General features: G+C 69.1%; 43 protein-coding genes. 22 read left to right on the forward strand and 21 right to left on the reverse strand.

Going from position 1 to position 48,013, the window contains the following annotated elements:
* The 3 genes from FHR97_RS03895 to FHR97_RS03905 all read right to left on the reverse strand — a co-directional run.
* A partial coding sequence (locus tag FHR97_RS03895) for a LysR substrate-binding domain-containing protein (protein ID WP_183382505.1) occupies positions 1-896 on the reverse strand: 896 nt, incomplete at its 3' end.
* Positions 897-990: 94 nt separating this feature from the next.
* Positions 991-2,409 carry a cardiolipin synthase gene (cls, locus tag FHR97_RS03900; RefSeq protein ID WP_183382421.1) on the reverse strand — a complete coding sequence of 473 codons (1,419 nt, stop codon included), beginning with the start codon at positions 2,407-2,409 and terminating at the stop codon, positions 991-993.
* 197 nt (positions 2,410-2,606) lie between these two features.
* A complete protein-coding gene (locus FHR97_RS03905; protein WP_183382422.1) occupies positions 2,607-4,112 on the reverse strand; it encodes a fumarate hydratase in 1,506 nt (501 codons plus the stop codon).
* Between the two features lie 282 nt (positions 4,113-4,394).
* On the opposite strand from FHR97_RS03905, the gene FHR97_RS03910 reads away from it, so the two are divergent.
* Positions 4,395-5,969 carry an FMN-binding glutamate synthase family protein gene (locus FHR97_RS03910; RefSeq protein WP_183382423.1) on the forward strand — a complete coding sequence of 525 codons (1,575 nt, stop codon included), beginning with the start codon at positions 4,395-4,397 and terminating at the stop codon, positions 5,967-5,969.
* A gap of 63 nt (positions 5,970-6,032) precedes the next feature.
* Complete coding sequence (locus FHR97_RS03915; RefSeq protein ID WP_183382424.1) at positions 6,033-7,829, forward strand: thiamine pyrophosphate-requiring protein; 1,797 nt, start codon at positions 6,033-6,035, stop codon at positions 7,827-7,829.
* Between the two features lie 43 nt (positions 7,830-7,872).
* Here FHR97_RS03915 and uvrB read toward each other — a convergent pair whose 3' ends face one another.
* Genes uvrB through FHR97_RS03930 form a run of 3 tightly spaced genes read right to left on the reverse strand, consistent with a single transcriptional unit; the run spans position 7,873 to position 10,560 of the window.
* Positions 7,873-9,900, reverse strand: coding sequence for an excinuclease ABC subunit UvrB (gene uvrB, locus FHR97_RS03920; protein WP_183382425.1), 2,028 nt, complete (start codon positions 9,898-9,900; stop codon positions 7,873-7,875).
* Positions 9,901-9,952: 52 nt separating this feature from the next.
* A complete protein-coding gene (locus tag FHR97_RS03925; RefSeq protein WP_183382506.1) occupies positions 9,953-10,363 on the reverse strand; it encodes an OsmC family protein in 411 nt (136 codons plus the stop codon).
* Positions 10,363-10,560, reverse strand: a complete 198-nt coding sequence (locus FHR97_RS03930; RefSeq protein ID WP_183382426.1) for a copper-exporting P-type ATPase CopA — start codon at positions 10,558-10,560, stop codon at positions 10,363-10,365. Before FHR97_RS03930 ends, FHR97_RS03925 begins: the two co-directional genes overlap by 1 nt.
* Before the next feature lie 140 nt (positions 10,561-10,700).
* Here FHR97_RS03930 and ygfZ point away from each other — a divergent pair, with 140 nt between their 5' ends.
* Positions 10,701-11,738 carry a CAF17-like 4Fe-4S cluster assembly/insertion protein YgfZ gene (gene ygfZ, locus FHR97_RS03935; protein ID WP_183382427.1) on the forward strand — a complete coding sequence of 346 codons (1,038 nt, stop codon included), beginning with the start codon at positions 10,701-10,703 and terminating at the stop codon, positions 11,736-11,738.
* Positions 11,739-11,747: 9 nt separating this feature from the next.
* Here ygfZ and FHR97_RS03940 read toward each other — a convergent pair whose 3' ends face one another.
* The 3 genes from FHR97_RS03940 to FHR97_RS03950 form a co-directional block, all read right to left on the reverse strand.
* Entirely contained in the window at positions 11,748-12,515 is a 768-nt protein-coding gene (locus FHR97_RS03940) for a TatD family hydrolase (RefSeq protein ID WP_183382428.1), read from the reverse strand.
* A gap of 213 nt (positions 12,516-12,728) precedes the next feature.
* On the reverse strand, positions 12,729-14,318 hold the full coding sequence (locus tag FHR97_RS03945; RefSeq protein ID WP_183382429.1) for a peptide chain release factor 3: 1,590 nt from the start codon (positions 14,316-14,318) through the stop codon (positions 12,729-12,731).
* A 238-nt stretch (positions 14,319-14,556) separates the two neighbouring features.
* Positions 14,557-14,865: a hypothetical protein gene (locus FHR97_RS03950; RefSeq protein WP_183382430.1), complete on the reverse strand. Its 309-nt coding sequence runs from the start codon at positions 14,863-14,865 to the stop codon at positions 14,557-14,559.
* A gap of 278 nt (positions 14,866-15,143) precedes the next feature.
* On the opposite strand from FHR97_RS03950, the gene FHR97_RS03955 reads away from it, so the two are divergent.
* A complete protein-coding gene (locus FHR97_RS03955) occupies positions 15,144-15,956 on the forward strand; it encodes a formate/nitrite transporter family protein (protein ID WP_183382431.1) in 813 nt (270 codons plus the stop codon).
* 49 nt (positions 15,957-16,005) lie between these two features.
* Here the strand turns inward: FHR97_RS03955 and FHR97_RS03960 are convergent, their stop codons facing one another.
* Entirely contained in the window at positions 16,006-16,668 is a 663-nt protein-coding gene (locus FHR97_RS03960) for an SDR family oxidoreductase (RefSeq protein WP_183382432.1), read from the reverse strand.
* Positions 16,669-16,763: 95 nt separating this feature from the next.
* Between FHR97_RS03960 and FHR97_RS03965 the strand changes: the two genes are divergently transcribed.
* Positions 16,764-18,143 carry a type II toxin-antitoxin system HipA family toxin gene (locus FHR97_RS03965; protein WP_246403709.1) on the forward strand — a complete coding sequence of 460 codons (1,380 nt, stop codon included), beginning with the start codon at positions 16,764-16,766 and terminating at the stop codon, positions 18,141-18,143.
* Positions 18,140-18,457: a helix-turn-helix transcriptional regulator gene (locus FHR97_RS03970; protein WP_183382433.1), complete on the forward strand. Its 318-nt coding sequence runs from the start codon at positions 18,140-18,142 to the stop codon at positions 18,455-18,457. The genes FHR97_RS03965 and FHR97_RS03970 overlap by 4 nt, the downstream gene beginning before the upstream one ends.
* 5 nt (positions 18,458-18,462) lie before the next feature.
* Here FHR97_RS03970 and FHR97_RS03975 read toward each other — a convergent pair whose 3' ends face one another.
* Positions 18,463-21,600: an efflux RND transporter permease subunit gene (locus FHR97_RS03975; RefSeq protein ID WP_183382434.1), complete on the reverse strand. Its 3,138-nt coding sequence runs from the start codon at positions 21,598-21,600 to the stop codon at positions 18,463-18,465.
* Complete coding sequence (locus tag FHR97_RS03980; protein WP_183382435.1) at positions 21,597-22,826, reverse strand: efflux RND transporter periplasmic adaptor subunit; 1,230 nt, start codon at positions 22,824-22,826, stop codon at positions 21,597-21,599. Before FHR97_RS03980 ends, FHR97_RS03975 begins: the two co-directional genes overlap by 4 nt.
* A 151-nt stretch (positions 22,827-22,977) precedes the next feature.
* Here FHR97_RS03980 and FHR97_RS03985 point away from each other — a divergent pair, with 151 nt between their 5' ends.
* Together FHR97_RS03985 and FHR97_RS03990 are read left to right on the forward strand one after the other, a co-directional pair.
* A complete protein-coding gene (locus tag FHR97_RS03985) occupies positions 22,978-24,249 on the forward strand; it encodes an ATP-binding protein (RefSeq protein ID WP_183382436.1) in 1,272 nt (423 codons plus the stop codon).
* A gap of 35 nt (positions 24,250-24,284) precedes the next feature.
* Positions 24,285-24,824, forward strand: coding sequence for a response regulator transcription factor (locus FHR97_RS03990; RefSeq protein WP_183382437.1), 540 nt, complete (start codon positions 24,285-24,287; stop codon positions 24,822-24,824).
* Between the two features lie 96 nt (positions 24,825-24,920).
* Here FHR97_RS03990 and FHR97_RS03995 read toward each other — a convergent pair whose 3' ends face one another.
* Both FHR97_RS03995 and hybE read right to left on the reverse strand, forming a co-directional pair.
* Positions 24,921-25,691 carry a 3-hydroxybutyrate dehydrogenase gene (locus FHR97_RS03995; RefSeq protein ID WP_183382438.1) on the reverse strand — a complete coding sequence of 257 codons (771 nt, stop codon included), beginning with the start codon at positions 25,689-25,691 and terminating at the stop codon, positions 24,921-24,923.
* Positions 25,692-25,760: 69 nt separating this feature from the next.
* Positions 25,761-26,186 (reverse strand): [NiFe]-hydrogenase assembly chaperone HybE, encoded by a 426-nt coding sequence (gene hybE, locus FHR97_RS04000; protein WP_183382439.1) that lies wholly within the window; start codon positions 26,184-26,186, stop codon positions 25,761-25,763.
* Positions 26,187-26,299: 113 nt separating this feature from the next.
* On the opposite strand from hybE, the gene FHR97_RS04005 reads away from it, so the two are divergent.
* The 3 genes from FHR97_RS04005 to FHR97_RS04015 all read left to right on the forward strand — a co-directional run bounded on the left by FHR97_RS04005 (position 26,300) and on the right by FHR97_RS04015 (position 28,439).
* Positions 26,300-27,121, forward strand: a complete 822-nt coding sequence (locus FHR97_RS04005; RefSeq protein WP_183382440.1) for an inositol monophosphatase family protein — start codon at positions 26,300-26,302, stop codon at positions 27,119-27,121.
* 131 nt (positions 27,122-27,252) lie between these two features.
* The gene (locus FHR97_RS04010) at positions 27,253-27,522 is read left to right on the forward strand and encodes a GrxA family glutaredoxin (protein ID WP_183382441.1); all 270 of its coding nucleotides are present in this window, start codon (positions 27,253-27,255) and stop codon (positions 27,520-27,522) included.
* A 149-nt stretch (positions 27,523-27,671) separates the two neighbouring features.
* Positions 27,672-28,439, forward strand: coding sequence for a VOC family protein (locus FHR97_RS04015; protein WP_183382442.1), 768 nt, complete (start codon positions 27,672-27,674; stop codon positions 28,437-28,439).
* 172 nt (positions 28,440-28,611) lie between these two features.
* On the opposite strand, the gene FHR97_RS04020 is transcribed toward FHR97_RS04015, so the two are convergent.
* Both FHR97_RS04020 and FHR97_RS04025 read right to left on the reverse strand, forming a co-directional pair.
* Entirely contained in the window at positions 28,612-29,274 is a 663-nt protein-coding gene (locus tag FHR97_RS04020) for a CoA transferase subunit B (protein ID WP_183382443.1), read from the reverse strand.
* 206 nt (positions 29,275-29,480) lie between these two features.
* Complete coding sequence (locus FHR97_RS04025; RefSeq protein WP_183382444.1) at positions 29,481-30,182, reverse strand: CoA transferase subunit A; 702 nt, start codon at positions 30,180-30,182, stop codon at positions 29,481-29,483.
* Between the two features lie 139 nt (positions 30,183-30,321).
* Between FHR97_RS04025 and FHR97_RS04030 the strand changes: the two genes are divergently transcribed.
* The 7 genes from FHR97_RS04030 to FHR97_RS04060 all read left to right on the forward strand — a co-directional run bounded on the left by FHR97_RS04030 (position 30,322) and on the right by FHR97_RS04060 (position 37,444).
* Positions 30,322-31,224 (forward strand): LysR family transcriptional regulator, encoded by a 903-nt coding sequence (locus FHR97_RS04030; RefSeq protein WP_183382445.1) that lies wholly within the window; start codon positions 30,322-30,324, stop codon positions 31,222-31,224.
* Between the two features lie 30 nt (positions 31,225-31,254).
* Positions 31,255-33,204: an acetoacetate--CoA ligase gene (locus FHR97_RS04035; RefSeq protein WP_183382446.1), complete on the forward strand. Its 1,950-nt coding sequence runs from the start codon at positions 31,255-31,257 to the stop codon at positions 33,202-33,204.
* Between the two features lie 101 nt (positions 33,205-33,305).
* Positions 33,306-34,175 carry an acyltransferase gene (locus FHR97_RS04040; protein ID WP_183382447.1) on the forward strand — a complete coding sequence of 290 codons (870 nt, stop codon included), beginning with the start codon at positions 33,306-33,308 and terminating at the stop codon, positions 34,173-34,175.
* On the forward strand, positions 34,124-35,020 hold the full coding sequence (locus tag FHR97_RS04045) for a LysM peptidoglycan-binding domain-containing protein (protein WP_183382448.1): 897 nt from the start codon (positions 34,124-34,126) through the stop codon (positions 35,018-35,020). The genes FHR97_RS04040 and FHR97_RS04045 overlap by 52 nt, the downstream gene beginning before the upstream one ends.
* Positions 35,021-35,133: 113 nt before the next feature.
* Entirely contained in the window at positions 35,134-36,291 is a 1,158-nt protein-coding gene (locus FHR97_RS04050) for a glycosyltransferase family 4 protein (protein WP_183382449.1), read from the forward strand.
* Positions 36,263-36,802 (forward strand): phosphatase PAP2 family protein, encoded by a 540-nt coding sequence (locus FHR97_RS04055; RefSeq protein WP_183382450.1) that lies wholly within the window; start codon positions 36,263-36,265, stop codon positions 36,800-36,802. Before FHR97_RS04050 ends, FHR97_RS04055 begins: the two co-directional genes overlap by 29 nt.
* A gap of 24 nt (positions 36,803-36,826) precedes the next feature.
* The gene (locus FHR97_RS04060) at positions 36,827-37,444 is read left to right on the forward strand and encodes an alpha-ketoglutarate-dependent dioxygenase AlkB family protein (RefSeq protein ID WP_183382451.1); all 618 of its coding nucleotides are present in this window, start codon (positions 36,827-36,829) and stop codon (positions 37,442-37,444) included.
* Between the two features lie 96 nt (positions 37,445-37,540).
* Here FHR97_RS04060 and gcvT read toward each other — a convergent pair whose 3' ends face one another.
* The gene (gene gcvT, locus FHR97_RS04065) at positions 37,541-38,650 is read right to left on the reverse strand and encodes a glycine cleavage system aminomethyltransferase GcvT (protein WP_183382452.1); all 1,110 of its coding nucleotides are present in this window, start codon (positions 38,648-38,650) and stop codon (positions 37,541-37,543) included.
* Between the two features lie 68 nt (positions 38,651-38,718).
* A complete protein-coding gene (locus FHR97_RS04070; protein WP_183382453.1) occupies positions 38,719-40,095 on the reverse strand; it encodes an amino acid carrier protein in 1,377 nt (458 codons plus the stop codon).
* Positions 40,096-40,612: 517 nt separating this feature from the next.
* Here FHR97_RS04070 and gcvH point away from each other — a divergent pair.
* The gene (gene gcvH / locus FHR97_RS04075; protein ID WP_183382454.1) at positions 40,613-41,005 is read left to right on the forward strand and encodes a glycine cleavage system protein GcvH; all 393 of its coding nucleotides are present in this window, start codon (positions 40,613-40,615) and stop codon (positions 41,003-41,005) included.
* Between the two features lie 89 nt (positions 41,006-41,094).
* The gene (gene gcvP, locus FHR97_RS04080; RefSeq protein WP_183382455.1) at positions 41,095-43,989 is read left to right on the forward strand and encodes an aminomethyl-transferring glycine dehydrogenase; all 2,895 of its coding nucleotides are present in this window, start codon (positions 41,095-41,097) and stop codon (positions 43,987-43,989) included.
* Between the two features lie 72 nt (positions 43,990-44,061).
* Here gcvP and FHR97_RS04085 read toward each other — a convergent pair whose 3' ends face one another.
* The gene (locus FHR97_RS04085) at positions 44,062-44,994 is read right to left on the reverse strand and encodes a LysR family transcriptional regulator (RefSeq protein WP_183382456.1); all 933 of its coding nucleotides are present in this window, start codon (positions 44,992-44,994) and stop codon (positions 44,062-44,064) included.
* A gap of 190 nt (positions 44,995-45,184) precedes the next feature.
* On the opposite strand from FHR97_RS04085, the gene ppnN reads away from it, so the two are divergent.
* Positions 45,185-46,546, forward strand: coding sequence for a nucleotide 5'-monophosphate nucleosidase PpnN (gene ppnN, locus FHR97_RS04090; RefSeq protein ID WP_221187651.1), 1,362 nt, complete (start codon positions 45,185-45,187; stop codon positions 46,544-46,546).
* A 165-nt stretch (positions 46,547-46,711) separates the two neighbouring features.
* On the opposite strand, the gene FHR97_RS04095 is transcribed toward ppnN, so the two are convergent.
* Together FHR97_RS04095 and FHR97_RS04100 are read right to left on the reverse strand one after the other, a co-directional pair.
* Positions 46,712-47,083: a hypothetical protein gene (locus FHR97_RS04095; protein ID WP_183382457.1), complete on the reverse strand. Its 372-nt coding sequence runs from the start codon at positions 47,081-47,083 to the stop codon at positions 46,712-46,714.
* A 2-nt stretch (positions 47,084-47,085) separates the two neighbouring features.
* The gene (locus tag FHR97_RS04100) at positions 47,086-47,550 is read right to left on the reverse strand and encodes a flavodoxin domain-containing protein (protein ID WP_183382458.1); all 465 of its coding nucleotides are present in this window, start codon (positions 47,548-47,550) and stop codon (positions 47,086-47,088) included.
* Positions 47,551-47,714: 164 nt separating this feature from the next.
* Here FHR97_RS04100 and FHR97_RS04105 point away from each other — a divergent pair, with 164 nt between their 5' ends.
* Positions 47,715-47,921, forward strand: a complete 207-nt coding sequence (locus FHR97_RS04105) for a DUF2788 domain-containing protein (protein ID WP_183382459.1) — start codon at positions 47,715-47,717, stop codon at positions 47,919-47,921.
* Positions 47,922-48,013 lie beyond the last annotated feature (92 nt).

The raw sequence follows: 48,013 nt of genomic DNA on the forward strand, positions 1-48,013 counted from the left end.
GGCAGCTTCATCATCTGCCGCCAGAGCTTCTCGACGCCGGGCTTGTGGACCAGCGAGCAGCGATAGAGCCGGATCTCCAGGGGCACGTCGAGGCTCTCGCCGCCGGCCCGCACCAGGCGACCGTGCTTGAGTTCCTCGCGGATGCAGAAATCGGGGATCCAGGCCATGCCCATGCCCTGCAGCACCATGCCCTTGAGCCCCTCGGCCATGGCGGTCTCGTAGACGGTGCGCAGGCGCAGGCGCAGCGGGTCGTTCTTGAGCAGCATGCGCACGCTGCGGCCCAGGAAGGCCCCCTGGGTATAGGAGAGATAGGGCACCGACTCGTTGCCCTCGAGGGGGAAGCGCGGACGCCCCTGGGCATCCGGCAGGCTGACCGGGAGCATCTTCACCTGGCCGATGGAGAAGGACGGGAAGACCTCGGCGTCGAGCTGCATGCTGGCGTAGGGGTCGTAGTAGGCGAGCATCAGGTCGCAGTTGCCCTCGCGCAGCACGTGGATGGCATCGCCGACGTTCATCGCCACCAGTCGGGTCGGCAGCTCGCCCACGCCCTTCTGCAACCGCGAGATCCACTGGGGATAGAAGCTCAGCGCCAGGGAATGGGCGGCGACGATGTCGAGCGCCTCATTGGCGATGGACAGGCCGCGCAGGTGGCCGAGGCTCTCGTTGAGCTGCTCGACCATGCTGCGGGCGGTGACCAGGAACAGCTGCCCCTCCGGGGTCAGGTCGACCGGCGTGGTGGAGCGGTCGACCAGGGTCACCCCCACCGCCTGCTCCAGGGAGCGAATGCGCCGGCTGAAGGCCGGTTGGGTGACGTGACGCTGGCGCGCCGAGGCGGAGAAACTGCGCGTGTTGGCCAGGGCAACGAAGTCTTCCAGCCACTTGGTCTCGAGGTTCACCACGACTCCCGATCACGGATGCATGAGCGGCCCCACGCCGGAGCCAGCCGAGGGCTGCTAATGTACCCCAGCCGGGGGGCGGACCCAAGCCGCTTCACTGCACGGGGGCGAAGAGGTAGGCCGCCCGGGACACCAGCTTGCGCCACAGGGGGCGCGAGGTGATCTCCTCCAGGCTGACCCGGCGGCAGTCGGCGAAGTCCCGCTCGAGCATCGCCGCCACCTCGGCGGCGAAGCCTCGGTCGGGCACGAAGGCGGTGATCTCGAAGTTCAGGCGGAAGGAGCGGTTGTCGAGATTGACGGTGCCGACGCTGGCCGCCTCCTCATCGATCAGGATCACCTTCTGGTGCAGGAAGCCCGGCTGGTAGCGGTAGACCTTGACCCCGGCGCGCAGCATGTCGGGCAGGAAGGAGAAGGCCGAGAGGAACACCAGCAAGTGATCGGGGCGCTCCGGGATCATGATGCGCACATCGACCCCCCGCATGGCCGCCAGGCGCAGCGCGTCCTGGACGCTGCGATCGGGGACGAAGTAGGGGCTGGTGACCCAGAGCCGCTCCCGGGCGCTGTGAATGGCATGCTGCACCAGCAGGCTGGCGGTCTCCTGGGGATCGGCGGGCCCCGAGGGGACGATGACCACGTTCTGGCATTCCTCGCAGGTCACCTCCGGGGCCCAGTTGAGGCGGATCACCTCCCCCGTCGCCCAGTGCCAGTCCTCCCAGAAGGCCTCCTGCAGGCCGAGCACGCTGGGACCGGTCAGCTTGAGGTGGGTGTCGCGCCAGTGGCCATGCCGGGCATGCTGCCCCAGGTACTCGACCCCGACATTGAAGCCGCCCACCCAGCCCTGGCGACCGTCGACCACCAGGATCTTGCGGTGGTTGCGGAAGTTGAGCTGGAAGCGATGGCGCAGCCCCCGGGAGGAGTGGAAGGCGCTGACTTCCACCCCGGCCTCACGCAGATCGCGCAGGTAGCGCTCGGGCAGGTTGTGGCAGCCGATCTCGTCGAACAGGAAGCAGACCCGGATGCCCTTCTCGGCGGCGCGCTGCAGGCGGTGCTTGAGCTCGAGGCCCAGGGCGTCGTCGCGGACGATGAAGAACTGGATCAGGATGTAGTCATCCGCCGCCTCGATGCCGGCGAACAGGCTGTCGAAGGTCGCCTCCCCGTCCACCAGCAGCTCGCTGCGGTTGCCGCTGGTCAACGGCATCATCGCCAGCTTCTCCACCGCCAGCACGTCGGGCTCCCGGGCATCGGCCAGGTAGGGCGAGACCCGCTCCCGGTAGCGGGCCAGCACGCGCCGGAGCACGGTGTCCCGCTCGCCCCGGGCCGACACATAGCCGTAGAAGCGCGGGCGACCGAACACCCAGTAGGCCGGTACCGCCAGGTAGGGCATGGTGATCAGGGAGATGATCCAGGCGATGGCCCCCTGGGAGGTACGGCTGGACAGCAGCGCCTGTACCGCCGAGAGGGCACCGAGCACATGGATCACCAGGATCAGTACGCCGAACAGCCAGGAGGCCATGGTCAGTCCCCGTTCCGTGGGAGGAAGCCGCGGCGCCGGACACGGCGCCGCCACCAGCATACTCGCAACGACGACGGCCCCGCCAGTTGGCGGGGCCGTCGCCCAGGGCTATCGCAGATAGCAGGATCGCTCGAGGCTGATCCGGCGCCCCTTGCCACCCGACTGCGATTGCCCTGGGCCTACGGCCGGCGGCGCGGTCAGGCGCGCTCGGCGATGATCTCCTTCCACTTGGCGGGACCGGTCTGGTGGACCGAGGTGCCGGCGCTGTCCACCGCCACGGTCACCGGCATGTCCTCCACCTCGAACTCGTAGATGGCCTCCATGCCCAGGTCCTCGAAGCCGACCACGCGGGCCTTCTTGATGGCCTGCGCCACCAGGTAGGCGGAGCCGCCCACCGCCATCAGGTAGACGGCCTGGTTGTCGCGGATGGCCTCGATGGCGGCCGGCCCCCGCTCGGCCTTGCCGACCATGCCCAGCAGGCCGGTCTCCTCCAGCATGGTACGGGTGAACATGTCCATGCGCGTGGCGGTGGTGGGACCGGCCGGGCCGACCACCTCGTCGCCGACCGGATCCACCGGCCCCACGTAGTAGATGAAGCGACCCTTGAGATCCACCGGCAGCGGCTCGCCCTTGGCGAGCATATCGACCATGCGCTTGTGGGCGGCATCGCGGCCGGTCAGCAGCTTGCCGTTGAGCAGCAGGGTGTCGCCGGGCTGCCAGGTACGCACCTCCTCGGGGGTGATGGCATCGAGGTCGACGCGCTTGACGTCGTCGCCGGCCTCGCGGGTGATCTCCGGCCAGTCCTCCAGCTTCGGGGCCGGCAGCGCCGCCGGGCCGCTGCCGTCCAGGGTGAAGTGGGCATGCCGGGTGGCCGCGCAGTTGGGGATGATCGCCACCGGCTTGTTGGCGGCGTGGGTCGGATAGTCCTTGACCTTGATGTCCAGCACCGTGGTCAACCCGCCCAGCCCCTGGGCGCCGATGCCGCTCCTGTTGACCTTGTCGTAGAGCTCCAGGCGCAGTTCCTCGGCGCGGTTGGACGCCCCGCGGGCCTGCAGCTCCTGGATGTCGATGGGCTCGAGCAGCGCCTCCTTGGCCAGCTCCATCGCCTTCTCGGCGGTGCCGCCGATGCCGATGCCCAGCATGCCGGGCGGGCACCAGCCGGCGCCCATCCTGGGCAGCTGCTCGAGAACCCAGTCGACCACGCTGTCGGAGGGGTTGAGCATGGCGAACTTGGACTTGGCCTCGCTGCCGCCCCCCTTGGCCGCCACATGGACCTCGACGCTGTCGCCGGGCACCAGCTTGTGGTGAATGATCGCCGGGGTGTTGTCGCGGGTGTTGGCGCGCTTGCCATCCGGGTCGGCCAGCACCGAGGCACGCAGCACGTTGTCGGGCAGCCGGTAGGCCCGACGCACGCCCTCATTGATCATGTCGTCCAGGCTCATCTCGGTCTCGAAGCGCACGTTCATGCCGACGTGCACGAAGACGGTGACGATGCCGGTGTCCTGGCAGATCGGGCGATGGCCGGTGGCACACATCCGCGAGTTGATCAGGATCTGGGCGATGGCGTCCTTGGCCGCGGGGTTCTCCTCCCGCTCGTAGGCCGCCGCCATGGCGTCGATGAAGTCCTTGGGGTGGTAGTAGGAGATGTACTGCAGGGCATCGGCGACGCTCTGGATGAGGTCATCCTGGCGGATCACGGTCATGGACAAGACGCTCCTTGGCTGGGTCGACACGCCCGCTTCCAAGCCGGTCCGGGGCACCGGCGGCGGGCTCGAACGGAGGCGCATTATAGCGCACTCGTCCTACCCTCGGCAGCGTCGGTGCCGGGGCCTTGGGTCCAACCGGGTCTTGACAGGCAAGATAACGGTATAAAATGAATGTTTTGCAACTCGCCTCAATGCTCCCCAGACTGTGAAGGCCGTTCCATGGGGAGTGGTCATGGTGCGCCTGATGGCGACCAGGCCACGATCACTGCAGGGCCGTCCATGTATCGTCACCACTTCCTCTCGATTCTGTTCGCCGTTCTCGCCGGGATCATCGCCTGGGGCTACTTCTGGTACCCCGCCGGTTTCCTGCTCATCGTCTGGCTAGCCTTTGCCCTTCTCGGAGCCTATGACCTGCGTTCGCGTCACAACGTCCTGAACAATTATCCGATCATCGGTCATCTGCGCTACCTGCTGGAGTTCATCCGTCCCGAGTTGCGCCAGTACTTCTTCGAGTCCGAACAGAGCGGTCGCCCCTTCAGCCGTTCCCAGCGTAACCTGATCAATGCCCGCGCCGACGGCCGGTCAGACGCCTCACCCTTCGGCACCCTGCTCGACTTCGAGGCCGCCGGATTCGACTACGCGGAACACTCGCTGGTCCCCAAGGAGGTACCCGAGGACATCACCCGCCTGACCGTCGGAGGGCCGCAGTGCGAGCGTCCCTACCAGGCCTCGCGGTTGAATATCTCGGCCATGAGCTACGGCTCGCTCTCCTCGACGGCGGTACTCGCCATGAACCTTGGCGCACGCCGTGGAGGATTCGCCCACAACACCGGCGAGGGGGGGATCAGCCCCTACCACCAGCGGCATGGTGGCGATCTGATCTGGGAACTGGGCTCCGCCTACTTCGGCTGCCGGACCCGCGAGGGACGCTTCGATGCCGAGGCGTTTCGCGACAAGGCCGGCGACGACCAGGTCAAGATGATCGAGCTCAAGCTCTCGCAGGGCGCCAAGCCCTCTCACGGCGGGCTGTTGCCGGCGGCCAAGGTCAACCGCGAAATCGCCCGCATACGCCAAATCGAGGAGGGCAAGGATTGTCAGTCGCCCGCCACGCATCCCGAGTTCGACACCCCGACCGGTCTACTGGAGTTCCTCGCCCGGTTGCGTGACCTGTCGGGCGGCAAGCCGGTGGGCATGAAAATGTGCCTCGGCAAGCGCAGCGAGTTCTTGAGCATCTGCAAGGCAATGCTGGAGACCGGCATCCGTCCGGACTTCATCACCATCGACGGTGCCGAGGGCGGGACCGGTGCCGCCCCGCAGGAATTCTCGGACCGTCTGGGCAACTACATCAACGAGGCGCTGCCCTTCGTCCACCAGTGCCTGATCGGCACCGGGTTGCGCGACGACCTGCGCCTGATCGCCAGCGGCAAGGTCGCGCTGGGCTTCGACATGGTGGTGAAGATGGCGCTGGGCGCCGACATGTGCAATGCCGCACGACCGTTCATGTTCTCGGTAGGCTGCATCCAGGCACGGCGCTGCCACACCAACAAGTGCCCCACCGGGGTCACCACCCAGGATCCCGAGCGCAGCCGCGCCATCGACGTCGAGGAGAAATCCTGGCGGGTCGCCCGGTATCATCAGGGCACCCTCAAGGCCTTCCGCGACCTGACCGGAGCGATGGGTGTCGAGCACCCGGTCAAGCTGACCCCGGACATGATCGAACACCGTAGCCAGTTCGCGCCAGCGACTCCCTACCAGCAACGCATCGTACCGTTGGCGCCGAGCCAGCTGCTCGGCAACGACATCCCCGAGGCCTACGCGCCGCACTGGCGGGCGGCCAGCGCCGAACGTTTCTGAGCAACCCAGGTTCTTCAGCTGTGATTGGGTCCATCGCGCCACAAATGAATCCGGGAGGGCATCATGTCTACCACGGTCAGCGACTTCATCGTCTCGCGCCTGAGTGCCTGGGGAGTGGAGCGCCTCTACGGCTATTCGGGCGATGGCATCAACGGCTTCATGGCCGCACTGCGCCGTGCCGAGCAGGGTCCCCGGTTAATCCAGCCGCGTCATGAGGAGGTCGCTGCGTTCATGGCCAGCGGTCATGCCAAGTTCAGCGACCGGGTAGGGGTCTGCGTGGCCACCTCCGGCCCCGGGGCGGTGCATCTGCTCAACGGCCTGTACGACGCGCGCAAGGATCACATGCCGGCGGTGGCGATCGTTGGCCAGCAGTCGCGCCTGAGCCTCGGCACCGACTATCAACAGGAAATCGACCTGATCAGCCTGTTCAAGGACGTTGCCGGTGCTTATGTGCAGATGGTGACCGCGCCGGCCCAGGCCCGACACATGATCGACCAGGCGCTGCGAATTGCCATTGCCGAGAACACCGTGACCTGCGTGATCCTGCCCAATGACATCCAGGACCTGCCGATGGCCGACCCACCGGCGGTGCACGGCGCGGTATTCTCGGGCGTCGGCTATCGCCGGCCGCAGCGAATCCCGGCGCCCGCCGACCTGGACGCCGCCGCCGAGATCCTCGAGCGCGGCGAACGGGTGGCGATCCTCGCCGGGGCCGGTGTCAAGCACGCCGTCGACGAATTGCTGGCACTCTCCGAGCGTCTCGGGGCCGGTATTGCCAAGGCGATTCTCGCCAAGGCCATGGTCCCGGACGACGCGCCCGGCGTGACCGGCACGATCGGCCTGCTGGGCAGCGAGGCCAGCGAGAAGATGATGGAGGAGTGCGACACCCTGCTGCTGGTCGGCACGCGCTTCCCCTACGCCGAGTTCCTGCCCAAGTCCGGCCAAGCCCGCGCCGTGCAGATCGACATCGCCCCGCAAGCGCTAGGGCTACGTTACCCCACCGAGATCAACCTGCACGGCGACGCCCAGGCGACCCTGGCCGCGCTCAATGAGCGGGTGACGCGCAACAAGGACCACCGCTGGCGAGAACGCCTGCAGGGCTGGATCGACGACTGGTGGCGGATTACCGACGAACGGGCGGCTACCGATGCCATGCCGATCAACCCGCAGCGAGTGTTCCAGGAACTGTCACCGCGCCTGCCGAATGACGTCCTGCTGTGCTGCGACGTGGGTTCCGCCACCAACTGGTATGCCCGCTACCTGAAGATCCGCCGGGGGATGCTGGGCTCGGTCTCCGGCGGCCTGGCCTCGATGGGCAACGGCGTGCCCTACCTGCTGGCCGCCAAGTTCGCCCACCCACACCGTCCGGCCGTGGCGATGGTGGGCGACGGCGCCATGCAGATGCTAGGCAACCAGGCCCTGATCACCCTGGCCAAGTACTGGCACGAGTGGGAAAACCCGCAGTGCATCATCCTGATACTCAACAACCGGGACCTGAGCCAGGTCACCTGGGAACAGCGCGTGATGGAAGGTGATCCTCGCTTCGCGACTTCGCAGGACCTGCCCGACTTCGCCTTCGACGAATATGCGCGGCTGCTGGGCTTCGAGGGGCTGCGCCTGGAGCGAGCCGAGGAGATCGAGCGCGTCTGGGATCAGGCCTTCGCCGCCGACCGGCCGGTAGTGATCAACGCCTACACCGATGGCGATGTTGCTCCGCTACCTCCGCACATCGATCTCGAACAGGCCAGGCACTACCTGACCTCGATGCTCAAGGGCGACGACTCGGCGCCCCACCATGGCAGGCTGTCCGCGAAGCAGCTGGGACGTAGCCTGCTGGGGCGCCACAGGAAAAAGACCTAGCCCGGCCGACGGCACGGGATCGGCCGCCCGGTGGCATCTTCGCTCAGACCCTCCCGACGGCCAGCTGGCGCTCCTTGAGCTCGTGCAGGCGATCCCGCAGCCGCGCGGCCTCCTCGAACTCCAGGGCCTGGGCCGCCTCGAACATGGCGTCCTCGAGCCGCGAGACCTCCCGGGCAAGCTCCGCCGGCCCCAGCTCGTCCGGGTCGTAGATGGCCGCCCCCTCGGCGACCCTGCGCTCGGCCTTGCGGCCCTTGCCCTTGCGCCCCGGGGCCTGGGCGGCCTCGAGGATATCGGCCACCGAGCGGGACACCGTCTCCGGGGTGATGCCGTGCGCCTCGTTGTGGGCGAGCTGCTTGGCGCGCCGCCGCTCGGTCTCGTCGATGGCCCGGCGCATGGAGTCGGTGACCCGGTCGCCGTAGAGCACCGCCTTGCCATGGGCATTGCGCGCCGCCCGGCCGATGGTCTGGATCAGCGAGCGCTCGTTGCGCAGGAAGCCCTCCTTGTCGGCATCGAGGATCGCCACCAGCGACACCTCGGGGATATCCAGGCCCTCGCGCAGCAGGTTGATGCCCACCAGCACGTCGAACTTGCCGAGACGCAGGTCGCGGATGATCTCGACTCGCTCCACGGTGTCGATATCGGAGTGCAGGTAGCGCACCCGCACGCCGTGCTCGTCCAGGTACTCGGTGAGGTCCTCGGCCATGCGCTTGGTCAGGGTGGTCACCAGCACCCGCTCCTCCACCGCCGTCCGGGCCTGGATCTCCGAGAGCAGGTCGTCCACCTGGGTGGACGCCGGGCGCACCTCGAGCGCCGGGTCGAGCAGCCCGGTCGGCCGCACCACCTGCTCCACCACCTGGCCGGCATGCTCGGCCTCGTAGGGACCGGGCGTCGCCGAGACGAACACGGTCTGGGGCGATATCCGCTCCCACTCCTGGAAGGTCATCGGCCGGTTGTCCAGCGCCGAGGGCAGCCGGAAGCCGTACTCCACCAGGGTCTCCTTGCGCGAGCGGTCGCCCTTGTACATGCCCCCCACCTGGGGAACGCTGACGTGGGACTCGTCGATGAACAGCAAGGCATCGGCGGGCAGGTAATCGAAGAAGGTGGGCGGCGGCTCGCCGGGCTGGCGCCCCGACAGGTAGCGGGAATAGTTCTCGATGCCGTTGCAGTAGCCGAGCTCGAGCATCATCTCGATGTCGTAGAGCGAGCGCTGCTCCAGGCGCTGGGCCTCCACCAGCTTGTCGTGCTGGCGCAGCCAGGCCAGCCGCTCGGCCAGTTCCTCCTTGATGGCGTCGATGGCGCCCATGATGGTCTCCCGGGGGGTCACGTAGTGCGACTTCGGGTAGATGGTCATGCGCGGCACCTTGCCCCGCACCTCCCCGGTCAGCGGGTCGAAGAGGCTGATGGCGTCGATCTCGTCGTCGAACAGCTCCACCCGCACGGCCTCGTCCTCGGCGTCCGCCGGGAAGATGTCGATGACGTCGCCGCGCACCCGGTAGGTACCGCGCTTGAAGTCCATGTCGTTGCGGGTGTACTGCAGCTCGGCGAGGCGGCGCAGGAAGGCGCGCTGGTCGATCAGCTCGCCTCGGGTGAAGTGCAGGCGCATCTTCAGGTACTGGTCCGGGTCGCCGAGGCCGTAGATCGCCGACACCGAGACCACGATCAGCGCATCGCGGCGCTCGAGCAGCGCCTTGGTCGCCGAGAGGCGCATCTGCTCGATGTGGTCGTTGATCGAGGCGTCCTTCTCGATGAAGGTGTCCGAGGACGGCACATAGGCCTCGGGCTGGTAGTAGTCGTAGTAGGAGACGAAGTATTCGACGGCGTTGTCGGGAAAGAACGCCTTGAACTCGCCATAGAGCTGGGCCGCCAGGGTCTTGTTGGGGGCCATCACGATGGTCGGGCGCTGCAGGCGCTGCACCACGTTGGCCATGGTGAAGGTCTTGCCCGAGCCGGTGACGCCGAGCAGGGTCTGGTGGGCCAGCCCGGCGTCGAGCCCCCCGACCAGGCTCTCGATGGCCGTGGGCTGGTCGCCGGCGGGCTGGAACTTCGCTTGCAGTCGGAACGGCTTGCTCATCGGCTCTCCTGGTGACGCCGGGCCGGCATCGCGCCCGGCGGGAAACGACGGATCAGCCCCGCAGACGGGTGGTGATCTCCACGGTGGAGCTGGTCATCAGGCGGTGGATCGGGCACTTGTCGCTGATCTCCTCGAGCCGCGCCCGCTGGGCCGCGTCCAGCGCCCCATGGAAGGTCATGGCCACGTCGAGTCGGTAGACCCCATGGCGCTCGTCGCGTTCATCGCGGTTGACCACCACGCTGACCGCGTCCAGCGGCCACTCCTTGCGGCGCGCGTACATCTGGGCGGTGATCGCCTTGCAGGCCCCCAGGGACAGATCGAAGTAGTCGTGGGGATCCGGGGCGCTGTCCTCGCCGCCGAAGGCCTCGGGCACGTCGACGAAGAGATCCTCGAAGCCCTCGAGTTCGACGCGCTGGCGGAAGATGCGGTTGCGCTGGCTGACGATCTGGATGCCGTGGGTCATCATGTCACCTCGATGCCGAGCTTGAGGGCCCGCACGGCCTGGATCAGCGCCTCGCGGCGCACCTTGCCGTCCACTTCGGCCCCATGGCGTCCCACCTCGACACTCTCGACGCCGTCGAGCATCATCAGAGCCGTGGTGATGCGATTGACCTGGTCGGCGCTCTCGACGCCCTGGAAACTGAGAGACTGGTGCGCCATCGGGCGGCTCCTGGTCGGCTGGAATCGAACAGGGGCGAGTCTAGCACGCCGCCCGAACACGCGGCAGCGGTTGCAATGCGGGCCGCTCGACCGCATGTCCCGACAAACGCCCGTCAACGGACACGACAAGGAACCCTGACATGAACGACTGGATCGCCCACCTCGGGGGCCAGCGGGACGGCGCCGACCGCGTCGTCTTCGACACGCCCGAGCCGGCCCGCCGCGCCATGGAGGCCAACGTGATGACGCCGCTGGCCCATCTGGGCATCCTCGATGTCGCCGGCGAGGATGCCGAACGCTTCCTGCAGGGCCAGACCAGTGCCCAGGTCTCCCTGGCCGACGGCGACTTCGCGCCACTGACCTGCTTCTGCACCTCCAAGGGCCGCGTGCTGGCCAATGCCCAGCTGTGGCGCGTGGCGCCCGATCATTACCGCCTGCTGATGCACCAGAGCCTGGTGCCCTCGCTGCGCGACCACCTCCAGAAGTTCGCCGCCTTCTACAAGGCCGCGCTGACGCCCCGCGACGACCTGGCGCTGATCGGCCTGATCGGCCGCGAGGTCCCGGCCGTGGCGGAGGTCCTGCTCGACGTGGTGCCGCCCGCGGTCTGGCACCAGGCCAACCGGGATGACCTCCAGGTCCTGGCCCATCCGGGCCCCCGGCCGCGACTGCTGGCCTGCCTGCCGGTCGAGCGGGCCGCGGCCACCTGGGAGACACTCGCAGCCCAGGCCAGCCCCGTGGACAACGCCGTCTGGCGCCTCCATGACATCCAGGCGGGGCTCGCCTGGCTGGAGGCCTCCCAGCAGGACACCTACCTGCCGCAGATGCTCAACTGGGAGGCGCTCGGCGGGATCAGCTTCAAGAAGGGCTGCTACACCGGTCAGGAGGTGGTGGCCCGGGCCCACTTCCGCGGCCAGGTGAAGAAGCGCCTGGTGCGCGGCCAGCTCGACGGCGGCCTGATCCCGGAGCCGGGCAGCGCCATCGAGGATGCCGACGAGAAGCGGCTCGGCGAGGTGCTCTGCGCCGAGCTGGATGCCTATGGCGAGGCCGAGGTGCTGGCGGTGATGAGCACCCGGGAGCCGAGCCCGCCGCTGCGCGTGGCCGGCCAGAAGCTCAAGCCGCTCAAGCTGCCCTACCCGCTGGAGCGGCTGGACCCCGAGCGCCTGGCCGGCAAGGCGTAGCGCTCCGGCTCAGCCCGCCGGCAGGCCGAACAGCCGCCGGGCCGTGGCCGAGCTCGCCTCGGCCACCCGCTCGACGGCCTGGCCGCGCAGCCCGGCCACCGCCCGGCACACCTCGGCGAGGCGTGCCGGCTCGTTGCGCTCGCCCCGATGCCCCGCCAGGGGCATGTCGGGACTGTCGGTCTCCAGCACGTAGCCGTCGTCGGGCAGGGCCGCCACGGCCCGATGCAGCCGCCTGGCCCGCGCATGGGTCGGGGCCCCGCCGAGGCCCACCACGAAGCCCAGGTCGAGGAAGGCCTTCGCCTGCTCGGGGGAGCCGGCGAAGGCATGGATCAGCCCGCCCGCGGGAAGCGCCAGCTGGCGTAGCCGCTTGGCCACCCGGTCGTTGGCCCGCACGCAGTGGATGACCACGGGCAAGCGACGCGCCCTGGCCAGGCGCAGCTGGGCATCGAACAGCGACCACTGGGCCGCCAGGGTCTCGTCGAAGCGCGCATCGATGCCGCACTCCCCCACCGCCACCGCCTCGGGATGGGCATCCAAGGCCCGGGCCAGCGCCTCGACGTCGTCCTCCCGGTGCGCGTCCATGAAATAGGGGTGCAGCCCCAGGCAGAGGCTGACATCGTCCCGCTGGCCCAGCGCCAGCACCCGGCCCCAGCGACGGCGGGTGGTGCCCGGCACCACGAAATGCGCAACGCCCACCGCCCGGGCTCGGGCGAAGACCGCCTCGCGGTCGGCGTCGAAGGCGGGGAAGTCCAGGTGGCAGTGGGCATCCACGAGCATATTGGAAGCGAACCTGAGTCTCCTTTCTGGGGCTACGAATCGCGGCTTGCCCGGGGACAGCCCTTCGCGGAGGCGCTGTGAACCCTTCCCTGGGCGCTACCGATGCCATCCCTGGCATAGGACCTCCGCTTCGGGCTGTCCCCGGTGCCGCTCACCTGGGGATGGCCTCCTCGGCACTCGGCGTTCGGCGCTCGGCGCTCGGCGCTGACCAGCTTAATGTTCCCGAGTATGGCTGAAGCGGATCTCCGGCCAGCGCTCCTGAGTCATCTGCAGATTGACCCGGGTCGGCGCGATATAGGTCAGGTAGCCGCCGCCGTCGATGGCCAGGTTGGTGCTCACCTTGCGCTTGAACTCCTCGAGCCGCTTGGCATCGTCGCAATAGATCCAGCGCGCGGTGTTGACGTTCACCCCCTCGTAGAGGCAATCGACCTTGTATTCCTGCTTGAGGCGATGGGCGACCACGTCGAACTGCAGGGTGCCCACGGCCCCCAGGATCAGGTCGTTGTTGTCCAGCGGCATGAACACCTGGGTGGCGCCCTCCTCGGAGAGCTGCTGCAGGCCCTTCTGCAGGGCCTTCATCTTCAGCGGGTCCCTGAGGCGCACGCGCTTGAACAGCTCCGGGGCGAAGTGCGGGATGCCGGTGAAGCGCATGTCCTCGCCCTGGGTGAAGGTGTCGCCGATCTGGATGGTGCCATGGTTGTGCAGGCCGATGATGTCGCCCGGCCAGGCCTCCTCCACGTGGGCCCGGTCCGAGGCCATGAAGGTCAGCGCATCCGCGATCTTGACGTCCTTGCCGATGCGCACGTGGCGCATCTTCATGTTCTTCTCGTACTTGCCGGAACACACCCGCAGGAAGGCGATGCGATCCCGGTGATTGGGGTCCATGTTGGCCTGGATCTTGAAGACGAAGCCGGTGAAGCTGCCATCCTCCGCCTCGACGGTACGCCGGTCGGTCTCCCGGGGCTGGGGGGACGGCGCGTACTCGACGAAGCCATCGAGCATCTCGCGGACCCCGAAGTTGCCCATGGCGGTGCCGAAGTAGACGGGAGTCTGCTCGCCGCGCAGGTAGGCCGCGTGGTCGAAGGCATGGGAGGCGCCCCGCACCAGCTCCACCTCCATGCGCAGCTCCTCGGCGGCATCCTCGCCCAGCACCGCATCGACCTCGGGATTGTCGAGGCCCTCGATGCGCCTGTCCTCGGGGATCCGGTTGCCCTGCCCCTGGGTGTAGAGGTGGATGACATCGTTGTAGAGGTGGTAGACGCCCTTGAAGTGGCGCCCCATGCCGATGGGCCAGGTCATGGGGGCGCACTGGATGTTGAGCACCTCCTCGACCTCGTCCATCACCTCGATGGGGTCGCGGATATCCCGGTCCATCTTGTTGACGAAGGTCAGGATCGGCGTGGTCCGCAGGCGACAGACCTCCATCAGCTTGATGGTGCGGTCCTCGACGCCCTTGGCGCCGTCGATCACCATCAGCGCCGAGTCCACCGCCGTCAGGGTGCGGTAGGTATCCTCCGAGAAGTCCTCGTGCCCGGGAGTGTCGAGCAGGTTGACGATGCGACCGCCATAGGGGAACTGCATCACCGAGGTGGTGACGGAGATGCCCCGCTCCTGTTCCATCTTCATCCAGTCGGAGGTGGCGTGGCGGTCGTCACGCTTGCTCTTCACGGAGCCGGCCAGCTGGATGGCGTTGCCGAACAGCAGCATCTTCTCGGTGATGGTGGTCTTGCCCGCGTCGGGGTGCGAAATGATCGCGAAGGTACGGCGAAGCCCGGTTTCATGGGCGAGGGTCGAGTTGGACATTGCGTCTCGTCGCTGAGTGGTGCTCCCCCGGCCGGGATCGGTGCCGGTCGGGGCGTGTCGGTATCGTCGGTGCGTCGATTGTACCGTCAGCCACGGATTCTGTCGCCGGTCGAGGCCGACACGAGCTGCGGCCCCAAGGGCTGGGAACATGGGCGGATGGCGCGGGCGCCATGAATGAGGCAGGAAGGTAACAGCCGGCGGCGCCGGTGGAGGCCCGGCACCGCCAGGGGGGACGCGACTAGCCGGCGGCGACGCCCGTCTCGCGCCACAGGCGCTCGGTGACGAACTCGGTCACGCGACGATCGTTGGCGTCGTCGACCTCCACGGCCAGGAGCAGGAGACCGCACAGCTCGTTGCCGTGGCTGCCGTCATAGACGGGAAAGATGCGCAGGTTCGACTTCAGCAGCAGGAAGATGCCTCGGCGGGGGTCCACGCCCACGCCTCGCACCTCCTCGTCGGGGGGCATGACGAACACCACGTCGGCCGCCTCGGCCTTGCGGTGATCGAGGTGCTGCCAGGGTAGTCGCTCCAACTGGATATGCTGCATTGACCGCCTCCTCTTCCCGACTCGGTGGGATTTCAACATAGTCCATTTGTAGGGGGGTGGCAGGTGACGATGGCGTGAAAATTTTGCGACGTAAGCGCCCTTGACGGGAGCCCCATTACTGCTTGACCCGACGACACCGCCACCTGGCGCCCGGGCCTTGATCGCCTCGACTACAGCCGCTCGTGCCTGCCTGTCCCGCCCCCGTCGCGGCCCCACCAGGGTCACTTCAGAGAAACGCTATAGTGACAGGACGCCACGCGGACACGGGGAGCGCAGCGATGGACAGGGACCCACTCTTCGGCGACGCCTACCAGCCCCGGGAGATCGCCCATCGCGTGACCCGCATGGGCGTGGCCAAGGCCCGGGCCGATGCGCTGACCCTGCTGGTGCTGGCGACCCTCGCCGGCGCCTTCATCTCCCTCGGCGCACTGTTCTTCGCCGTGGTCGTGACCGGTAGCGAACTGGGCTTCGGGATCACCCGCCTGCTGGGCGGGCTGAGCTTCTGTCTGGGTCTGGCGCTGGTGGTGGTGGCCGGCGCCGAGCTCTTCACCGGCAACAACCTGCTGGCCATGGCCTGGGCCAGCGGCGAGATTCGCGGACGCGAGCTGCTCAGGAACTGGGGGTTGGTCTACCTCGGCAACGTGCTGGGCTGCCTGGGCACCGTCGTGCTGGCCGTGTGGGCGGACATCGCCGCCCTGGGCGGCGGCGGCCTCGGCGAGACCCTGAGGGAGATCGCCCTGGCCAAGGTCGCCCTCGGCCCCATGGCGGCCTTCGCCCGGGGCATCCTGTGCAATGTGCTGGTCTGCCTGGCCGTGTGGCTGGCCATGGGGGGCCACAGCGTCACCGACAAGCTGCTGGGGCTCCTGCTGCCGATCAGCGCCTTCGTGGCGCTGGGGTTCGAGCACTCGGTGGCCAACTGGTTCTTCCTGCCGATGGGGCTCTGGCTGGCCCCGCCGGGCCTCGGGATGGCCGCTGCCCTGCTCAACCTGAGCCTGGTGACGGCCGGCAACATCGTCGGCGGCACCCTGCTGGTGGCCGGCGTCTACTGGCTGGCCTACCTGCGCGACGGCCAGGGCGGCGCCGACCCATAGCCCGGTGTCGGCCCGACTTGCGGGGCAGGCAGGCGACGACGACTCCCCCCTACCAGGGCAGCGGCTCGCCGTTGCTGTGCCAGAAGCCGCCACTGGTCGCCAGGGTCAGCTCGGCGATGCGCGCGGCGATACCGGCCGCGGCCTCCTCGGGACCGATCAGGCCGCCGAAGTTCACCATGCGCGTCTTCACGTACCCTGGATGCAGCTGGGCCACGGCGATGCCTCGCGGCGCGAGATCCACCGCCAGGGACTTGCCGAAGGCATTCAGCGCCGCCTTGGAGGCACGGTAGCCATAGCGCCCGCCCGAGTCGTTGTCGGCGATCGAGCCCATCCGGCTGGTGATGTTGGCGATCCTGGCACCCTCGCCCAGGCAGGGCAGCAGGGCCTCGACCACCCGCAGCGGCGCATAGGCATTGATCTCCATCTGGGCGCGGATGGCATCGAAGTCGAGCTCGCCCAGCACCTCGTCGTGCAGCATGCCGGCGTTGTTGATCAGCACGTCGAGACGCCGGCCGTCGAGGGCCGCGGCCAGCCGGGCGACATCCGCCGGCGACGTCACATCGATGCCGTCGACCACCTGCCCGGCCACTTCGTCGAGTTCCGGTGACGTGGCCCGACAGGCCCCGATGACGTGCCAGCCTTCGCCATGGTAGTGCCGGGCCAGGGCCAGGCCGACGCCGCGGTTGGCGCCGGTGATCAGGACGGTGGGCATCAGGGCACCTCCTTTGAGCAATATTTCACTCAGAAATGTGATTCCTGGGAGATTTTGCGTAATTTTCTGCTCACGATTACATCATAGGCTAGACTATGAGCATTATCCTGCTCACCGAGTCCAGCATGCAGCTCACCATCCAGATCTACCGCCAGGGCCGATGGCAAGACGCGGCCCGCCTGGAACTTCCGCATCCGGAACGCGGCACGCGCGGTCCCGCCCGGCTCGGCTACCTGCAGGACCATGCCCTGCAGTGGATGTCCCATGACGACGAGCACGCCTGCAGCTTGACCCTGCCGGTCGAGCTGATGATGCGGCACCACGGTGAGCGCTGGTTCGGCTTTCTCGAGGACATCATGCCGGCCGGGGCGAGCCGACGCTACTGGATACAGCACCTCGGCATCCAGGACCTGGCCCCCGGCGAGCAGGACAGCGAGCTGCTGCGCCTGGGCACCATCGCGCCGGTCGGCAATCTGCGCATCCGCGAGGCCGTGCCGCCTCGCCCCCCGGGCGGCACCCTGGAGGCCCAGCGCTTCCCGCTCAGCGATGTCATCGATCGCCATACCGATTTCCTCGAGTATGCCCAGCAGATGGGCGCCGCCAGCGGCGGGGCCACCGGCGCCGGCGGCGAGGCCCCCAAGCTGCTGGTGCGTCGCACGCCCGGCGGCGCGGTCTGGATCGACACCTGGCAGGACGACCCGACCAATCTCGATCCCCACTTCCTGGTCAAGTTTCCCCGCGGCCGGCGCAGCGCCGACGACTGCGACATCCTGCGCGCCGAGTACCACTACTACCGGGAACTGGCCGATCTCGGCGTCGACACCGTGCCCCGCCAGGGCCTGCAGCTGACCGAGGGAGAGCGCTACCCCTCGCTGTGGCTGCCTCGCTTCGACGTCGAGCCCCGCGAGGGGAAACTGTGCCGCTTCGGCCTGGAGTCCGTCTATGCCCTGCTCGGGGCGGCCCCGGGAACCCACCTGCGCCACCCTTCGGTGCTGGCACGGCTGGTCGCGTTGCTCGAGCGCCAGCATCGGGTGCGCGAGCTCGGCGAGCCCTTCGACCGGGCGGGCTTCGTGATCGAGTGGGTCAAGCGCGACCTGCTCAACGTGGCCTTCGGCAACTCCGACAACCACGGGCGCAACGCGGCCCTGCTCAAGCGCCCGGAGGGCATCTGGCACGCTCCGGTCTACGACTTCGCCCCCATGAAGGCCGATCCCGAGGGGGTGACGCGCACTACCCAGTGGGGCCCGCCGCTGGAACAGGGCGGCGACTTCGACTGGCCCGCCATCGCCCGGGCCCTCGGCGAGCTGGTCGAGCCGGACCGCCTGATGGCCGAGCTGGAGCGCCTCGGGACCCGCCTGCATGGCCTGGGGGAGCGCCTGGCGGCGCGTGGTGTTCCCGAACGCATCCTGAGCATGCCCGCCGTGGGGCTCGGCCATCTCGACCGACGGTTGACGCGCTGGGGACTGTCACCATGAAACCGACTCCCATGACACCCGAGGAGCGCGAGGCGGCGCTGCTGGATCAGCTCCGGCGCCTGATGCGCGGCGAGCTCAGCGAGGGGCAGGTGCTGCGCCACCTGCGCCGCGAGGTGCTGGGCCTGTCCCAGGGCGCCTATGCGGAGCTGGTGGGCGTCAGCCGGCGCACCCTGTCCGATCTCGAGCGGGACGCCGGCAACGCCTCCATGGCCAGCATGAACCGCGTCTTTCGCCCCCTGGGCCTGAGGGTCGGCCTGGTGCCCCGCCAGCCCGCCCTGCTGGCTCGCCTCGCCGAGGACGCCGACGGCCCCTGAGGCCGTCAGGCGGTGTCCTGGCCGGCGCCATGCGCCCGCGCCGCATGGCGCCCGAGGCGTGAGCGCAGGTGCTCCAGGTAACTGAGCAGCACCGGGATCACCGCCAGCACCAGCAGGGTCGAGAGGCCGAGACCGAAGGCGATGGACACGGCCATGGGGATCAGGAACTGCGCCTGCAGCGAGGTTTCGAAGAGCAGCGGCGTGAGGCCGCCGATGGTGGTCAGCGAGGTCAGCAGCACCGCCCTCACCCGCTGCACCACCGCCTCGTTGAGGGCCGCATCGATGGCCAACCCCTGGCGGCGCTGCTGGCGGTAGAAGGCTACCAGGATGATGGCGTTGTTGACCACGATGCCCGACAGGCCGAAGAGCCCGAACAGCGACAGCATGGTCAGGTCGAGCCCCAGCAGCCAGTGCCCCAGCAGGGCGCCGACCAGCGCCAGCGGGATGATCGCCATGACGATCAGCGGCAGGCTCCAGGAGGCGAAGACCCAGGCCAGCACCACGTACATCAGGGTGAACCCCACCACCAGCCCCACGCGCATGTCGGCGAAGGTCTCCCGCTGGTCGGCGGAGCGCCCCTCGAAACTGTAGCGCACGCCGTGGTCGCGCATCAGCGCCGGCAGCACCGAGGCCTCCAGCCCGGCGAGGACACCATCGACGCTGTTGACCTCGGTATCGACGTCCGCGGTGACCTCCACCGCCAGCCGGCCGTCGGCATGGCGCAGCGCCTCGAAGCCCTGGCGATGGTCCAGGGTCATGACCTGGTCCAGCGGCACGAAGCGCCCGTCCGAGGTGCGGATCGTCAGGCGCGCCAGGGTTTCCAGGCGTTCGCGCTGGTGGCGGGGCAGCAGCACCCGCACCTCGACCTCGTCGGGGCCGTCCTGGAAGACCTGCACCAGCCGGCCGTCGAAGGCGGCGCGCAGCTGGCGGCCCAGCTCCCGGGTGGTCAGGCCGAGCGCCTCGCCGCGGGGGCTGACCCGGTAGATCAGCTGCTCCCGGCCCCAGGGCATGTCGTCCTCGGTGTCGTGGACCCCCGGCAGCTCCGCCAGCGAGCGCGCCAGGGACCCGGCCGCCCGCTTGAGCGCCTCCGCCGACTCCCCGGTCAGGCGGACATTGACGTCCTTGCCGGGCGGCCCGGCGGCGCGCTCGGAGATGGTCAGGGTCTCCAGCCCCGCCGGCAGCGCCAGCCGCTCCCGCCAGGCGCGAATGAACGCGTCGTTACGCACCGTTCGGTCGTCGGAGGGGGTGAGCTCGACCATCAGCGAGCCCAGGTTGTCGCCGGCGCGGGAGGGCTCGCCACCGACCAGGATCGTCCCGTGGCGGGTCACCACGTGCTGCACCAGCCCCCCGCCCAGAGCCTTGTCGGTGGCCTCGAGGCTCGCCTCCATCCGGGCCAGCAGCCGGTCGACCCGGTCCCGGTCGGTGCCGGCGACGAAGCTGGCATTGGCGTAGAGCACGGTGGGCTCCGGCGTGGGAAAGAAGTTGAAGGCCAGCCGGCCGCCCATCAGCAGCCCCAGGGTGACCAGCACCACGGCCACCGCCGCGGCCAGGGTCGAGGCCCGGTGGCGCAGGGTCAGCGCCGAGAAGCGCCGGAAGGGCCCTGCGCGGAAGGCGTCGAAGGCGGCCTCGAAGCGCTCCCGGGGGCGTGACAGCCGGCCGGCACGGCGCGCCCGGCCCGGCACGAAGGCATTGCGCAGGTGGGCGGGCAGCACCACGAAGCACTCCAGCAGCGAGGCGATCAGCACGCAGATCATCACCACCGGGATATCGCCGAGGATGTTGCCGATCACCCCGCCCACCAGCAGCAGCGGCATGAAGGCCGCCACGGTGGTCAGCGACGAGGCCAGCACCGGCCAGAGCATGCGCCTGGCCGCGCCCTCGGAGGCATGCCGGGGGGCCTCGCCCTGGCGGAAATGGGCGTCGGCATCCTCGCCGACCACGATGGCATCGTCGACGATCACCCCCAGCGCCATGATCAGCGCGAACAACGAGATCATGTTCACCGAGCCGCCGATCACCCAGAACACCGTCATGGCACCGAGGAAGGCCGTGGGAATGCCGATGGCCACCCACAGCGCCACCCGGGCCGGCAGGAAGAGGTAGAGCAGCCCGAGCACCAGCACCAGGCCCCCCAGGCCATTGCTGATCAGCAGCCCGATGCGTTCGGCGATCAGCCGCCAGGTCTCGTCGTGGACCTCGAGGCGGACCGAGGGCGGGAGTTGCGGGCGCGTCTCGTCGAGCCAGCGCTGCAGGGTCTCGGCGGCGGCCAGGGAGTTGCCGTTCTCGGCCCGCTGCAGCTGCAGCTCCACCGCCGGCCGGCCGTCCTGGCTGAGGGTGACCTGGCCGTCGCGGGATTCCCGGCGAATGGTGGCGATGTCGCCGAGCCGCAGCTGGACCCGGTCGCTGCTGAGGATCGGCAGCTCACCGAAGCCGGCGGCGCTGCGGCGCTGCTCCACGGCGCGCAGCTCGCGGGCGCTGTCCTGCTGGCCGAGCAGCCCCGCGGGCAGGTCCCGGGACATCACGTCGATGCGTTCGGCGATCTCGTCGAGGCTGAGCTGCAGGCCCTGCAGGCGCGCCACCGGCACCTCGATGCTGATCTGCTGCTCGGGCAGGCCCTGGGTCTCGACCCGGTCGATGCCGGCCTGCAGCAGGGCGTCCTCGAAGCGGTTGGCCAGCTGGCGCAGCTCCCGCTCGGAGACCGCACCGTGGATCAGCAGGCGGGCCACGGGCTCGTAATGGGCCACCCGGCTGACGCGGGGCGGCTCGGCGTCCGCCGGCAGGTGGGTGAAGTCGTCGACCTGCTGGCGGACGTCGTCGAGGGCCAGCACCGGATCGGCGCCTTCCTGGAACTCGAGGGTGATACTGGAGACGCCCTGGGCCGAGGTGGAGGTCATGCGCTTGAGCCCGTCGAGGCTGCGCAGGCGCTGCTCCAGGGGAATCGTCACGCCCTGCTCGACGTCCTCGGCGGCGGCCCCGGTCCACAGGGTGCGCACGCTGATGATGTCCAGGGCGAAGTTCGGGAAGAACTGGATGTTCATCCGCGCCAGCCCCAGGGCACCGCCCAGCAACATCACCAGCATGACCAGGTTGGCGGCCACGCGATGATGGACGAAGAAGCCGATCGGCCCCCGGCGACCGCTCATGTCCCCTCCTCGGCGGTGTCGCGCTCGACCTTGAGGCCCTGGACGGCATTGGGCAGGTGGGTGGTGATCACCCGCTGCCCGTCGGCCAGGGTCTCGCCGGCCACCAGCACCCAGCTCTCCCCGTCGGGGCCGGGCACCTGGCCGCGGCGGGACACCGCGAGGCGGCGCATGCGCCCGTCGGCGTCCATCAGGTAGAGCACATCGTCGCCGTAGAGGGCGCTGGCCGGCACGGCCAGGGTATCCTCGGCGACCGGGCGCTCGAGGCGCACGTCCACCAGGCTGCCGGGACGCAGGCCCGCGTTCGCGCCCTCAAGGCGCAGGATCGCCTCGACGCCGGCGGGATCGCTCTCGCCGGCCAGCCCGGTGAGCACGAAGCGGGCCGCCTCCCCGTGCGCCACCAGGCGCCGGCCGGCGGCCAGCGCCTCCGACAGTTCGGCCTGGTAGGCCCGCGGAATCGTGGCCCTGAGTTCCAGGCCCTCCCGCGGGTAAACCGACAGCAACTCGGCCCCCTCGCTGACCCGCTCCCCGGGGGCGGCGGCGATGCCGGTGACGATGCCGTCGAAGGGCGCCTCGACCCGGGCACGCTCGGCATCCCGGCGGGCCTCGGCGAGTCCGGCGCGGGCCTCGGCGAGGCCCGCCTCGAGGCCGCGCAGGCGGGCCGGATGCTCGGCGATGCTGCCCTCCCGGGCATTGACCGTGACCCGAGCCCGCGCCAGGGCATCGCGGGCATCGTCGAGGGCCGCCTGCGAGGCCAGGTTACGCGCCACCAGGGAGCGGTTGCGTTCCAGCTGGCGCCGGGCGTTGTCCCGCAGCTCGCGCTCGCGCACCAGCGCGGCCTGGTCACGCTCGTGGCGGATGCGCGCGGCGTCGATCTGTGCCTCGAGATCCGCAACCCGGGCCTCGGCACGCGCCACCGGGGGACCGGTATCGGCATCGTCTAGGGCGACCAGCAGCTCGCCCGCGGCGACGTGCTGGCCCTCGCGCACCGGACGCTCGGCCACCCGGGCGGTGAGCGGCGCGGTGACCGTCACCCGCTCCGGGGCCGTGATCTCGCCGTACAGGGGCAACACCGGCACCCGGTCGGCGAGCCTCACGGTCAGGGTCTCGACCCGCCAGCTGCGCTCCTGGGGGGTCACCGTGGCCGGCTCGGGGCGGGTCACCCTCAGCCCCACGAAGGCCGCCACGCCCAGGGCGAGAATCAGCAACGGGATCAGCAGTCTTCGCATCGAACGGCGCCCATCGGCAAGAATTCGCAACCTCCAATATACAGCCTGGGCCCGCCGGGGGCAGCCGGGCGACACATCGCCGCGCGGACGGAGAGGCGGCGCACCGGGCCAATCGGTTATCATCGCGGCACCGATCGCCTGCGGAGTCCCCATGCAAGCCGCCCTGCCCCTGCCGCTGTCCACCCCCAACCGCAACCTGGTGCGCCTGACCATCGTGCGCGGGATCACCTGGACGGGGTTCCTGGCCGGCATCGTCATCGGCGTCGAGGGACTGGGCTTCGCCCTGGACCTTCCCGCGGTGATCGGCGTGATCCTGGTGATGGGCCTGATCAACGTCGGCACCTGGTGGCGCCTGGGGCGTCCCCGCGCCGTCACCCACCGGGAGTACCTGAGCCACCTGCTCGCCGACGTGGGCGGGCTGACCCTGCTGTTCTACTTCACCGGGGGCTCCACCAACCCCTTCATCAACTACTACCTGGTGCCGGTGACCATCGCCGCCGCCACCCTGCCCTGGCGCCATGCCTGGGCCGTCGCCGCCGCGGCCATGGCCGGCTACAGCTTCCTGATGTTCGTCTACCATCCGGTGCCCCAGCTCGGCATGCCCCATGCCGAGACCACCATCAACCTGCATACGCTGGGCATGTGGCTGAACTTCGCGCTGTCCGCCGGCCTGGTGACCTTCTTCCTCTACAAGATGGCCCGGGCCCTGCGCAGTCGGGAGCAGGCGCTGTCGCGCACCCGGGAAGCGGTGCTGCGCAACGAGCAGGTGCTCGCCGTGGCCACCCAGGCCGCCGGGACCGCCCACGAACTGGGGACCCCGCTGTCGACCATGGCCGTGCTGCTCAAGGAGATGCGCGAGGACGCCCGGGGCGACACCCAGCTGGAGACGGACATCGACCTGCTGCGCCAGCAGGTCAACACCTGCAAGTCACGCCTGCGCCACCTGGTGGACAGCGCCGATCGTCGCCGCATGGCCCAGCCCGAGGTTCGCGAGGCCGGCGACTGGCTCGCCACCGTGGTGCAGCGCTGGCTGGTGCTGCGCCCGGACGTGGCGCATCGCCTCGAGATCGCCGGGCGCCGTGGCCAGCCCCGGCTGGCGGTGGACGCCACCCTCGACCAGGCGCTGACCAACCTGCTCAACAATGCCGCGGACGCCAACCCCGACGACATCACCATCCAGCTCGACTGGAACGACGAGGAGGTGGTGATCGACATCCGCGACCATGGTCCCGGGGTGGCACTGTCCATCGCCGACCAGCTGGGCGACACCTTCGTCTCCACCAAGAGCAAGGGGCTCGGCATCGGCCTGTTCCTGACCCATGCCACCATCAACCGCTTCGGTGGCGGCGTGAGCCTGTACAATCATCCCGAGGGTGGCACCCTGACCGAGGTGACCCTGCCCCGAAGCGACCCCGCGGCCTGAGCCGCCAGGGTCATCGACTCCCCCGCGAGGATGCCATGCAAGACACCGCCCAACGCCTGCTGATCATCGACGACGACGAGATGTTCTGCCAAGTGCTGCATCGCGCCATGAGCCGCCGCGGCTTCGAGGCCCTGGTGGCCCACGATGCCGCCGAGGCCCTCTCCCTGGCCCGCCAGCACCAGCCGGAACTGGCCACCCTGGATCTCAAGCTGGAACAGGAGTCGGGACTCAAGCTGCTGCCGGACCTGCTGGAACTGGTCCCGGACTGCCGGGTGGTGGTGCTGACCGGCTACTCGAGCATCGCCACGGCGGTGGAGGCGATCAAGCTCGGCGCGGTGAACTACCTGTGCAAGCCGGCGGACGCCGACGAGGTGCTGGCCGCCCTGGGCCGGGAGGAAGGCGACCCCCAGGCCGAGGTGGCCGAGCATCCGCCCTCGATCAACCGCCTGACCTGGGAGCATATCCAGAAGGTGCTGCAGGAACACGACGGCAACATCTCCGCCACCGCCCGGGCGCTGGGCATGCACCGCCGCACCCTGCAGCGCAAGCTGCAGAAGCGGCCGGTAAGGCGCTGAGGCGCCAGAGGGAAGAGGGAAGCCAAGATCGGTGCTTGTCTTCCCTCTTCCAGGCGCGAAGCGCCGTTCTTCCTTCTTGAAGCGGCGCAGCGCGTCTTATTGCGCCGTCCACCCCAGGTCGATGTTCCAGCTCGCGCCGGTGACCGCCCCGGCGGCATCGGAGGCCAGGTAGCCGACCAGCGAGGCCACCTCGGCGGGATCGATCAGCCGCTTGACCGCGGCGTTCTTGAGCATGATCTGCTCGACCACCTCCTGCTCCTCCATGCCGTGCAGTTTGGCCTGGTCGGCGATCTGGTTGTCGACCAGCGGCGTCTTCACGTAGGCGGGGCAGATGGCGTTGGCGGTGATGCCCTGGCTGCCGCCCTCCAGCGCGGCGGTCTTGGTCAGGCCGATCATGCCGTGCTTGGCGCTGATGTAGGCGGCCTTGCCCGGCGAGGCCACCTGGGCATGCACCGAGGCGACATTGACGATACGCCCCCAGCCCCCCTCGCGCATGGAGGGCCAGGCCGCCTGGGTCAGCAGGAAGGGCGCGGTCAGCATCAGGTCGATGATGCGACGCCACTGATCCTCGGGGAAGTCCTCGATGGGCGAGACGTGCTGGATGCCGGCGTTGTTGACCAGGATATCCAGGTGGCCGAAGCGCTTGAGGGCCTCCTGAACCGCCGCCTTGCAGGCCTCGCCGTCGGTCAGGTCGGCCTGGAAGAAGGCGGCCCCGGCCCGCTCGGCGACCTCCTGGCCGGCGGGGTTGAAGTCCACGGCCAACACCTGGTGGCCCTGCTCGCAGAGGTGGCGTACCACGGCCTCGCCGATGCCGCTGCTGGTCCCGGTGACCAGGGCGACGCGGGGGGTGGGGGCAGTTGCGGTCATGTCGACTCCTTGAGGGTTGCCGGGAGATGGGCCCGTCCAGCATAAGGGCCCGCCACGCACAGCACCAGTTCAGGGCGGCGGCGTCATGACCCTTTCCATCAACCGCTGGGCCAGGCGGCTGCCTTCCTGCAGCGAGCCGACATCGGACAGGTCATCGAGCAGTTCGCAGACCCACAGCCGCGGCTGCCCCTCGAGGACCAGGGGGCGGAAGGGATAGACCCCGGAGGGCAGGGACACCCGCCGCAGGGCCTCGGGCGCGGCGGGCGGCTCGTCCTGGAGTGGCACCAGGGCCAGCGACAGCGACAGCGGGGTGATCAGCGCGCCGAGCAGCACCTCGCGCCCCTCCCCCAGGGCATGGGGCTGGAAGCACAGCGCATCCACGCCCAGCCGGGGATTGTAGCGCGCCTCGGCCTTGGCCGCCCTGAGATGGCGGTGCTCCCAGGCCCGGGCCAGCTGCTGCAGCCGAGCGTATTGTTCGGCCGTCAATGCCTGCATGTCGTCCTCCGAAGGGTGTCGAGGCGACAGTATAGGGGCTCGGCCCGGCATTCGGCAGTGGCCGGGCGAGCTGCTAGCATGAAGGCGTCCTTCCCCCAGCCCGAGGAGCCGTCATGAGCCCCGAGAACCGCCTCGAGATCGCCGTCGACATCGCCCGCCACGCCGGGCGCCTGATCGCCGAGGCCCGCGAGGAAGGCGGCATCGAGCACCGCTTCAAGCACGGCCAGGAGCTGGTGACCGATACCGACGTCGAGGTGGACACCTATATCGGCGATCGCCTGGAGGCGAGCTTTCCCGACGAGCATCGCCTCAGCGAGGAACTGGCCCCCGACCGCGAGGCCCTCGAGCACACCCAGGACATGTGGGTGGTGGACCCCATCGACGGTACCGTCAACTTCGCCCATGGGCTGCGCCACGTGGCCGTCTCCATCGGCTGGGTGAGCGGCGGTCACCTGAAGCTCGGGGTGGTCCACGCGCCCTTCCTCGACGAGACCTTCACGGCCCTGGCCGGCCGCGGCGCCTGGCGCAACGGCGAACCGATCCATGCCAGCCGCACCCGGGACCTGGCGCGCTGCCTGGTGGGGACCGGCTTCCCCTACCGTCGCGACAGCCGCCCGCCGCTGATGCGCCGGCTGATGGCCGTGCTCACCCACTGCCAGGACGTGCGGCGCAACGGCTCGGCGGCCCTCGACCTCTGCGACGTGGCCTGCGGGCGCCTCGATGCCTACTACGAGAGCGTCTCGCCCTGGGACTTCGCCGCCGGCCTGCTGATCGCCCGGGAGGCCGGGGCCCGCACCGGCCATCTCTATCCCGGTCCCGGCGGCATCCCCGAGGAGCTCTACGGCGAGAACCTGCTGGTCACCAGCCCCGCCCTCTACGACGATCTCGGCAACCTGCTGCGCCGCGCCGATGCCAGCGAGCTGGAGACGTTCTGAGGCCCGCCCGATAGTCCTCGGCAATGACCCCATCAGGCCTCGCCTATTGGCCAAATCCGCTGTGCTCGTTCACAATGGCGCCAGATTTTTCCCGCCCCCTTTCACGCATCCACGGATGCAAGGAGTAGTTGATGTTCGTCGTTATCTTCGGTCGTCCCGCCTGCCCGTTCTGCGTGCGCGCCAAGGCACTCGCCGAGAAGCTCGAAGGCGCCGGCGCCATCACGGGCTTCCGTTACGTGGATATCCACGAGGAAGGCATCACCAAGGCCGATATGGAGAAGACCATCGGCAAGCCGGTCGAGACCGTGCCGCAGATCTTCGTCGACCAGGCCCACGTGGGCGGCTTCACCGAGTTCGACCAGTACGCCCGCGACCGGGAGTGGCTGACCGCCAGCGCCTGAGCCTCCGGCGCCGCGCACCGAGAACCGCCTACGGGCGGTTCTCGCGTTTCGGGCCCCGGCGTTCCTGCCTCGTTGAATCTGCCCACACCCCCGCCGCTTACACTGCGTAGTGTCAGCGCACAGGGCACCAGCACAGAGGGCGAGGCAGGATGCAACGTGAAGAGTTCGTTCAGCAACTATGGCTGGACTATGTCCACCACCACCCGGATATCGGCGGGCTGCGGCTGTGGCCGGTGGAGACCCCACCGGAATATCTGGCCCTGCTGACCCTCAACCATGGCCCCTGGTCGATGGAGGCGCTGCTGCCGACCCTGGTGCGCTTCGGCTACCGTCCCGTGCAGCGCTATGCCATGGCCGACCGGGGGCTGCTGGTGACGCTGCTGGCCGCCCCCGACGAGGGCGCCTGGCTGGTACTCGCCGAGCTGCAGCTCGGCACCCTCTCGCGGAGCCCCCGGGCGGCCCTGGAGCAGTTGGTGGCGCAGGCCCCGCCCGAGGCGACCCGTGGCCAGAACCTGCTGTGTCGCGCCCGGCCCTGGCCGATGCCCGACTGGGCGAGCTACCAGGCCCTGGCGGCGGCCCATCCGCTGGCCGGCTGGCTGGCGGTCATGGGGCCCGGGCTGCATCACCCGGGCTTCGACTGCGCCCGCCTCGGCGAGGAAATCGGCCGGCTGGACACCCGCCTGCGCGACAATGGCCTGAGCGGTGACGCCGACCGCCACCATGGCGTCTTGCCGATTTCCCCCCTGCTGGACTACCGCTTCTATCCGACGCTGCCCCGTCGGCTAGCCTTCGCCGAGGGCGATGAGCATCGGCTGGCCCTGGGCGGGCTGGCGCTCGTCCAGAAGCAGGTCAGCGCCAACCAGGAACGCACCGTCGAGCTGCTGCTCCCCCACCATACCCGCTGCGAGCTCAGCTGACCGGACCATCCACAGATTCTGTGGATAACGCTGTGCACCGGTGACGGACAAGCGTCCGGGACCGGCCTGGCAGCGAGGTGTCGCTTGGAATGGTCAGATTTTCGGCATCCCGACACGCCTCGGCCCGGACACGCGGTCCGGGCCGAGGCGAGGTGGGGCGAGACGGGCCGCGTCACTCGGCGAAGGTCATCTCCGGCACGTGCTCCGGCACGATCAGCTTGCCGGCCGTCTTCTCGACGATCTCCTCGACGGACACCCCCGGGGCGCGTTCCTTGAGCACGAAGGCGCCGTTCTCGATCTCCAGGTAGGCGAGGTCGGTGAGCACCCGGTTGATGCAGCCGGCGCCGGTGAGCGGCAGGTTGCACTGCTCGAGCAGCTTTGATTCGCCGTGCTTGGAGGCGTGGGTCATGGTGCAGATGATGTTCTCGGCCCCCGCCACCAGGTCCATGGCGCCGCCCATGCCCTTGATCAGCTTGCCCGGGATCATCCAGGAGGCGATGTTGCCGTGCTGGTCGACCTCGAAGGCGCCCAGCACGGTGAGGTCCACGTGGCCGCCACGGATCATGGCGAAGGACTCCGCCGAGGAGAAGATCGCCGCGCCCGGCCGGGCGGTGACCGTCTGCTTGCCGGCGTTGATCATGTCCGGGTCCAGTTCCTCCTCGGTGGGGAAGCGCCCCATGCCCAGCAGGCCGTTCTCGGACTGCAGCATCACGTCGATGTCGTCCGGGACATGGTTGGCGACCAGGGTGGGGATGCCGATGCCCAGGTTGACGTAGAAGCCGTCCTCGAGTTCGCGCGCCACGCGCATTGCCATCTGTTCGCGAGTCAGTGCCATCTTGATGCCTCTTGTATCTTGTAAGGGATGAGCGCCGGTGAACCCTGCTCGAGGCCAATGCCGGCGGCAGATCTACGAGGAGGCGCTGTGAACCCTTCCCTGGGCGCTACCGACGCCATTCCATGGCGTAGGACCTCCTCTACGATCTGCCCCCGGCGCCTCTCGCGCTATCCAACGGCGAATGTCCGGGAGATGGAGCGAAACCCTCAGCCCTGGTGGACGGTGCGCTTCTCGATGCGCTTCTCGAAGTTGCCCTGGATGATGCGATCGACGTAGATGCCCGGGGTGTGGATCTGGTCCGGCGCGAGCTCGCCGGGCTCGACGATCTCCTCGACCTCGACCACGGTGATCTTGCCCGCGGTGGCGGCCAGCGGATTGAAGTTCTGGGCGGTGTCGCGGTAGACGACGTTGCCGTAGCGGTCGGCCTTCCAGCCCTTGACGATGGCGAAGTCCCCCACCACGGACTCCTCGAGGATGTAGTGCCGGCCGCCGAACTCGCGGACCTCCTTGCCCTCGCCGATGGGCGTCCCGTAACCGGTGGCGGTGTAGAAGGCAGGAATGCCGGCGCCGCCCGCCCGCATCTTCTCGGCCAGGGTGCCCTGCGGGGTCAGCACCACCTCGATCTCGCCTTCCAGCATCTGCTGCTCGAAGAGCGCGTTCTCGCCCACGTAGGAGGCATGGATGGTGCCGATCTGGCGGTCTTCCAGCAGCAGGCCCAGGCCGAAGCCGTCGACGCCGCAGTTGTTGGAGTAGACGGTCAGGTCCTTGACGCGCCGCCGCTTGATCTCGGCAATCAGGTTCTCGGGGATCCCGCACAGCCCGAAGCCGCCGGCGATGACGGTCATACCGCTCTCGATGCCGGCCATCGCCTCTTCATAGGAATTCACACGCTTGTCGAATCCGGCCATATCGCTGCCTCAACTGGTTGGAGGATGGTTGTTATCGCGGTCCTGGCAGTGTCGCGGGAGGCAATATATTTGTTAAGTTTGTTTTTCTTATCGATTATTTTATATTTCAAATCAATCGACGCCGCCGTGGAGGCCGTCCATGACCGTCAAGCAACTCCGGGCCTTCCTCGCCGTGGCCCAGACCCTGAGCTTCACCCAGGCCTGCGAGCGACTCCACCTCTCCCAGCCGGCCCTGAGCCTGACCGTCAAGGGCCTGGAGGAAAGCCTGGGCGGACGGCTGCTGACCCGCAGCACCCGCAGCGTGCGGCTGACCCCGGAAGGCGAGTCCCTGGTCCCGCTCGCCGAGCGCCTGCTGGCCGACTGGGACAACACCGAGGAGCTGTTGCGCCAGCGCTTCACCCTGCGCCTGGGCCGCGTCGCCGTGGCCGCCATGCCCTCCTTCGCCGGCAACCAGCTGCCCGGCGTGCTGATGGCCTTCCGCCAGCGCTATCCGCGCATCAACGTGACCGTCCACGACGTCATCAACGAGCAGGTCATCGACATGGTCCACCAGGGCCGCGTCGAGCTGGGCATCGCCTTCGAGCCCGAGGCCGCCCAGTCGCTGCACTTCGCCCCGCTGTACCGGGACCGCTTCGTCGCCGTGGTCCCGGCCGACTCGGCCCTGGCGACGCGCGCCTCGATCGACTGGCCGGCGCTGCTGACCCGGGACTTCATCACCCTGCAGCGCCCCTCCATGGTCCGCCGGCTCCTCGAGCAGCAGCTGCGCCTGCAGGGGATCGAGCTGCCGGTGGCCTTCGAGAGCCACCATCTGGCCACCGTCGGGCGCATGGTCGCCAGCGGCCTCGGCGTCAGCGCCGTCCCCTCGCTGTGCATCCACCAGATGCAGGAACTCGGCGCGCGCTGCCTGTCGCTGCATGCGCCGGTCATCGAGCGGGCGGTGGGCATCCTCTCGCCCAGCGCCGATGACCTCTCGGTGGCCGCCCAGGCGCTGCGGGAGGTGCTGCAGGAAACCGTGTCGACCCCGGTGCTAAGCTCAGGGTAGACATCGCGGCACGGCGCGGGAGGCAAGCATATGGCCACTCCAGTCTGGCAACCGTCCCCCGAGGCGATCGCGAGCACCCAGATGACGGCCCTGATGCGCCGCATCGAGGATGCCCATGGCGATGCCCTCACCGACTACGGGGCCCTGCACGCCTGGAGCCTCGCCCATCCCGAGGCCTTCTGGTCGCTGCTGTGGGAGACCTTCGATATCGTCGCCGAGACCCGCGGCGAACGGGTGCTCGTCGACCCCGAGGCGATGCCCGGCGCCCGCTGGTTCCCCGAGGCACGACTCAACTTCGCCGCCAACCTGCTGCGCCGCCGGGACGACCACCCGGCCCTGGTCGCCCTGGACGAGCGCGGCCGGCGCCGCAGCCTGGGCTACGACGAGCTGCATCGCCGGGTGGCGCGCCTGGCCGCCGCGCTGCGCGCCAGCGGCGTGACAGCCGGCGACCGGGTCGCCGGCCTGGTGCCCAATGCGGAGCCGGCGGTGATCGCCATGCTGGCTACCGCCCGTCTCGGCGCCGTCTGGTCCTCCTGCTCGCCCGACTTCGGCGTCCAGGGGGTGCTCGACCGCTTCGGCCAGATCGAGCCCAAGGTGCTGATCGCCGCCGACGGCTACACCTGGAACGGCAAGGCGATCGATATCCGCCCGCGACTGGCGCAGGTCACCGCGGCCCTCGAGGGCCTGGCGGCCGTGGTGGTCTTCCCCTTCCTCGACGACCGACCCGACCTCGGCGACATCCCGGGCGCGGTGGCCTGGGACGACTACCTGGCCGGGGAGGCGGACGAGCCGGCCTTCGCCGCCCTGCCCTTCGACCATCCGCTCTATATCCTCTACTCCTCGGGCACCACCGGCACGCCCAAGTGCATCGTCCACGCCGCCGGCGGCACCCTGCTCCAGCACCTCAAGGAGCATCGCCTGCATACCGACCTGGGCGCGGACGACGTCTTCTTCTACTACACCACCTGTGGCTGGATGATGTGGAACTGGCTGGTCTCGGGACTCGCCAGCGGCGCCACCCTGGTGCTGTTTGACGGCGCTCCCTTCGCGCCGTCTCCCGACGCCCTCTGGGCGATGGCCGAACGCGAGGGCGTGACGGTGTTCGGCACCAGCGCCCGGTATCTCGCGGCCTGCGAGAAGGAAGGCCTCGCGCCGGGCCGGGACCACGACCTCTCGCGGCTGCGCGCGGTGCTCTCCACCGGCTCGGCCCTGGCCCATGAATCCTTCGACTATGTCTACCGGGACATCAAGGCCGACCTGCTGCTCGCCTCCATCTCCGGCGGCACCGATATCGTCTCCTGCTTCGCCCTGGGCTGTCCGATTCGCCCCGTCTACCGCGGCCAGTTGCAGTGCCGCGGGCTGGGCATGGCGGTGGACGTCCTCGACGACGACGGCCGGCCGCTGCGCGGCGAGAAGGGCGAGCTGGTGTGCACCCGGCCCTTCCCGGCGATGCCCATCGGCTTCTGGAACGACCCCGACGGCAGGCGCTATCACGACGCCTACTTCGCCACCTTTCCCGGCATCTGGGCCCACGGCGACCTCGCCGAGATCACCGCGGAGGACGGCCTGATCATCCACGGCCGCTCCGATGCCGTGCTCAACCCCGGCGGGGTGCGCATCGGCACCGCCGAGATCTACCGCCAGGTGGAGAAGGTCGAGGACGTGCTCGAGTCGTTGTGCATCGCCCAGCAGTGGCAGGACGATGTGCGGGTGGTGCTCTTCGTGCGCCTGCGCGAGGGGCTGACCCTGGACGACGCCCTGCGCCGGAGAATCCGTGACACCATCCGCGCCAACGCCACGCCGCGGCATGTCCCGGCGAAGATCCTCCAGGTCGACGACCTGCCCCGTACCCGCTCGGGCAAGCTCGTGGAACTGGCGGTGCGCAACGTCGTCCACGGGCAGCCCGTCAAGAACCGCGAGGCGCTCGCCAACCCCGAGGCCCTGGCACTCTTCGAGGACCTGCCCGACCTGCAGGAATGACGGCTTCCACCGCCACGTCGTTGCTCCTGGCCATCTCCGCTGGGCACCCTCGCCTCGATCCATTAGCATTGCCTTTCTCGACGATGACCAAGGAGACCGGCATGTCGACCCTCAGGGGGATCGTCAGTCTGCTGATGCTGACCCTCAACACCCTGTTCTGGGCGGTGCCGCTGATCGCGCTCACCCTGCTCAAGCTGGTCACGCCGGGGCGTCCCCTGCGTCGCCGCGTGCTTGTCGGGCTCAACGCCATCGCCCGCTGGTGGGTCGACGGCAACCTCTGGTGGATGCGCCACTGGGTAAGGCCCGACCTGCGCCTGGAGCTGCCGGACGGCCTGACCCGGGACGACTGGTGGCTGGTGCTCTCCAACCATCGCAGCTGGACCGACATCTTCGTGCTCTTCATGGCCCTGCACCGGCGCATCCCCATGCCGCACTTCTTCGTCAAGCGCCAGCTGATCTGGCTGCCCGTGGTCGGCCTGGCCTTCTGGGCCCTGGAATTTCCCATGTTGCGGCGCCTGAGCCGGGAGCAGCGGGAGCGTCACCCGCACCTCGCCCGTCGTGACCGGGAAGCGACCGAGCGCATGTGCCGCCATGCCCGGGAGCGGCCCATCGCCATCTACAACTTCGTCGAGGGCACCCGCTTCACACCGGCCAAGCATGCCGCGCGCCACAGCCCCTACCGTCACCTGCTGCCGCCCCGGGCCGGCGGCATCGCCCAGGTCCTGGGCCTGCTCGGTGACCGCCTCGGCGGCATCCTCGACGTGACCATCAGCTACGACAATCCCGAGCCCCGCTTCTGGGACTTCCTCTGCGGCCGCGAGCAAACCATCCACCTGCGAGCCCGCCATCTGGCGGTGCCGGCCTGGATGCAGCAAGGCGATTACCACCAAGACCCGACCTACAAGGAACGCTTCCACTCATGGCTCAACGCCCTGTGGCAGGCCAAGGACGCCGCCCTCGACTCGCCCTGATCCTGCTGATCCTCCTGCTGGCCGGTTGTGCCGGAACGCCCACGGGCGCCCTGCGGGGCGGCGAGCCGCTGGCCGGCAACTGGATCACCATCCAGCGCGGCGATACCCTCGGCGGGATCGCCCGGCGCGCCGAGGTGCCGCTGGTCCGCCTGCGCCGCTTCAACCCCGGCGTCGACCCGCGCCGCCTCGCCGTGGGGCAGCGTCTGCTGGTCCCCAGCCGCCGCGAGCGGGCGCCCTCCGACGGCCCCTACCGCTATCAGGTGCGCCCCGGCGACACCTACACCGCCATCGCGCGGCGCTTCGGCACGGCCCCCGGCCGGGTGGCGGCGGCGAACCCGGGGATCGCGGCCACCGACCTCGAGGTGGGGCAACTGATCCAGGTGCCGTTGGGCGGCGACCGGGGCATGGCCACGCCGGCCCCTGCGCGCCCGTCGCGGGCCCGCCTGCCGGACCCCGGCGAGGTGCCACGCCAGGCCAGCGGCTGGCCCTGGCCCCTCGACGACTACCGGGTGGCACGGCGCTACGGCCCCGATGCCCGCGGCACCCTCCAGCCGATGCTGCTGGCGACCGGCGAGGGGACCCGGGCCAGGGCCGTCGCCGATGGCCAGGTGCGCTTCGCCGGCAGCATGCGCCAGCTGGGCCGGGTGGTGATCGTCCATCACCCCGACAACCTGCAGAGCGTCTACGCCCTGTGCGAGACGCTGCTGGTCGAGAGCGGCAAGGAGGTCCGTCGCGGCACGCCGCTCTGCGAGGTCGGCCTGCATGCCGCCAGCGGACGCCATGAGCTGCTCTTCGACATGCGCCATGGCGGCAAGCCCATCGACCCGACCACGGTACTGCGCTGATCCGTCGGGGCTGTCATCCCCGCTTCACCGCGCTGTCGCCCCGCTGTCACGCGCCTCGGGCATCGTCGTGACTGACGGGGGCCATCCCGGCCCACGATGCCACGAGGGACGACATGCGCATCTGCCTGGTCAGCGAAACCTGGTCACCGGACATCAATGGCGTGGCCCATACCCTGGGACGCCTCAGCGACGACCTGCTGCGGCGCGGCATGACGCTGCAGCTGATCCGTCCGCGCCCCGCCGGGGATCCGCATGTCGCCCAGGGCATCGCCGCCGAGCTCCAGGTCCGCGGCGTGTCGGTGCCCGGCTACCGGGAGGTGCGCCTGGGCCTGCCCGCGGCACGCCGCATCCGCCGCCTCTGGAAGGCCGACCGCCCCGACGTCGTCTATCTGGCCACCGAGGGGCCGCTGGGCTGGTCGGCGCTGGGCGTGGCCGAGCGACTCGGCATCCCCGTGGTCGGCGGCTGGCACACCAACTTCGATCACTACTGCCGCGACTATGGCGTCGGCTGGCTGTCCTCCCTGGTCACCCGGCGACTGAGGCACTTCCACAACCGCTGCGGGGCCACCCTGGTCCCCACCCGGGACCAGGCCCGGTCCCTCACCGCCCGGGGCTTCGAGCGCGTGCGGGTGATGGCCCGAGGCATCGACGGCGAGCACTTCTCCCCCCGCCACCGGGACCCGAGCCTGCGCGAGGCCTGGGGCAGCGACGCCCATCGGCCGGTGGCGCTCTACGTGGGCCGGCTGGCCCCCGAGAAGAACCTCGACCTGCTGCGTGACACCTTCACGGCCATGCTCGCCGCCCGCCCGGACATGACCCTCGTCGCGGTCGGCGACGGCCCGGGCCGGGCAGCGCTGGAGAAGGCGCTGCCCGAGGTCCACTTCACCGGTTTCATCGATGCCGCGAGCCTGGCGCGCCACTATGCCAGCGCCGACCTCTTCATCTTCCCTTCCATATCCGAGACCTGGGGCAACGTGCTCCTCGAGGCCATGGCCAGCGGCCTGGCCACGGTGGCCTTCCGCCACGCCGCCGGCGCCGAATTGATCGACGATGACGTCAACGGCGTCAGCCTGGCCGTCGGCGACGAGGCCGGCTTCCTCGATGCCGCCGTTACGCTGTGCCAGCAGCCGGCCCGCTATGGCCGGCTGGGGCGGGCCGCCCGGGAACGGGCGCTGCACTATCGCTGGCCGGCCATCGCCGACGACTTCCTCGCCGCCCTGACCCTTGCCCGGGAGATGTCCGATGAAACCTCGCGCCCCTGCCGTATTTGAACGCCTCGACCTGCTGGAGTGGCAGCTCTGCCAGCGCCTGGCCGGCTTCAGCATCCACCGGCCCTGGCTGGCCACCCTGCGCCTGGCCAGCAAGCTCGGCGACTGGCCGATCTGGGTCGCGGTGATCCTCGCCCAGCCCTGGCTGCACCCCCAGGCGGGCTGGCGACTGGCCGCCCAGTATGCCCTGACGGCCGCGGCGGCCATCGTCGTCTACCGCCTGCTCAAGACCCGCCTGTGCCGCGAGCGCCCCTTCATCACCTTCGCCACCATCCGCTGCCAGGAGCCGGCCCGGGACCGCTACAGCTTCCCCAGCGGGCACACCATTCACGCGGTGATGTTCCTGACCCTGGTCACGGCCCACAGCCCCGCCCTGGTGCCGGCCCTGGTCCCGCTGGTGGCACTGATCGCGATGTCGCGGGTCGGCCTGGGGCTGCACTACCTCAGCGACGTGGCCGCCGGCGCGGCGATCGGCTATGCCTTCGCCCTGGCGAGCCTGGCCCTGGCCGGCTAGCCGGCGGGCTGGCATCCTCGGGGCATGGCCCCGTTCGACCCTCCCCGCGGCGAAACGCTGCTGGCCTCGCCGGCACTGACCCGGTTCACCGAGCTGCTCGGCGCTCCCGCCGCGGCCAGCGCCCTCGACCGCCTGGACCACGAGCTGGACTGGCAGCAGCCGCGGCTGCGCCTCTACGGCCGCGAGCATCCGATCCCGCGACGCCAGGTCTGGATGGGCGACGCCCGCTACCGCTACTCGGGCCGGGACTTCCTTCCGACCCCCTGGCACCCGACGGTCGTGGCCATCCGCGATGCCGTGATCCAGCGCCTCGCCCAGGCCGGTCACCCGACCCGCTTCAACAGCGTGCTGCTCAATCGCTATGCCACCGGCCGGGAGCGCATGGGCTGGCACAGCGATGACGAGCCGGAACTGGGCCCCGCCCCGCTGATCGTGGGCGTCTCCCTGGGCGCCGACCGCCCGCTGCGCTTCCGCTGGAAGGACCGCCGCGCCCCGGCCTTCAATGTGGACCAGCCCCACGACAGCCTGCTGCTGATGGGCCCCGGCACCCAGGCGGCGCTCGAGCATGCCCTGCTGCCGCGCCGCAGCAGCGGCCTGCGCATCAGCCTGACCTTTCGCTGGATCACGCCGGTCGCTCCCTGACGGGACGCGGGCATCAACCACCCCCGGGACCATGGAAAACGGCCACCCCTCTCGGGATGGCCGCTGGCAGGGAAACCTGGAGATAACGGTATAATATCAGCCGCGATAGTAACCCGGCGGCACGAAGGGCATCTTGCTGACCGTCATCGGCAACCGCTTGCCGCGCACCTCGGCATACACGGTGCTGCCGACCTCGGCCTGGTCGATGGTCACGTAGCCCATGGCCACCGGCTTGCCGACGCTGGGACCGAAGCCGCCGGAGGTCACCGCGCCGATGCGATTGCCGTCGGCGTCGAACAGTTCGGTGCCCTCGCGGACCGGCGCCCGGCCCTCCCCCAGCAGGCCCACCCGCTTGCGCTGGTGGTCCTTCTCGGCGACCTGGTGCAGGATCAGGTCGGCCCCCGGGAAGCCGCCGGGACGCTCACCGCCCCGCCGGCGCGGCTTGCCGATGGCCCAGATCAGGCCCCCTTCCACGGGGGTGGTGCTGGTGTCGATATCGTGGCCGTACAGGCACAGCCCCGCCTCGAGGCGCAGCGAGTCCCGCGCGCCCAGGCCGATCGGCTCGACCTCGTCCTCGGCGAGCAGGCGACGTGCCAGGGCCTCGCTGTGCTCGGCGGCTACCGAGATCTCGAAGCCGTCCTCGCCGGTATAGCCGCTGCGGCTGATCCACACCTCGATTCCCTCGATGGTGAACTTGCCGTGCTGCATGAAGACCATGCGGCAGGCGTCGGGACACAGGCGCTGCATGACGGCGGCGGCCTTCGGCCCCTGCAGGGCCAGCAGGCCACGATCCAGCACCTCGATCTCGTGGTCGGAAAGGCCGCGGCGCAGGTGGGCGATGTCCTGCTCCTTGCAGGCGGCGTTCACCACCAGGTAGAGGTGGTCGCCGGCATTGACGATCATCAGGTCGTCGAGGATGCCGCCCTCCTCGCTGGTGAACAGGCCGTAGCGCTGCATGCCTTCGGCAAGGCCGATCAGGTCCGCCGGCACCAGGGTCTCCAGCGCCCTGGCCGGCTCGGGCCCGCGCAGCAGCACCTGCCCCATGTGCGAGACGTCGAACAGGCCGCAGGCCTGGCGGGTGTGCTCATGTTCCTTCTTCACGCCGAGGGGGAACTGCACCGGCATGGCATGGCCGGCGAAGGGCACCATCTTGCCGCCCAGTTCGACGTGCAGATCATAAAGCGGGGTCTTGCGTTGTTCGGTCATCGGATCGGTTCACCCTTCCCGTGAGTGGAAAGCGGGCGTGGCCGGCCCCGGGCCGGCCACGCCGTCGCTCACTTGTTGAGGTCCTCGCCCGGCAGCACGGGCCGGCCCTCGAAGTAGTCCTTGGTCAGCTGGAACACCACCGGCGACAGCAGTGCCAGGGCGATCAGGTTGGGGATGGCCATCATGGCGTTGAACACGCTGGCCAGCAGCCACACGAAGCCCAGCGGCAGCACGGAGCCGACGAAGATCGCCAGGATGTAGACCACCCGGTAGACCTTGATCGAGGCCACGCCGAACAGGTACTCGAAGCACTTCTCGCCGTAGAAGGCCCAGCCCAGGATGGTGGTGAAGGCGAACACCGCCAGGGCGAAGGACACCACGTACTGGCCGACCCCCGGCAGGGCCTCGTTGAAGGACAGGGCCGTGAGGGAGGCGCCGGTCTCGCCGGAGGTCCAGGCGGTGGTCAGGATCGCCAGGGCGGTGATCGAGCAGACCACGATGGTGTCGATGAAGGTCCCGAGCATGGCGATCAGGCCCTGGCGCACCGGGTTCTTGGTCTGCGCCGCGGCGTGGGCGATGGGCGCGCTGCCCAGGCCCGCCTCGTTGGAGAAGACCCCGCGGGCGACACCGAACTGGATGGCCTTGGCCACGGCGGCCCCGGCGAAGCCGCCGGCGGCGGAGATCGGCGTGAAGGCGTGACCGAAGATCATGCCCAGGGCGCTGCCGACCTGGTCGGCGTTGATGATCAGCACCAGCAGGCCACACACGATGTAGGCGATGGCCATGATCGGCACCAGCTTGCCCGCCACCTTGGCGATCCGCTTGATGCCGCCGAGGATCACCGCACCGGCGAGCACCATGATCACCAGGCCGGTGATCCAGTGGGGCAGGCCGATGGACTGGCCGAGGCCGTCGGCCACGGAGTTGGACTGCACGGTATTGCCGATGCCGAAGGCCGCCACCGCCCCGAACAGCGCGAAGGCACCACCGAGCCAGCCCCACTTCCTGCCCAGGCCATTGCGGATGTAGTACATGGGGCCGCCGACGTGATCGCCGGCCTCGTCGACCTGGCGATAGCGCACCGCCAGCACCGCCTCGGCGAACTTGGTGGCCATGCCCACCAGGGCGGTGATCCACATCCAGAACACCGCCCCGGGCCCACCGAGGAAGATGGCGGTGGCAACGCCGGCGATGTTGCCGGTGCCGATGGTCGCCGACAGCGAGGTCATCAGGGCGTTGAAGGGCGATACTTCACCTTCCCCCTCCTCGCCCTTCGCGGTGGTGCGCCCCTGCCACAGCAGCTTGAAGCCCATGCCCAGCTTGCGGATGGGCAGGAAGCGCAGGCCCGCCTGCAGATACAGGCCGACGCCCAGCAGCAGCACCAGCATCAAGGGGCCCCATACGACCCCCTCGATGGCTGACAGTAGATTGGTAAAGGTTTCCACGTCTCGTCTCCCTATACTGGTTGTTGTTATGCACCAACGTGCATGTGCTCGCGGTCGGGTGAAACCACGCTGATACGAACACGCGTACCATAGCGGATACGTCCGTTGGCGCTCCAGTCTCCTATTGGAAAATTTGGTGATTCCTCGATCCGGCAGGACAAAGTATAGTCACAGCCGCGCCCCGAGCCATCATCATGTGCTCCTCCTGGCCGCGGTTGCCGCCCCGAACGCCTGCACCGGTCTCCGGGGCGCCACCGAGAAACTTGTTTCTTATCGGAAACGCTGCCACTCTAGCCGTGGCACCCCGCCAGGGCAAGGGCCGGCCATGGACGGCGCGGCTTGCGCGCTCGGCGCACCGGGCCATCACGGAACTGGGCAAGACCCGCGACGGGCACCTAAGCTGGGGGTGGATCCTCCCCGCCACGGGGGAATCCAGGCCTACCGGGGCTCGCCAAACGGCCACGAGGGCGTTAGCATGCCCCCGCTTCAGAAAACCTTTTTCGTATAGGAAATCGTCATGAGCTCTATCCCCGCCAACCTGCGTTATGCCGAAAGTCACGAGTGGGTGCTGGACAACGGTGACGGCACCGTGACCATCGGCATCACCGACCATGCCCAGCAGTCGCTGGGCGACGTGGTATTCGTCGAACTGCCCGAAGTCGGGGCCACCCTGGCCAAGGGGGACGAGTTCGGGGTCGTCGAGTCGGTCAAGGCCGCCTCCGACCTCTACGCCCCGGTGTCCGGTGAAGTGGTGGCGGTCAACGAGGCCCTCGAGGATGCGCCGGAGTCCATCAATGAGTCGCCCTACGAGGATGCCTGGATCATGAAGGTACGCATCGAGGACGCCGCCGCCCTCGACGACCTGATGGACGCCGACGCCTACGAGGCCGTGGCCGACGCCGACGACTGATCCCTCCCGGCGGACCCGACCGGCGGTCGGGTCCCGGCTTCCCGCTCTCCTGCCCCGACTCGGGTGACGACACGCAAACAGGGTATTCCATGGCTTTCGACAAACGCCGCCTGGCCGACCTGGCCAATCATGATGCTTTCATCCGTCGCCACAACGGCCCGGAGGCTGCCGACGTGGCCGCCATGCTGGCGACGCTGGACATGGACAGCATGGCCAGCCTCATCGAGCGCACCGTGCCGGCAGGCATCCGCCTGGGGCGTGAGCTGGACCTGGATCCGCCGCGCAGCGAGGCCGAGGCCCTGGACTATCTCTATCGCCTGGCCCGCCAGAACCGCGTGGCCAGGAGCTACATCGGCCAGGGCTACTACGACACCCACCTGCCGGCGGTCATCCAGCGCAACGTGCTGGAGAACCCGGGCTGGTACACCGCCTACACCCCCTACCAGCCGGAGATCTCCCAGGGCCGCCTGGAAGGCCTGCTGAACTTCCAGCAGATGGTCATAGACCTCACCGGCATGGGCCTGGCCAATGCCTCGCTGCTCGACGAGGCCACCGCCGCCGCCGAAGCCATGGCGCTGTGCCGTCGCGCCAACAAGAAGGCCAGGACCGATGCCTTCTTCGTCGCCGACGATGTCTTTCCGCAGACCCTCGACGTGGTGCGCACCCGGGCCCACTACTTCGGCTTCGAGCTGATCGTCGGCCCGGCCGAGGAACTGGCCGCCCACGACGTGTTCGGCGCCCTGCTGCAGTATCCCGGCGACGGCGGCCGGGTCCACGACCTGGCCCCGCGGCTGGCCGCGGCCAGGGACAAGGGCATCATGACCTGCGTGGCCGCCGATATCATGTCGCTGGTGCTGCTCAAGGAGCCCGGCGCCCTGGGCGCCGACATGGTGGTCGGCTCCGCCCAGCGCTTCGGCGTGCCCATGGGCTTCGGCGGCCCCCACGCCGCCTTCTTCGCCACCACCGACAAGCTCAAGCGCTCGATCCCCGGCCGGATCATCGGGGTCTCGAAGGACAACCGTGGCCACACCGCCCTGCGCATGGCCATGCAGACCCGCGAGCAGCACATCCGCCGCGAGAAGGCCACTTCCAACATCTGCACCGCCCAGGCACTGCTGGCCAACATCGCCGGCTTCTACGCCGTCTACCATGGGGCCGAGGGGCTGCGCACCATCGCCGGGCGCATCCACCGCCTGACCACCATCCTCGCCGAGGGCCTGAGGCGCAGCGGCATCACCCTGACCCATGACAGCTGGTTCGACACCCTGCGGCTGACCGGCGCGAATGCCTTCAAGATCCACGGCCGCGCCATGGCCCACGACGTCAACCTGCGCTACTTCGCGGGTGGCGACGTGGGCATCAGCCTCGACGAGACCACCACCGCCCACGACCTCGACCTGCTGTTCGACGTCCTGCTGGGCGAGGAGCATGGCCTGTCCGTGGCCGCCCTCGATGCCGAGATCATCGCCAAGGGCAGAAGCGGCATCCCGGCGGCCAGCCGCCGCGAGTCCGAGTTCCTGACGCACCCGACCTTCCGCCGCTACCACAGCGAGACGGAGATGCTGCGCTACCTCAAGCGACTGGAGAACAGGGACCTCTCCCTGGCCCACGCCATGATCCCGCTGGGCTCGTGCACCATGAAGCTCAATGCCACCACGGAGATGATTCCCATCACCTGGCCGGAGCTCGCGCGCATCCACCCCTTCGCGCCCAAGGACCAAGTGGCCGGCTACAAGCAGATCATCGACGAGCTGGCCGCCTTCCTGGTGGAGATCACCGGCTACGACCATATCTCCATGCAGCCCAACTCCGGCGCCCAGGGCGAGTACGCCGGCCTGGTGGCGATCCGTCGCTACCAGGCGGCCCAGGGCCAGGGGCACCGCGACGTCTGCCTGATCCCCAACTCCGCCCACGGCACCAACCCGGCGTCGGCGGCCATGGCCCACATGAAGGTGGTAGTGGTGGAGTGCGACGAGGACGGCAACATCGACCTCGCCGACCTGCGCGCCAAGGCCGAGCAGCACGGCGACGCCCTCTCGGCGATCATGCTCACCTACCCGTCCACCCACGGGGTCTTCGAGGAAGGCGTGCGCGAGGCCTGCGAGATCGTCCATGCGCACGGCGGCCAGGTGTACATCGATGGTGCCAACATGAACGCCCAGGTCGGCCTGGCCCGCCCCGGCGACTTCGGCGGCGACGTCAGCCACCTCAACCTGCACAAGACCTTCTGCATCCCCCACGGCGGCGGCGGGCCGGGCATGGGCCCGATCGGCGTCAAGGCCCACCTGGCGCCCTACGTCGCCAACCACGTGGTGCGTCCGCTGGACGGCGTCGAGGCGGATGCCGGCGCGGTCTCGGCGGCGCCCTTCGGCAGCGCCTCGATCCTGCCGATCTCCTGGGCCTACATCAAGATGATGGGCGCGCGCGGCCTGCGCGAGGCCACCGAGCTGGCCATCCTCGGCGCCAACTACATCGCCCATCGCCTGGGCGAGCACTACCCGGTGCTCTACAAGGGCGCCAACGGCACCGTGGCCCACGAGTGCATCATCGACATCCGCCCGCTCAAGGCGGCCTCGGGGATCAGCGAGGAGGACATCGCCAAGCGCCTGATGGACTATGGCTTCCATGCCCCGACCATGTCCTTCCCGGTGCCGGGCACGCTGATGATCGAGCCCACCGAATCGGAGTCGCGCTACGAGCTGGACCGCTTCTGCGACGCCATGATCGCCATCCGCGAGGAAGTGGCGCGGGTCGAGGCCGGCGAGTGGCCGGCGGACGACAACCCGCTGGTCAATGCCCCGCACACCATGGCCGACCTGATGGACGCGAACTGGGAGCGCCCCTACTCGCGAGAGCTCGGCGCCTTCCCCTCGGAGGCGGTCAAGGCCGCCAAGGTCTGGCCGGCGGTCAACCGGGTCGACAACGTGCTCGGCGACCGTCAGCTGATCTGCTCCTGCCCGAGCATCGACGCCTACCGCGAGTGAACCGGCGCCCCGGACCGCGAAGCCCCGCCAATGGCGGGGCTTTTTCCTGGCAGGAGGGGTGGGCTCGCCGGCTCAGCCCAGACGCTCGCCGGCCGCGGGCACCGGCAGCTCGCCGTGCCCGTAGCGCTCGTGGCGACGGTGCTCCCGGAAGGCCTTGAGCAGTCGGGTGTAGCGTCGCGGCATGCGGCTGCCTCGCCGGGTGACCAGGTAGAGGGTCTCGTGGACCGGATGGGGCAGCGACAGCTCCTTGACCTGGCGCTGCCAGGGCGAGGTCTCCAGCACCAGCCGCGAGACCACGGTGAACCCCAGGCCGCGTGCCACGGCGTCCAGCACCATGCTCACCTCGTTGGTGAAGCCCTGGCGGGGAAAGTGGCTCATCGAGCGGAACTCCACCGGGAAGTTGTGGCGCAGCAGCACCCCGGCATGGTTGACGCCATCGGAATAGCTGATGAAGCCGATGCCCATCAGGTCGGCCAGGCCGGTGCCGGCGAAGTCCGCCGGCACCACCAGGCACAGGGGCTCCTGGTGCCAGGCCTCGCAGTCGATGTCCGGATGGCGCACGGCCTCGGTGACGATGCCCAGGTCGTGGCGCCCGGCCAGCACGTCGGTGACGATCTCGTGATTGAAGGCGAAGCTGTAGCTGACCGTCAGCCCGGTGTGCATCTGCTGCTGACCCAGGATGAAGGGATACAGCATCAGCCCGACGCTGCCCGGCGAGGCGAGGCGGCACTCGCCGCTGTCGAGGCTCTCGTCGTCCAGCGAGTGGCGGAACTGCTCATGCTCGGCGAACAGCTTCAGGGCATAATCGTAGGCACGCCGCCCCGCCTCGGTGAGCACGAAACGCCGCCCCTGGCGGTCCAGCAGTGGCTTGCCCAGGTACTGTTCTAGCTTGCGCACGTGCTGGCTGACCCCCGGCTGGGTCATCTCGAGACGTCGGGCCGTGCGCGTGAAGCTGCCGGTCTCGACGAGGGTGATGAAGGTACGGAAGTACTGGGCGTTGAACATGGCAGGAGCGTCGCTGCAGGGGACCGGGCGCGACCATTCTACCAGCTCGCCCCCCGCACCGCAGCGCTGCCCGCAACAAGGCGGCGTGGTAGCATGAGGGCATCATCCACCGGCATCGCCGCTCGGGTCGGCGAGCCAAGCCGCGGGCCCTATCCGCCCGCCTCTATCTCCAGTGACACGGACGCCCTGAATGGCCGACACCATCTCCAGCACCATCTCCCCGGAAGGCAGCCTCGAGATCCTCTCGCAGCACGAGGTCAACCGGCTGCATGACACCTCCCGCCGCGGGCTCCATGAGCTGCTGCGCAGCTGCTCCCTGGCCGTGCTCAACTCCGGCAACCCCACCGATGACGGCCTCGCCCTGATGGAGACCTACCCCGACTTCGACATCGAGGTGCTCCAGCAAGATCGCGGGGTGCGCCTCAAGCTGACCAACGCCCCCGCCGAGGCCTTCGTCGACGGCAAGATGATCCGCGGCATCCGCGAGCACCTGTCCTCGGTGCTGCGCGACATCGTCTACGTCTACAACGAGATCCAGACCCACCACCGCTTCGACCTGACCACCGCCGAGGGCACCACCAATGCGGTCTTCCACATCCTGCGCAAGGCCGGCACCCTGAAGCCGAGCCGCGACCCCAGCCTGGTGGTGTGCTGGGGCGGGCACTCGATCAGCCGCGAGGAATACGACTACACCAAGCACGTCGGCTACCACCTGGGCCTGCGTGAGCTGGACATCTGCACCGGCTGCGGACCGGGCGCCATGAAGGGGCCGATGAAGGGCGCCAACGTGGCCCATGCCAAGCAGCGCCGCAACGAGGGCCGCTACCTCGGCGTCTCTGAGCCCGGCATCATCGCCGCCGAGGCGCCGAACCCGATCGTCAACGAGCTGGTGGTGATGCCCGATATCGAGAAGCGCCTGGAGGCCTTCGTGCGCCTGGGCCACGGCATCATCGTCTTCCCCGGCGGCGTGGGCACCGCCGAGGAGATCCTCTACCTGCTCGGCATCCTGCTGCACCCGGACAACGCCGACATGGAGCTGCCGGTGATCCTGACCGGACCCGCGGATTCCGCCGACTACTTCAAGCGGATCGACGAGTTCCTGGTCTACACCCTGGGCGAGTCGGTGCGCCGCCTCTATCGCATCATCATCGACGACCCCATCGAGGTCGCCCGCACCATGCGCAAGGGCATCGACGATGTCACCGAGTACCGCCGTGCCCGCCAGGACGCCTTCTACTACAACTGGCGGCTGACCGTGGTCCGGGACTTCCAGGAGACCTTCGAGCCCAGCCACGAGTCCATGGCCGGCCTGGCCCTGCACCGCAACCAGCCGGTGCACGAGCTCGCCGCCAACCTGCGTCGGGCCTTCTCCGGCATCGTCGCCGGCAACGTCAAGGAGCGCGGCATTCGCCTGATCGAGGCCCATGGCCCCTTCCGCCTGAGCGCCGAATCCGAGCTGATGGCCCGGCTGGACGAACTGCTGGGCTCCTTCGTCGCCCAGGGCCGCATGAAGCTCGCCGGCGGGTACGAGCCCTGCTATACGCTGGGCTAAGAGTGAAGAGTGAAGAGTGAAGAGTGAAGAGTGAAGAGTGAAGAGTGAAGAGTGAAGAGTGAAGAGTGAAGCAGGCAGGAGAACCCTGCTGATCGCAGTTCTCAACTCTTCGCTCTTCTTCCTCGCCGCGTTTCGTCTTCCCTCTTACACCTTCCCTCTTGCGCCTTATCTCTCGTCGACCGGCTTCCACCAGAGGCCGAGGGCGTGCAGCAGCAACCCCGCGGTGGCGCCATGGGACACCAGCAGCGCCCAGCCTCGCCAACCGGCCGCCAGCAGCTGCCAGCCCGCGGTGACCAGGACCCCGGCCACCAGGCAGACCACCAGGCGGCGGAGCAAGACGGGCAGGCGCCCGCGAGCCTCGGCGGCCAGCAGGCGCCACTGGGCCAGCGCCACGCCACTCACCACCACCAGGGCGATCCCCAGCAGGGTCAGGCGGCTCTGCTGGCCTTCCATCAGGTAGCGCGGCAGGCTGACCAGCATGACGGCGGCGAGTCCCACCAGCAGGCTCAGGCGCTCCGGCGTCGGCGAGGCGCCCATGCTCAGGCGACCTTGAGCTGCTGGGCCTCGATCCACTCCTCGACCCAGGGCAGGGCCTCGTCGTCGGCCATGAAGGTTTCCATGGCGTCCACCTCGAGGCGCTCGCCCAGGCGCGACGCCCCCTGGCCCTGGAGCAGTTCGTCGAGGCTGCGACCGGCCCCGCAATAGGAGTCGACGTAGGAGCTGTCGCCGAGGGCGATCAATCCGTAGCGCAGCGAGCCGAGGCCGGGACTCCGGGTCTCCAGCTCGCGCACGAAGGGCACGATGTTGCCGGGGTAGTCGCCACTGCCGGTGGTCGAGACGCAGAACAGCGCCAGGTCGGTGGGCGATCCGGTCAGGTCGTCCAGGGTCGGCTGGTCATAGATGGCGACCTCGTAGCCGGCCTCCTCGAACAGCGGCTTGACCTGTTCGGCCACGTCCAGGGCGCCACCATACATGGTACCGACGAAGATCTTCAGCATGGGCATGTCGTGGAATTACCTGAGAATTTCACTCGGATACTAACACGGGGCGGCCCCACCCCGCACCCCGGCGGGAGGGACAGCGTGCCGCGCCCGCCCCTCCTGCGGGCGCACGAGAGAGCGAGTATAATGGCGCACGCGATTCTCCCACTCTCTGCCCCGGAGGCAAGATGCAACAGACCTTCGAAGCCTGGATCACGCCGCTGATGATCGGCGGACTGATGCTGTTCATGTGCTTCATCATCTGGGACCTCGCCAAGCAGTCCCGGGCCGGCCGCTTTGGCACCATCATGCTCTTCGTGGTGCTCGGCGCCGGCATGCTCGGCTATGTCTTCAAGCTGGTGGTCAGCTGGGCCCTGGAGCACGGCATCATCTAGTACTACTGTGTCACAAACATCGCCAGGCGCTGTATAAGGCTGCCATGATCCCTTGGTGCAGCATCCAGCGCAGGGTGGTGATTGAATCACTC

The sequence above is a fragment of the Halomonas stenophila genome (assembly GCF_014192275.1).
GTDB classification, from domain to species: domain Bacteria; phylum Pseudomonadota; class Gammaproteobacteria; order Pseudomonadales; family Halomonadaceae; genus Halomonas; species Halomonas stenophila.

Coding starts and splice junctions, on each gene's coding strand:
- cls (WP_183382421.1), bottom strand. CDS start 2,409: ATGGCCTCCTGGCTGTTCGGCGTACTGATCCTGGTGATCCATGTGCTC.
- FHR97_RS03905 (WP_183382422.1), bottom strand. CDS start 4,112: ATGACCGTGATCCGCCAGGATGACCTCATCCAGAGCGTCGCCGATGCC.
- FHR97_RS03910 (WP_183382423.1), top strand. CDS start 4,395: ATGTATCGTCACCACTTCCTCTCGATTCTGTTCGCCGTTCTCGCCGGG.
- FHR97_RS03915 (WP_183382424.1), top strand. CDS start 6,033: ATGTCTACCACGGTCAGCGACTTCATCGTCTCGCGCCTGAGTGCCTGG.
- uvrB (WP_183382425.1), bottom strand. CDS start 9,900: ATGAGCAAGCCGTTCCGACTGCAAGCGAAGTTCCAGCCCGCCGGCGAC.
- FHR97_RS03925 (WP_183382506.1), bottom strand. CDS start 10,363: ATGACCCACGGCATCCAGATCGTCAGCCAGCGCAACCGCATCTTCCGC.
- FHR97_RS03930 (WP_183382426.1), bottom strand. CDS start 10,560: ATGGCGCACCAGTCTCTCAGTTTCCAGGGCGTCGAGAGCGCCGACCAG.
- ygfZ (WP_183382427.1), top strand. CDS start 10,701: ATGAACGACTGGATCGCCCACCTCGGGGGCCAGCGGGACGGCGCCGAC.
- FHR97_RS03940 (WP_183382428.1), bottom strand. CDS start 12,515: ATGCTCGTGGATGCCCACTGCCACCTGGACTTCCCCGCCTTCGACGCC.
- FHR97_RS03945 (WP_183382429.1), bottom strand. CDS start 14,318: ATGTCCAACTCGACCCTCGCCCATGAAACCGGGCTTCGCCGTACCTTC.
- FHR97_RS03950 (WP_183382430.1), bottom strand. CDS start 14,865: ATGCAGCATATCCAGTTGGAGCGACTACCCTGGCAGCACCTCGATCAC.
- FHR97_RS03955 (WP_183382431.1), top strand. CDS start 15,144: ATGGACAGGGACCCACTCTTCGGCGACGCCTACCAGCCCCGGGAGATC.
- FHR97_RS03960 (WP_183382432.1), bottom strand. CDS start 16,668: ATGCCCACCGTCCTGATCACCGGCGCCAACCGCGGCGTCGGCCTGGCC.
- FHR97_RS03965 (WP_246403709.1), top strand. CDS start 16,764: ATGAGCATTATCCTGCTCACCGAGTCCAGCATGCAGCTCACCATCCAG.
- FHR97_RS03970 (WP_183382433.1), top strand. CDS start 18,140: ATGAAACCGACTCCCATGACACCCGAGGAGCGCGAGGCGGCGCTGCTG.
- FHR97_RS03975 (WP_183382434.1), bottom strand. CDS start 21,600: ATGAGCGGTCGCCGGGGGCCGATCGGCTTCTTCGTCCATCATCGCGTG.
- FHR97_RS03980 (WP_183382435.1), bottom strand. CDS start 22,826: ATGCGAAGACTGCTGATCCCGTTGCTGATTCTCGCCCTGGGCGTGGCG.
- FHR97_RS03985 (WP_183382436.1), top strand. CDS start 22,978: ATGCAAGCCGCCCTGCCCCTGCCGCTGTCCACCCCCAACCGCAACCTG.
- FHR97_RS03990 (WP_183382437.1), top strand. CDS start 24,285: ATGCAAGACACCGCCCAACGCCTGCTGATCATCGACGACGACGAGATG.
- FHR97_RS03995 (WP_183382438.1), bottom strand. CDS start 25,691: ATGACCGCAACTGCCCCCACCCCCCGCGTCGCCCTGGTCACCGGGACC.
- hybE (WP_183382439.1), bottom strand. CDS start 26,186: ATGCAGGCATTGACGGCCGAACAATACGCTCGGCTGCAGCAGCTGGCC.
- FHR97_RS04005 (WP_183382440.1), top strand. CDS start 26,300: ATGAGCCCCGAGAACCGCCTCGAGATCGCCGTCGACATCGCCCGCCAC.
- FHR97_RS04010 (WP_183382441.1), top strand. CDS start 27,253: ATGTTCGTCGTTATCTTCGGTCGTCCCGCCTGCCCGTTCTGCGTGCGC.
- FHR97_RS04015 (WP_183382442.1), top strand. CDS start 27,672: ATGCAACGTGAAGAGTTCGTTCAGCAACTATGGCTGGACTATGTCCAC.
- FHR97_RS04020 (WP_183382443.1), bottom strand. CDS start 29,274: ATGGCACTGACTCGCGAACAGATGGCAATGCGCGTGGCGCGCGAACTC.
- FHR97_RS04025 (WP_183382444.1), bottom strand. CDS start 30,182: ATGGCCGGATTCGACAAGCGTGTGAATTCCTATGAAGAGGCGATGGCC.
- FHR97_RS04030 (WP_183382445.1), top strand. CDS start 30,322: ATGACCGTCAAGCAACTCCGGGCCTTCCTCGCCGTGGCCCAGACCCTG.
- FHR97_RS04035 (WP_183382446.1), top strand. CDS start 31,255: ATGGCCACTCCAGTCTGGCAACCGTCCCCCGAGGCGATCGCGAGCACC.
- FHR97_RS04040 (WP_183382447.1), top strand. CDS start 33,306: ATGTCGACCCTCAGGGGGATCGTCAGTCTGCTGATGCTGACCCTCAAC.
- FHR97_RS04045 (WP_183382448.1), top strand. CDS start 34,124: ATGGCTCAACGCCCTGTGGCAGGCCAAGGACGCCGCCCTCGACTCGCC.
- FHR97_RS04050 (WP_183382449.1), top strand. CDS start 35,134: ATGCGCATCTGCCTGGTCAGCGAAACCTGGTCACCGGACATCAATGGC.
- FHR97_RS04055 (WP_183382450.1), top strand. CDS start 36,263: ATGAAACCTCGCGCCCCTGCCGTATTTGAACGCCTCGACCTGCTGGAG.
- FHR97_RS04060 (WP_183382451.1), top strand. CDS start 36,827: ATGGCCCCGTTCGACCCTCCCCGCGGCGAAACGCTGCTGGCCTCGCCG.
- gcvT (WP_183382452.1), bottom strand. CDS start 38,650: ATGACCGAACAACGCAAGACCCCGCTTTATGATCTGCACGTCGAACTG.
- gcvH (WP_183382454.1), top strand. CDS start 40,613: ATGAGCTCTATCCCCGCCAACCTGCGTTATGCCGAAAGTCACGAGTGG.
- gcvP (WP_183382455.1), top strand. CDS start 41,095: ATGGCTTTCGACAAACGCCGCCTGGCCGACCTGGCCAATCATGATGCT.
- FHR97_RS04085 (WP_183382456.1), bottom strand. CDS start 44,994: ATGTTCAACGCCCAGTACTTCCGTACCTTCATCACCCTCGTCGAGACC.
- ppnN (WP_221187651.1), top strand. CDS start 45,185: ATGGCCGACACCATCTCCAGCACCATCTCCCCGGAAGGCAGCCTCGAG.
- FHR97_RS04095 (WP_183382457.1), bottom strand. CDS start 47,083: ATGGGCGCCTCGCCGACGCCGGAGCGCCTGAGCCTGCTGGTGGGACTC.
- FHR97_RS04100 (WP_183382458.1), bottom strand. CDS start 47,550: ATGCCCATGCTGAAGATCTTCGTCGGTACCATGTATGGTGGCGCCCTG.
- FHR97_RS04105 (WP_183382459.1), top strand. CDS start 47,715: ATGCAACAGACCTTCGAAGCCTGGATCACGCCGCTGATGATCGGCGGA.